Source organism: Rhodospirillum sp. A1_3_36, assembly GCF_047263945.1.
In the GTDB taxonomy this organism is placed as follows: Bacteria; Pseudomonadota; Alphaproteobacteria; order Rhodospirillales; family Rhodospirillaceae; genus Rhodospirillum.
Genome location: NZ_JBLAVB010000023.1, coordinates 1 through 45,055 on the forward strand (window position 1 = coordinate 1; position 45,055 = coordinate 45,055).

A 45,055-nucleotide genomic window follows, 5' to 3' on the forward strand; every position below is an offset into this window, starting at 1 on the left:
CGTAAACCGACAACTGTATCGTCGTCCATGGCGTATCACTCCCTCGTTGGAGATGTGGAAGGCGTCAGACACCTCCACGATACGCCACCCCCTCATCTCTGCGTCACCCAGTTTCGGTCATAGCTCTCCCCAGGGCACGGATCGCCTCGGCGGCTTCCGCCCTCAACTCCGGATCCTCGAGGGCGGCGGACAAATTGGCCACCTTCGCTTTATAGATCTCCGCGATATTCGGATGGAGATCCGGCACATCCTCGGGCGCCTCGCTCATGCGGGCGATCAGATCCGTCTTCTGGCGTTCCAGCTCCTCCATCCGCGCCTTCATGGCGGGCTGGTATAGTCCGTCCTCGATCGCGGTCATGATGCCCGAGATGCCCCGGTCGATCTTGTCGAGCGTCTTCCTGTCCAACGCCACCCGAGCGCGACGCTCCCTATTTTCTTGGTTCATCGCCTCGGCATAAGCCCGGACCGCCTCGGCCACCTGCTCCGGCGAAACCAGACGTTCGGTCAAACCGACCAAGATCCGCCCCTCGATCACCTCTCGACGAACGGTGTGGCCATTCTCGCAAGTCCCCCGCCGATATCGATTGAGACAGCCATACCGGTCCTGGGTGATGATCCCGTAGTTGCCCCCGCAACAGCCGCACTTGAGCAAGCCCGAGAACAGGAAAGCCGGACGGCGGAGTTCATTCACATGCCGGGCCCGATAGGCCCGCACACCCTTGGTGACATTGGCGAACTGTTGGGAGATCTCATCCTGGCGACGGCGCACCGCTTCCCACAGACCGTCGTCGACGATGCGAAGCTCGGGAACTTCGGTCCGGATCCACTCACTTTCCGGATTGATCCGCGAAACGCGCTTCCCAGTGGAGGGATTCTTGATGTAGCGGAGCCGGTTCCAAACCAGCACCCCCACGTAAAGCTCGTTATTGACGATGCCCGTCCCGCGGCAAACGTGGCCTCGAATGGTTGTGTCGCCCCAAAGCTTCCCGAAAGGACCGGGAATTCCGTCCCTATTCAGGTCCCTCGCGATGGCCTTGGGACTCTTTCCCGTGCTGAACTCCCGGAAGATGCGCCGAACCACGACAGCCTCGGCTTCATTGATCCTGCGTTCCCCACGGACCTGGTCCCCTCCCCCGTCCAGCCGTCTGACCACATCGTAGCCATAGCAGAGACCACCTCCCGCCTTCCCCTTCTCCACGCGACCGCGCAATCCACGATGGGTCTTGGCGGCCAGATCCTTCAGGAACAGTGCATTCATCGTTCCCTTCAGACCGACGTGAAATTCGGATATTTGGCCCTCCGCCAGGGTGGCAATTTCGACCCCGGCGAACTTCAGGTGTTTGAAGAGGACCGCCACGTCGGCTTGATCACGGCTCACACGATCCAGCGCTTCGGCCAACACCATGTCGAACCGCCCCGCCTGGGCGTCAGCCAACAGAGCTTGGATTCCAGGTCGCAGGGTCACGCTGGCTCCGGAGATAGCCGCGTCCTTGTAGGTCCCCACGACCTTCCATTTTTCCCGGGCCGCCTGATCCCGGCAGATCCGAAGCTGATCCTCTATCGAGGCGACGCTCTGATTGTCCGAGGAGTAGCGGGCGTATAGCGCGACACGGATCATGGACCCTTCCTTTCTTTCCCAGACCGGTCTTCACCCCTCCGGCTTTTTCCCCTCTTCCTCTTTCTGGTTGTCATTGGCGGGCCACCCCAGCCCTACCCTCCTCCGTTCCAGTAGGTATGTTCGAGCGATATGGCGACCGACGGCGCAGGCGACAACATTCAAATGCCGGTCAACCACTTGGCATTCTCCGTTGTCATTCACTGCGGGGGGAAGACTTCCTTTCACGCGATCCTTCATGGCGCACCTCATTCCGCTGGGACTTCCGTCGCACCAGGATCGCGCGAATGAGATTTAGCCCTTATGCCCTTTACGTTCGATGTCGCCCCCTCCGGCCGATACGGGATACCCAGACCAAGCGAGGACAAGAAGAAGGCAACGAGAAAGGTCGAATTCCAAGCATTGCGTCATCCATCCGCGCGGATTAATTGAAAAAACGAGAAAATAAACTCTTTATATTCAGAATAATACAGCGCTCGATTCACTTCAGAACGATAACAAAAGTCTCTTCCTTGCGGGAATTCCTGATTCTCATTTCGGAGCCGTCGCAAATATCTCTTCGTGAGATAGGGGATTCCAGCAATCCACCCTGGATTGTCTTGCATCAACGGCGGTCTCGGGCGCTTAAAAGAACATCCGGGACGTCCGAGCGGTTGGGAAGCGGGGCGTTCGCACAAGGGCCGAAACGGCGCCTTCCTCCAGCGGGAGAACCAGCGTGAACCAAGCGGTGATCCAGAGCGCCACGACCGAAGCTCCGGCGGACATGTCGGAGAGCGGACCAGTCTCGCGGGAGGTGACCCTGCGCCTCGCTGAAAACCGAGAGGACGTCGCGCGCATGGTGGCTCTGGGACGCGTGGCCCATGGGGAAAGCCAGTTCGCCGACCTGGAGTATGCCCCGGATAAGCTGGAGGCCTTCGGGCTCAAAACCCTGACCGAGGAGGGCCGGAAACGGACCTGCCTGTTGATGGCGGAGCGGGGTGACGCGCTGGTGGGAATGATCGTCGCCACGGTTAGCGAGCATTGGTTCTCCCGGGCTCTGGGGGCCTCGGCGATGATTTGCTACGTCCATCCAGCCTGCCGGGGTGGTCTGACCGCGATCAAGCTCCTGCATGGCTTCCGCCGTTGGGCTGCCAACCGGGGAGTGAAGCGGGTGAATATCAACGTGACCACGGGGGTGCATATGGGACGGACCGACAAATTAATGCGGCGGTTGGGATTCCGGTTCGTGGGAGGAAATTACTCAGTAGAGTAAAAATATGCGCCTTTCGCCCTTCGCTTCCAAAGCAATAAGCCAAATGAGGCAAAAAATGTCAGAAAAAATAAATATTTATCTCTATACTTATTTTATTAAATTTATATTTTTAATTTTTATTACTTTATTAATACATTACGGCACCTCTATTGCCCAAGAAAATGAAGAGAAGAGTGAAATAATTTTCTCTGATATTGAAAAGAAAGCATTCAAAGACATTGTGTTTCCTGAAGAAGAAAAGCATCACGGATCACTCGCTATCTACGAATGGAATACACAGCAAATTGTCTACAAATGGAATAGACCGATTGTCATCGGACTTGTTGGCATAAATAACGTAAATAAACAAGCAGACGAATTTATTCTAGAAAAGATTAAAGAAGTAAGTCTTTTAATTGTCAAAAACGCTCCGGAATTGACCATAAAATTTCAACAAAACAATATAAATTCAGTCATACTCGTGGTCCACGATATATATGAAGATGAATGGAGAGAAGCAAAAAATTTACTGAAATCTCTTTATCCAGAAAATATGTCAGATGAATACATACTGCAGTATATGGATGCACAAAGAATCAGAAAAAGAGAATGCTATTCGTACTCATCCCTAGATGATAGAGGGTATATTGCGTCTTTCTTTATCGTAATTTCTGAAAAATCAGATCGAAATAAAATTAAACAATGCATAAATACAGAATTCACCCGGAGCTTTGGCTTATTCTCCATGAGCAGTGAGAAAGTTGACTCCTTATTTTCATTTCCACAAATTTATACTGAACTACAAAACTTAGATGAGAAATTCATTAGATTTTTATATAGCGATAAAATTAAACCCGGAATGACAAAGGATGAATTCATGGAGTCACTGAAATAAAGTTCAAACAAAATAAAATATTCATAAATTTAAGAAATGTTGCATGGAGAGATGAAATGCCTGATCGCTTTTTTGGAAGAGATGCGCGCGATGCCGCCATAAATGGTCAGTTCAAGTCTTTGGTAGACCGTTTAGGAAATTATATAGGAGGGTACGTTGCAAAAAATTTAGGAGGCGGTTACTCAAACAACGGCGCAACCTTAACTATTGATAAGGATGGAGCTCACCCATCAGTAGGAGCAAATATTGGATACGGAGAACTTTCCGGAATTTCTATCGATGAAAACGGAAATTTACATAAAATCTCTGGGAGAGGTGTGGCATATAATGGACAGGAGATCTCCCTAACTACCGACGAAAGTGACGAAAAATTCAATAGAACGTTAAATATTGGTGGATTTCTAGCGACATATAGAGATGAACATTTCAACAACACACTGAATATGCTTGACGAGCCGAGAGTGGATTTCACCGCTTTCAACGAAAGCGAAAATAGCGCGCAGAGAGATGAATATAACGGTGATGTCGAAGCGGGCAAGTACCCCAGTGGCACCCGACACGACCATTCCGTCGTGGGCCAAGGCGGAGATAACGATGGTGGGAGCAATACCGGTGGTGATGGAAGTGGAACGGACACAGACACCGGAACTGGAACTGGAACTGGAACGGACACCGGAACGGACGCCGGAACCGGAACCGGCGAGGGGGGAGACGGGGGAAAACAGGGCGGCGGTTCGGATAAGCCGATCATTCTCGATTTAAACGGGGACGGCGACATCACGCTGGTCTCGGCGGACGAAAGCGCCGCGTTCTTTGATATCAATGGCGACGGCTATCGAGAATTGATGGGATGGGCGGATGCCGGAGACGGCTTTCTCGTCTATGACAAAAACGGCGATGGGGAGATCTCGCAAGCCGACGAAATTCGTTTCGTCGACTACAAGGAAGACGCCCGCACGGATCTGGAGGGACTGACAGCCTTCGATACCAACCATGATGGTGTCTTGAGCGCCGAGGATGCCGAATGGTCCAAGTTCGGTGTCTGGGTGGACGCCAACGGTGACGGAAAGTCCGATCCGGGAGAGGTTTTGTCCATGGAAGACATGGGCATCACATCGATCACCCTGACCTCCGATCAAGTGGAATACAGTACAGAAGGCAATACGGTTTTCGGAACGGGTACCTTCACATGGGCCGATGGCCGGACCGGGATTTTCGCGGACGCGGCCCTTGGGTATTCTGACACCTCGGTCCGGGAAAACAGTGATGGAACCGTGACGGTCCGCGATGGAAGCGGTCTATCAACCATCTATCCAGCGGAGACGCCGGATCTGACTCTCAATCTCGGAACCGAGGGATTAAGGGGCGTCTTCGCTGGAGACGGCGATGACAGTCTGAGCGCCGGTGATGCGACGGATGTGGTTCTGGCGGGACTTGGGGGGAACGATGTACTCACCGGGGGAGCCGGAAACGATTGCGTCATAGGGGGAGACGGCGCCGATACGCTTCTGGGGGGCGCCGGTGACGATGTCGTCGTGGCGGACGGAGAGGATTTGACGAGCGGTCGGGTGGAAGGAGGGGAAGGCGACGACCTTCTTCTTGTCGAAAGTGAATCCGACCTGACCTTGGATGTCGCGGGCCTGGGCTTCGAGGCCGTGACCTCCGGAGACGGAAATGACCTTCTGTATTCGTCCGAAGTGGGGAATCTCATTTTCGACGGCGGGGCCGGGAATGACGTGCTGATCGGCGGATCGGGAGATGATGTCCTGACCGGAGGCGAAGGCGCTGACCAACTTCGTGGCGGCGCGGGGAACGATATCCTGTTGTTCGACGCGGAGGACACGGAGGTTCAAGGGGGGGACGGATACGACGTGGCCATCACCTCGACATCAGCCGCCCTGACCATGGATCTTGGGGCTCATGGCCTGGAAGCGCTGGATTCAGGGTCGGGAAACGACGTGCTGACCTATTCGGGAAGCGCGGCGGTGGTCATCGCTGGAAATGCCGGAGATGACGCGATCACGACAGGAGGAGGAAATGATCTGCTCTCCGGTGGAGACGGCAATGACACGCTTGACGCGGGCGCGGGGAACGACCTTCTGATCGGCGGTGAAGGATTTGACTCGCTGCTCGGCGGTACGGGCAATGACAGTTACCTGTTTGACTGGTCGGACGGTGGTCGGGTCGTTTCCGATTTCACCACTTATACCTGGACGGAGACAGTCACGACCACAACCACGGAAGAAAGCGCGTATTACGAGATCCGGGACGACAACAGTTGGGACACGGATCGAGAATACAAGGTCACGACGACCGTTACCCATTCCACGACGGTATCGACCACCTATACGGACTTGGCTTACGCGGGCGAGGATTCCATTCTTCTGGCGGCCAATGTGGGCCTGGAAGACGTGGTCACCAACAGAACCGATGGGGCATCCTATCTGCGGCTCGGACTGCGAGCGGCGGGATACGAGGACCGGGCCTTCGACGATCTGTTTTCCTACATGCTGATCGAGGGGCAGTTCGACAGCCGGAGCGCGGTGGAATACGTGGAAACCTGGGATGGCTTGAAGCTCGGACTCTATGGAGCGACCCATGGGAGCGACGGCGCCGATACCATGACGACAGGGACCGGGGATGACCGGATCTGGGCCAACGGCGGAAACGATATCCTGCAAGCGGGGGCCGGACAGGATCAGGTGATGGCCGGAGACGGCGATGACTCCGTTCAGGGTGGAAGCGGTGATGATCAGCTCTTTGGCATGCGGGGTAATGATGCTCTCGATGGCGGAGATGGCGCCGACGTCGTGGTGGGCGGCTCCGGCGACGATGTGATAACCGGTGGCGCGGGCGCCGATGCCCTCTATGGAGGATCCGGCGATGACACGCTGACTTTCGACGCGTCCGATACAGTCGTACTTGGTGGCGAGGGAACCGATACGGCCATCGCCACGGGATCGATCGGCGTGACCCTTAATCTGGAGCTGAACGGCATCGAGACCGCATACGGGACCGAGGTTGGGGATGTGTTCACTTCCACCGGCGAGACGCCCGTTACCATCCATGGCCGGGGTGGCAATGACAATATCTCCGGCGGCGAGGGCGACGACAGTCTGTATGGCGACGAGGGAAACGACACCCTGCGTGGCCGGAGCGGCACCGACGTGATCCTGGGCGGGCTCGGCGCGGATCTTCTGTTCGGGGATGCCGGGACGGACACTCTGTCCGGCGGCGAGGGCGACGATACCCTACACGGCGGCACCGAGGACGATACCCTGACGGGCGACGCCGGACAGGATCTGTTGGCGGGCGAGGATGGAGATGATCTGCTGGCCGGTGGTGACGGCATGGATACCCTGTTGGGCGGCCAGGGCGTCGACGTGCTGACGGGCGACGCCGGGAATGACCGGCTCGAAGGGGGATCGGGCAACGACAGCCTGTCCGGCGGAGCGGATGACGACAGGCTGTTCGGCGAGGAAGGAAACGACGTTCTGAATGGGGACGACGGAAACGATACTTTGCTTGGCGGAGTCGGAGCCGACCTGCTGAGCGGCGGCGATGGCGCGGACACCCTTTCGGGCGACGAGGGAGACGACACCCTATCGGGCGACGCCGGAGACGACATGCTCGATGGCGGAGATGGCGACGACCTGCTTTCCGGTGGCGCGGGCTCGGATAGCCTGTATGGCGCCATGGGAGCCGATACCCTGTCCGGTGGTGGTGGAGAGGACCATCTCGAAGGGGGGGCCGGGAACGATACCTTGTCCGGTGGCGAGAACAACGACCACATCCTGGGTGGCGATGGCGATGATGTCCTGTCTGGAGAGGGGGGCGCCGACGTTCTCCTTGGAGGCGCCGGGGATGACACCCTGTGGGGTGGCGCGGATGACGATGTCCTTCGCGGTGGAGCCGGAGCGGACAATCTCGCGGGCGATGCCGGAAACGACCTATTGGAAGGCGAGGATGGCGCGGACAGCCTGTCCGGTGGTGATGGCATGGATACACTCCATGGCGGCGCGGGCGCCGATACCCTGTCCGGCGGCGCGGGTGTCGACTTGCTCGAAGGTGGTCTTGGCGACGATACGCTCTCGGGCGGAGCCGACGACGACCATCTCCTTGGCGAAGGTGGAAACGACATTCTGAACGGGGACTCCGGGAACGATATCCTGGAGGGCGCGGACGGTACCGACGTTCTGTTCGGTGGTGAAGGGGATGACACCCTGTCTGGCGGGGCCGACGACGACAATTTGTCCGGCGGAATCGGCGACGACCTGCTGTCAGGCGACGGCGGAAACGATCTGCTGGAAGGCGGGGATGGCGATGACGCGCTCTTAGGCGGCGCGGGATTGGACGTTCTCCATGGCGGTCTGGGCGCCGATGCTCTGTTCGGGGGCGCGGATAACGACAGGCTGTTCGGCGAGGACGGCGACGATGTCCTGAACGGCGACGAGGGCGCGGACCTGTTGGTGGGAGCCGCCGGAAATGACACCCTGTCCGGTGGAGTCGACGACGATACTCTCTCGGGCGGCATCGGCGACGACGTCCTCTCGGGCGACGCCGGAGCCGATCTGCTGGAGGGTGGAGAGGGTGATGACACCCTCTCCGGCGGTACGGAGAGTGATACCCTCTTCGGCGGCAACGGCGCCGATGTGATCGATGGCGGGGACGACGACGACCACCTGACCGGCGGCGGCGGACCCGACGCGCTCGACGGCGGGGTGGGCATCGACACGGCCTACTACAACGACTCCGACGCGGGCGTCCTCGTGGATCTGGCTCCGGAGGAGGACAAGCATTCGGGCCTTCCATCCTTCCTGCTCGGCCTTGCCCACGGCCATGGGATCGGAAAGGGGTGCGACGAGCCCGAGGACACCGGACCGGTGATCGGCGAAGGCCATGGCGGCACCGCCGAAGGCGATACCCTGGTCAATATCGAGAACCTGCGGGGCTCGGACTTCGATGACGTGCTGCTGGGGGACGCCGGAGATAACTGGTTCATGGGTGGGCTCGGCGCCGATGTGATCAACGGTCGCGACGGCATCGACACGGCGTCCTACGAGGACTCCAGCGAGGGGGTTTATGTCCATCTCCAGTCCGGCATCGGTCGATACGGCTCCGCGGAGGGCGACCGGCTCCACAACGTGGAAAACCTCATCGGCTCCGAATACGCCGACATTCTCAAGGGAAGTTTCGTCGGCAATGTGCTGGACGGGCGCGGTGGAGATGATTGGATCGATGGCTACGGCGGGGATGACCATCTTCTCGGAGGCGACGGAAACGATAGGATCCGGGGCTTCGGCGGCAGCGATCTGATCGATGGCGGCGCTGGCGATGACGACCTGTCCGGCGGCATCGGTGACGACACGATCCTGGGGAGCGACGGGAATGACGTGATCCGAGGATTTGGCGGCGCGGACACGATTGATGGCGGCGCCGGGGACGACGACATATCCGGCGGCATCGGCGCCGATACAATCCTCGGCGGCGATGGCAATGACCTGATCCGGGGCTGTGGAGGCGCCGATATGATCGACGGCGGCGCCGGGAACGACATCATCTCCGGCGGTCTGTGGGCGGATATCCTTCTCGGCGGCGAGGGAGATGACGAGATCCACGGCAACGGCGGCGCGGATGTGATCGACGGCGGAGCTGGAAACGACGTTCTTACCGGAAGCCTGGGATGCGAGGAACTCCATGGCGGCGACGGCAACGATGTCCTTCAGGGGTATGGCGGTGGCGATATCCTCGATGGCGGCGATGGCGACGACCTGATCATGAGCGGGTACGTCATCGAGAACCCGTTCGGCGGCAAGCATCTGGGTGTGCTCGACCTGGGTCCCGGTGACGTCATCACCGGCGGCGCGGGCAACGACACCATCATCGCCGGAGCCGCCGATGACCGGATCGACGCCGGGACCGGAGACGATATCGTCGACCTGGGTTGGGGGGCGGACAGTTTCGTCTTCAAGGAAGGATATGGCAACGACACCGTCTCCGGCTTCGAGCACGGCTGGTTCTCCAGCGACATGGTGGAGTTGGACAAAGCGGGAGTGACGGACTTCGCGGGGCTGCTGGCCCTGGCCGAACAGGTGGGATCGGATACCGTGATCGACTTCGGAGATGGCGACAGCCTGACCCTGGTCGGGGTGGACAAGGACCACCTCACGGAGGATCAGTTCACCTTCGCCTGAGGATGTGGACATGACCCCTGGCGAGTCCTCCTCTTCCAATCCCCTGAAGGCGGCGCTGATGTCCTTCCGCGCCGCCTTCCTGACCACGGGCGCGTTCAGCCTGGTCATCAATCTGCTGATGCTGACCGGCCCGCTGTTCATGCTGCAGATCTACGACCGGGTGCTGACCAGCCGCTCGCTGGAAACCCTGGTGGCCCTGCTGATCCTGGCCGCCACCCTGATGGCCTTCATGGCGGTGCTGGACGTGGTACGCTCCCGCGTGTTCGTGCGTGTCGCCTCGGGGCTGGACCGGGCCATCGGCGGAGCGGTCTTCGACGCCGTGTTCCGGAGTTGTCTCGTCCTGCCCAACGCCCGACGGGGCGCCGCCCTGCGGGACGTGGACAGCCTGCGGCAATATCTGACCGGGCCAGGCCCTTTCACCTTCTTCGACGCGCCCTGGTTACCGATCTATCTGATCATCGTATTTCTGTTCCATCCCCTGATGGGGATGGTGGCGCTCGTCGGCTCGCTGCTGCTTTTCGCCCTGGCCCTGGCCTCGGAGTGGCGAACGCGAGGTCCGCTGGTGGAGGCCAATCGAACCGGCGCGGCGGCCACGGCCTTCGCCGACACCTCCCTGCGCAACGCCGAGGTCCTGGAGGCCATGGGCATGGCCGAGGAGGTGCGGGCCCGCTGGGCGGACCGGCGGCGCGTGGCCCTGGCCGGACAGGCGGAGGCATCGGATCGCTCGGCCACCCTGACCTCCGCCTCCAAGGTCCTGCGTCTGTTCCTCCAGGCCGCGATCCAGGCCATGGGCGCCTATCTGGCGATCAAACAGGAAATCACGCCGGGTGTCATGGTGGCGGCCTCCATCATGATGGGACGAGCGCTGGCGCCGGTGGAACAGGCCATCGGGCAGTGGCGCGGCTTCGTCGCGGCGCGGCAAAGCCATGGCCGCTTGAATGCCCTGCTGAAGGGCTTCCCCGACCGCCCCCCCTCCATGCCCCTCCCGGAACCCGAAGGGCGGATCACCCTGGAGGCCGTCTCGGCGGCACCGCCGGGGGTGAAGGTCCCGGTGCTCCGCGACGTGAGCTTTTCCCTGGCGCCGGGGGAGGCTCTGGGGGTGATCGGCCCCAGTGCCTCGGGCAAGTCGACACTCGCGCGGGTTCTGGTGGGGGTCTGGCATCCGCTCGCCGGGACGGTCCGCCTGGATGGGGCGGACCTCCACAAGTGGAACCGGGTCGATCTAGGACCTCACATTGGTTACCTCCCCCAGGACGTGGAACTGTTCGACGGCACGGTGGCCGAGAACATCGCGCGGCTGACCCGAGAGCCAAACCCGGAGGCGGTGGTGGTGGCGGCGCGGCGCGCGGGCGTGCACGAGATGATTCTAGGCCTGTCGGAGGGGTACGACACGGTGATCGGCGACGGGGGCAAGGTTCTTTCCGGCGGTCAGCGTCAGCGGGTGGCCCTGGCCCGCGCCCTGTTCGGCGATCCCAAACTGGTGGTTCTGGACGAGCCCAACGCCAGCCTTGATGCCGCCGGGGACGCGGCCTTGGCCGCGGCGATCCTGGATCTGCGGCGTCGAAAGCGGACCTGCGTGGTCATGGCCCATCGCCCCGCGGCCATCGCCGCGGTGGACAAGCTGCTGGTGCTAGCCGAGGGACGAGTCCAGGCCTTCGGTCCCAAGGAGGAGGTGCTGGCTAAGGTCGCCGAACGCACGCCCGCCTCCTCCGCTCCCATCCGGCGGAGCGCCTAGAATGGGGGAAAGGGCCACACCGACTCTTGTTTCACCTCCCTTCGATCCCAAGCCGTTCATGTGGCTAGGCGCGACCCTGATCGCCCTGCTCGTCCTTGTCTTCGGCGGTTGGGCGGCCCTCTCCTCCCTGGCAGGAGCGGTAATCGCGCCGGGACAGATCAAGGTTGAGGGCAACCGGCGGACCGTTCAGCACCTGGAAGGCGGAATCGTCGCGATCCTGGCCGTGCGCGAGGGGCAAGTGGTGCGCGCCGGGGATCTTCTGATCGGCCTGGACGACACGGTGGCCGCCTCCAACCTCGCCATCGTCTCCGGCCAGTTGGACGCCGCCCTGGCCCGCGAGGCCCGGCTGATCGCCGAGCGGGATGGGGGGGCGGCCATTGCTTTTCCCGATGCGCTCCTGGACCACCTGAAGGATCCGGAGGTGCTCCAGGCGGTGATCGGCCAGGAAGACCAGTTCAGAAGCCGGACAACCGCCCGGGAGGGTCGGATCTCCCTGCTGCGGCAAAAGGAAGAGCGGGCCGACGAGGAAGCCCGAGGACTGGCGGCGCAAAAGCGCTCCGTGGAAAAGCAACTGCGTCTGATCACTCAGCAGTTGGCCGGATTGCGGGAGCTTCTCGCGAAGGGCTATGCCCGCAAGCAAAGGGTCCTGGAGTTGGAGCGGGAGGCGGAGTCCCTGGAAGGGGAGCGGGGTGGGTTGGCCTCCGACATCGCGCGGACGCGGACCAACGCACTCGAGGCCAGATTAGAAATCGCCGCCGTGGACGAGGACTTCCGCGAGGAGGTAACGGCGGAACTCGACGACGCGCGGGCCAAGATTCTTGATCTCGGTGAACGCAAGACGGCACTGGACGATCAGTCGCGGCGAACGCGGATTGTCTCCCCCATCGACGGCAAGGTGGTTGGGTTGGCCGTCTTCACCAGAGGTGGCGTGGTTCAACCCGGCGCGCCACTGATGGATATCGTACCTCTGGAAGAGCGCCTAATCATAGAGGCCCGAGTGTCCCCCACGGATATCGACAAGGTGGTGGCGGGACAAGGCGCGGTCCTGCGCCTGTCCGCCTTCAACCAGAGGAGCACACCGGAGCTAAACGGCGTGGTCGATGACGTATCCGGGGACGCGCTGAACGACCCGAATACGGGAGAGCCATACTATACGGTTCGCGTACGGATTCCGGAAGCGGAACGCACTCGTCTCCCCAAGGGACTTGACCTCAAACCGGGCATGCCAGTGGAAGCCATGCTCCAGACCGGAAGCAGGAGCGCGCTAAGTTATCTTGTGAAGCCCTTGAACGATGCCATCGCCCGAACCTTCCGGGAAGAGTGACGTGTGGGCAAGATCCTCGTGGTTAAACTCACCCGACTGGACTCGGCGGGCCCGTGTCCCATTGGCACTGACACGTTCCGAACCAGGATCGCGCGGACGAGATTTGTTCTTAAGCCCTTTACATTCGATATCCCCCTCCTAATACCAGCGGTCAGAAGTCATGACAGGTTAGCCCAATCACGGCTGGCGATGGATGTGATTCGAGCCGGATCCGCAATGAGGGCGTTCCATGCGGCGCAACAGGCGTCAACGATGTCCTCGTAAGTGTCGTAGAGGCGGTTGGCGAGTTTGTTTTTTCGCAGGTATTCCCAGATATTCTCGGCTGGGTTGAGTTTGGGGCTATAGGGCGGCAGTTCGATCAACGTCGTGTTTTCAGGAACGACAAGATCATCGCTGCCATGCCAGCCGGCGCCGTCGAGCACGACGACGGCGTGAGCATCTTCGGCCACATGCCGGGAGATTTCGGCCAGGTGCTTGGTCATGGCCTCGGTGTCGGCGCGTGGCATGACGAGGGCGGCACCGACGCCCCGGGCCGGGCAGACGGCACCGAAGATGTAGGCCGATTGGTAGCGCGTATCGCGCACGGCACGGGGCCGAGAGCCGCGCCGAGCCCACAGGCGCGTCAGGGTCCCTTTCTGACCGACCCGCGCCTCATCCTGGAACCAGACCTCGATGCGCTTGCCCCTGGCGCTGGCCGGGAGTGCTGCGGGGACCCTGTCGGCGAAGTTTTTTTGAACGCCTCTTGGCCGCCTTCGTCCGTTTTCGGATGGCGCGGGCGCGCCGACAGCCGGGTAAATCCGCGTTGATGCAGAATTCGCCCGACATGACGCTCGGACAGCTCTACCTTGAAATCCTTGGCGATGACGGCCTGCAAATCCACGCGGCGCCAGCGCACAACGCCATGTTCGGCGATGTCGGGGCCGGCCTCGACAAGGGCGTCCAGCTTTTCGAGGTGCGCTTCCTTCAGCCGAGGCGGGCGCCCAGAGCGCGGACGATCCGTGAGCCGGCGACCCCCTCCTCGTTGTAACGATGCACCCAATCGCGCAGGGTCTGGCGGGTCATCCCACCTGCCTCGGCCGCGTGGGTCCGAAACGCTCCCTCGATCACCAGTGCGATCGCCAACATCCGGCGTGCTTGCGCCACATCGCCCACCCGGCACGCCTGAGCCCGCAGGTCAGCCGCCGACAGATCCAAACGTGTGATGGCCACTGGCATCTCTCGATTCTCCCCACCGATCCAGTTGCTTGAGAGAATCACAACCGAACCGGCCAGGGCAAGCCCACGTCCACGTAAGAGTCATCAGTTCCGACCGCTGGTATAAGAGCGGATCGTCTTGGCGGGCAGGTCCAGCCGCCGGACCACGGTTCCAATGTTCATTCCGTTTTCCCTTCATCCATCAGGGGGGCGACCCGGCGCAGCCGCAGGGCATTGGTCAGGACAAAGACCGAGGACAGGGCCATGGCTCCCGCAGTCAGGATTGGAGACAGCGGCACGCCGAACGCCGGATACAAAGCCCCCGCCGCCACCGGGATCAAGGCGACATTGTACCCAAAGGCCCAGAACAGGTTCTGCCGGATATTGCCCATGGTCCGCCTGGAAACCTCGAAGGCGTTGACGACGCCCCGCAAATCCCCGGACATCAGAACCACGTCGGCGGATTCGATGGCGACATCCGTGCCGGTTCCGATGGCGATCCCGACATCCGCCCGGGCCAGGGCCGGGGCGTCCTTGATGCCATCGCCGACGAAGGCGACTTTCCGTCTCTCGCCGCGCAGGCCCTTCAGCGCGGCGACCTTGCCGTCGGGCAGCACACCCGCGATCACCGCGTCAATCCCGGTTTCCGCGGCGATGGCCTCGGCTGTTTCCCGCTTGTCGCCCGTGATCATCACCACCCGCGGCCCCTGGGCATGCAGCGCCGCGATGGCCGCCCGACTGGCAGGCTTGACCGGGTCGGCCACGCCGATCACGGCGGCGACACGTCCGTCAATGGCCGCGTACAGGGCCGTCCGCCCCCGCCGGGCCAGACCGGCTTCCACCTCGACCAGGGTGCCGGGATCAATCCCCTCCTCCTCCAACAGGCGGTCGGCGCCGACGAGGACATCGCGTCCATCAACCCGGGCCCGAACGCCCAGTCCGGTGATCGAGGAAAAGTCGGAGACGTCATGGCTCCCCAGACCCTCCGCCTGGGCCGCGCGGACGATGACCGCGGCGATGGGATGCTCGGAGCGGGCCTCCAGGGCGGAAATCAGAGACAGGACGTCAGCGCGTTCAAAGCCCTCGGCCAGGACCAGATCCGTCAGTTCAGGGCGTCCTTCGGTCACGGTGCCGGTCTTGTCCAGGGCCACGACGCCAACGGAACTCAGCCCCTGGAGGGCATCCCCCTTGCGGAACAGCACACCCATTTCCGCGGCCCGCCCCGTGCCGACCATGATGGAGGTCGGCGTGGCCAGCCCCATGGCGCAGGGGCAGGCGATGATCAGCACGGAAACACTGGCCACCAGGGCGAAGGTCAAGGCCGGATCGGGGCCAAGGACCAGCCAGGCAAGCACCGTCGCCGCCGCCACGGCCAGAACCGCAGGCACGAACCATAGGGCGATCTTGTCCACCAATCCCTGGATGGGCAGTTTGGCGCCCTGGGCATCCTCGACCATCTTGATGATCCGCGACAGGGTCGTCTCGGCGCCCACCGCCGTGACCCGGAAGCGGAACCCTCCCGCGCCATTGACCGTGCCACCGGTAACCGCGTCCCCGGCCCCCTTGGCCACGGGAACGGGTTCGCCGGTGATCATGCTTTCATCCACATGGCTTTCGCCCTCCTCGACCGCGCCATCCACGGCGATCCGTTCACCCGGGCGGACCTCCACCAGATCCCCGAGCACCAGGGCGTCGATGGCAACCTCCTCAGGCTCTCCGTCCCGGATCACCCGGGCGGTCTGGGCCCGCAGCCCCAGAAGCTTCTGGATGGCCGCACCAGTCCGACCCTTGGCCCGGACCTCCAGCGTGCGGCCAATCAGGATCAACACGACGATCACCGCCGCGGCCTCGTAATAGACCGCGCGCAGGACGTCGGGCAGAAGCACCGGCAGGAACGTGGCGACGACGGTATAGAGATAGGACGCCTCCGTGCCCAGGGCCACCAGGCTGTTCATGTCTGGGACGCCCTTCACCAGGGCCGGAACGCCCTTCCGATAGAACGAACGTCCGGGACCAAGCAGAACGGTCGTGGTCAGGGCGAACTGGACCACTCAACTGGTCTGGATGCCGATGCCATCCCGGATCAGGTCGTGCACGGCCGGGATCACGTGGGACCCCATTTCCATGGCGAAGACCGGCAGGGCCAAAACTGCGGCGAGGAGCGTCCGCCGGGCGAGGTACCGGGCTTCTTCCTCCTTCGGCGCGGCCCGATCCCCGGTCCCCGCACCCTGGGTCACCGTAGCAGGATACCCTGCTACGCTGGCCGCAGCGGCCAGGGCGTGGTCCACCCGCTCCACGCAGGAGGCACAGGACATGGAGGCGATGGAGAGTGTGACTTGGGTCAGCGCGGTCATGGTCGCCTCCGTTATTCCGGGTTCGACTTCCCATCGGAGGCTTCCAGCAACCAGAAGGTCAAGACCCAAACCACGAAACGGCCTGTTCCCCTTAAATCAAACCGCCTTAGATCGGAAAGGAATTAAGGCGGTTTGATTTAGATTCAATAAGTTGAGCATAGAGTAAGTAGGAAAACCGGTTGTCCACTCCGCGTTCCCTTCGCCCCCCTTTTCCGCTCAACGCTATAAAGGGAGTGCCCACTAATGTGGAGCAGGCTCACCCCGGGCATATGTGAGGCCGCCGACCACGCGGACGACCGGCGTGGACACGGACTTGCCCGCCCCGGCGCATTTGGCGAACCGGTCGGTTATCCATTGAAGGTCTCCGGGGGGGGCGGGGGGCTCGGGGGGACAGCCCTATTGGCGCCCCTTGTGGAGTTCCACCTTTCTTTCGGCGTCTTCGTCCCCGAGGCGGGCCGCCTCGGTCCAGAGCGCCAGCGCCCGGTCCAGGCTCTTCGAGACACCCAACCCCGCCTCATGACAGTCGCCAAGAAGCGACATCGCCAATCCACTGTTCGCCTTCACCCCCTTTTCCAGCCACTCGACCGCCTTGACGAGATCGACCTTGAACGAGCCCAAACCCTTCAGGAAAACCCGTCCGAGGGCGGCCATGGCGTGGCCGCTTCCTTCCAGGGCACCACTTTCGTACCAATGGACGGCCCGATCCGGATCCCGGGGCACACCCTGGCCCGTCTCGTAGCATTCCCCCAGGTAGGCGAAGGCGTGCCGCCCCCCCGCGTCGGCTGCGGCCTTGAACCACGCGAAGGCCCGCTTGGGGTCCCTGGGAACCCCCAACCCCTGGAGATACCCGATCCCCAGGTAGGTCATGGCGAACCCGTTTCCCTGTTCGGCCCCCTTGTGGAACCAGACCATCCCCTCTACGGGATCCCGTTTCACGCCGCGTCCGGTGGCATGGCACATGCCCAGATAGCCCATGGCCTGCCCATCTCCGGCCCGGGCCCCTTCCTCGAACCAGCGGATCGCGGCGGACAGGTCGGGCCTGTCCAGTCCCATTCCGGTGAAATACCGATAGCCCAGATAGGACATGGCCCGCCCATTCCCCGCCTGGGCGCCCCGTTCGAACCAATGCAGGGAGCGGTCCAAATCGATCTCCACGCCGATCCCTTCCTGGTAACACAGGCCAAGACGCGCCATGGCATATCCGTCTCCCGTCTCGGCGACGGCCTGGATGCGGGAAATGACCCCGATCTTGTGGAGATTGACCTGCGACCGGAGCGCGGACAGCAATCCAAGGGCAATGTCCGTATAGGCACGCCGCGCGTCGATCGACCCCGGATCGAAGGACAACAGAGCGGGCAGTTCCCGGTGCCGGGGAAAGTCCTGCGCCAGACGCAGCAGGGTCGCCGAGGTTTCCCGGGGCGCCAGCTCCCAGGCCTTTCCCAGGATCAGGTCCATGGGAACACCTCCGGCCGCCACGCTGTCCAGAAGGAACCACCCCCCCAGAATATCGGGTTCCAGTTTCGGGATCCGGCTTCCCGGCCCACTCACATCCGCCCCGATCGGCCCGTCGACCAGGGCCAAGGCCTGCCGCAGGACCCTGGCCGTCGGCCGCCCACCGTCCCATCCTTCCGCCAGGTCCCGGGTATCCAAACTCCCGACCAGGGTGGCCAGCAGCGCCAGACGCGACGCGGGGACGTCATCACCCAGACTGGGCGGTTCCTCCGAAAAATAGCGGCTCCACCGGTGAACGCGGTCCTTGGTCAGGGTCGCCCGCAACAGATCTTCCCGGCTCCATCCCAGGACATCGAGCCGGGCTGAAATCGCCTCGGCCAAAAAGTAGGCGTAAAGCGGGCGCCCCGAGGGGTCGATGCGGATGAGACTGGCGCCGATATCATGATCCTCGAGTATATCGGACGCCTTGAGTTTGGCGAGCCAAAGCCGAACGATGGACACGAGCGTCGCCCGGTCCAAGGAGGTCAATTCGATGATGGACGGGGAAAACCGTGCCCGCTGAATCGCCCCGTCCTGGCCGTCGTGGACGGCGGTCAGGGCGACGAACCAGTCCGCGACACCGGACTCGATCAAAAAATTCCCGGTCCGCTCCTCATCCTCGGCCCGCAGGTATCCCCGATCCCATCGCTGCCGCTCCAAGAGAAGGAGACGAACGGGCTGGTCCAAGTCCCTGCGTCCGGCAAGACGACGCATCGCCTTGCCGACCTCCCTTTCATTGCCGATCACATAGTCGATGATGATCAACGTCGGCTTTCCCGGTCGCCAGGTCCGCCACTCCACGGAGAAGTCGGAAAGGTCATCGACCGACAGGAAACCCGCGTTCCACCCCTTTTCCCGTGACGAGATGGCATATTCCAGGGCGAAGCGGCTTTTCCCCTGGCCACCCGCGCCCGCGATCTGAAGCCAGAGAAAGCCCGCCTTGGGTTCGAGAAAGCGGACCAGAGTCTTTTCTTCCGCCTTTCTGCCCATGAGGCGCAGGGGCCGGGCCGTGTAGTGGTGCGCCCGCTCCGCGTTGGTATCGAGCCGCAAGCGGGACCCGACAACATCATCGGGCGGGCCCATCTCCCGGCCCCGACCCGGATCCCGCCCACTCCCATCGCCAGAAGGCCGGACCCTATCCAGGTACCGGCGGGCCAGGGACGGAGGCTCCTCTGCCGCCGCCACCGGGGCCCCGTGTTCCAGATCCCACAGGTAGTCATAGGCACGCCAGAAGGCGTTGGCCGGACCGTCGGGCGCATCCGCCCCGTCGGGAAAGAGCAGGACACTGATGGCGCGCCTATGGCCCTGACGTTCGCTGACCCGCCTGTGTCCACCATACCATTTGGAGAGGGTCGGCGCCGTTGTCCGGATGTGATCGACGGCGAGTTGGTCCTGACTGAGCATGGGACGGGCCCGTTGGAGGTGGTCGCGCAGAAACGAGCCGCTCAACGACTTGCTTTCCCCGGTCCCCTTCCCCGCCGTCCCTTTCGCCGTCCGCGTCATTGCGTTCCCAATCCGCGCCCTTTTCCCCTTGAAGCATATACCGCCTTTCCCCCCGGCAGGCCAGAACCCGGCGACAAGTTCGCGACAATCCGACGACAACGACTTCCAGGGGTCGGGTGGGGATACTGGATATCGAGGGTCACGCCCTCACCCCGATCCAGTCCCTGTCCCATGAGGAGCCACGCCATGTTCATGTCCTACCTGATGCTTCTGAACGACTTCGCCCTTCCGTCGGTTCTGAACGACCCCGCCCTGCCCGTCATCCTGAAGAAGTTGGTTTACAGCTACCTTGCCTTCTGCGTTCTGGGCGAATGGCTCGCGCGGATCGCGCGACGTCGCATCCATCCCCATGGCACGCACGGCACTCCCGCCACGCCCATGCCCAGACCCCGGTCCCCGGGGCATGAAGCGGGCTATCACCCCGCCCGGGATCTCGCCTACATCCTGTTGGGTCTCATCAGTTGGCTTTAGGCCAGAGCTGGGGAAAAACCGCGGGGTCGGTGTAGTCGGGCAGGTCCTCCGGGGTTCGTGCGCACAGCAGGTCGTTGACGTGACCGCCCCGCCCCGCCCTATCCCGAACGAAACGATTGGCTTCGTCCTGCATATGGATGGCATAGGCGACCCGGGGCTGGTCCGTCCGGTTGGCGTAGCCTCCATGGACCAGACGGCAATGGTGGAAGCTGACCTGCCCCCGCCCCATCGGAAGGAGACGGATCTCCGGCAGCAATCCCCGATCCCGGTAGGCGCGCTCGACCGCCTCCAGGTCACCGTCGCCGAAGGTATGGAGGCGCTCCACCTCCGGCCAGCGGTGGCTGCCATCCCAGACCGCCAGGGTTCCGTTTTCCTCGGTCACGTCTTCCAGGGGGATCCAGGCCGTGATCATGTCGTTGGACCGGCAGGTCGTCCAATAGGCCTTGTCCGTGTGCCATCCGACGCGACCAGTCCGGTCCGACGACCGGGTCGACCCCAGGGGCGGTTTCACCACCAGTTGGTCATGGAACAGGCGAACCGAAGGGGTCCGGGCCAGGGCCGCCGCGATCCGCCCCACGGGGGACTCGACCATGACCTCCATGAACTCCTGGATACGCAGGGACACATAATCGATCTGGGTGATGCCTTCGGGCCTGAGTCCGTCTCCGATGTCGACGGCCAGGGGCTGATCCACCTCCCCCGCGAGCAACCGGTCCACGCCATAGCGCAGGGTGTCGATCAGGCTGTCCGACAGAAAGGGCGGGGCCAACCACCACCCATGGGCTTCGTAGAACAGGATATCGGCCTCGGAGGGCGCGAAGTCTTCGGCCATCTTGGGAGTCTCCCTATCGGGTTGCCGGGGCCGGCATGTCACCCCCCCGGTCACCCCGACGGGACGGGGGACAGGAAACGGGGCTCAGGGCATCGACCCGGGCGGCGGACACCCGAAACAGCGTGCCCTCCCACGGGTTGGGTGGATCGACGGCGATCTCACCGGTGTCGGCCAACTGGTGAAGGACCGCGTCCACCTCGGCCAGGACCGCCGCGCCGTCGATCCCCGCGCCCTCGTGGGCGAACAGATTGAGTGTCGCCCCTGCTTCCGACAGGCGCCAGAAGACGGCCAAGTCGCCCAAAGCCGGCGAGCGGGCCTCCCGGGCCACCCCGGGGGCAGTTTCCCCGTCTTCCAGGTACCGGATCCTCGCGCCGGGCAGTGTCAGGCGATCCAGAGGGTGAGTGTCGATCATCGCGAAAACCGGAGGCCGGACGGGTTCGGCGGCGCCGAGGACCGCGGTCGCGAGACGGAGTTGCTCCCCATAGGGCAGGATCCGGTCCACCGCAGCGGAGGTCGCGCGCGCCAATGCCCGCCAGTCCCCACCCGCGTGCAGGGGGATCAGCGCGCCCTCGTACCGGGGCTCCACCACCGCCAACTCGGCGGTGCCATGGCGGTTGAGCACCGTCGTGCCGATCAGAAGGTCCTCCCGGCCATACAGGATCCTCAGGCTCTCGGACAGGGCCCGGCACAACAGGGCAAAGAGGGTGACCCGGTGGCCGAGGGCCGCAGCCCTGGTCCGCTCCAGGAAGGCCGGAGCGTGGCGCCGCGTCCAACACGCCAGGGTTCCACCGGTCCCCCTGGCGATGGGAGCATGGGCGGCGTCGGACAGGCCCTTCAGGGATTCGGCGAAGGCGGCCCGCTCCCGCTCCATCCGTTTGTCCGGGGCGACGGCGGCCCGGGGAGGTGACGCGTCTCCCTCCTCCAGCGGTGGGTCTCCTTCGAGGATCCAGCGGTAGGCCGCGGACAGGTACCCCATGAGCAAGCCCATTCCCCACCCGTCCGTGGCGCAATGGTGCAAGGTCACATGGAGCATGAAGCGCCCGCCGGAAAGACGGACCACCAGAAGGCGGATCAGAGGACCGTCGAGGTCGGTGAAGCCAAAGGTCCGCTCCCGTCGGGCGAGGTCGTCCAACCGCCGCCCCCGATCCCCCGGGGAAAGCTCCGTCAGGTCCTCGACCAGAAGAACACGGTCGAGATCGCCCTCAATGGTGCCCAATTCGGGGTAACGCTCCAACAGACGACCGACGGCCCAGGCGAAGCAGTCCGGGTCGAACCGTCCCTCCACGGCCAAGGCGTAGGAGAGGTTCAGAAAGGACGGGTCCGGACAGTGGGCATGCCAGGACAGAAGCCGATCCCGCGCCGCGCTCATCGCCCGTCCCGCGTGCCCGTCGTGAAATGGACGGTCGTACCGCGGTGCATGGGATGCTGGTTGACGGAGACGGAAAATCCCTGGTCCCGCAGACGCGCGGCCAGACTATCGTCTCCCGGCTCCCTTTGGTGTTCCACGACGACCCGGCGCACCCGGGACCAATCCGCCCCGTCCAGTCCGTCGAGCACCAGCCCCTCACCCCGTTGGACATCGATCTTGAGCAGATCCACGGGCCCGGTGGCGAACCCCTCGTCCCTCAGCAGGGAGGACAGACGCCGGACCGGCACGGTGATCACGGTCGTCTCCATCCGCTGGTCGATCAGATCGTCGCCCATTCCGGCGAGGGCCCGGGCCAAGTCCTCCCGCCCGTCGCTTTCATTGGCGATCAGAGCGGCGAACAGGGCTCGGTCCTTCGCCCGGTCCGGGCGGAGGGAGGACATGCCCGACAGCAGGGAATAGACGGTGAAATCCGCGACCCCGTCCCGGTCCAGGACCGCCCGTTCGGCGATCCGGACCAGGGCGTCATGGGGCTTGAGGTTGCGCCGGAGCAGGGCGGCGACCTGGGGCGAGGGTTCGACGGCCAGGACCCGTCCCGCCTTGAACCGTTCGATCATATGGAGGGAAAAGATGCCGATATTCGCCCCGATATCAACGACGACGGCCCCGGGTTCCAGGGTCATCCCCCCCAACCAATGGGCCTCCCCATCCCGGATCTCCGCCTCGTAGTGACGGGCCTCGGCGGGATGGAGCGCTTCGACCACGCGGCCCGACGGCAGGGTCACGACCGTGGGAGTCACCACATCCCCGGCGGTCGCCCCTCCCGGACCATCGCCCCCCCCGGCCCGGGCGGCAATGGCCTCCTCGACCACCGCGACGAAGCGCTCCAGGGTCGTTCCCCGCAGCAGGACGGCCACGGGGACCCGGACACCGAAGGCCTGGTTGACCGCGGAAACCAGTTGGATGGCGGTCAGGGAATGCCCGCCCAGGTCGGCGAACATCATGTCCGGCGCGATCCCGTCAAGGTTCAGGAAGCGCTTCCAGAGCCGCTCCAAGCCCGACCGGGTGGACTCCCCGGCCTCCCCCACGTCACCTTCGGCTCCACCGGTGATCTCGGGTAGGCGGGACCTGTCGACCTTGCCGACCCGGCTCAGGGGCAGGTGCTCCAGTTGGCGCATGGCGGGCAATGGCGGAACCATGTGCTGGGGCAGGCACGCCATCAACCCGGCGCGGAGCGCGGCCATGTCCAGGGGCCCGCCCGACAGGCTTTCCAGGAACAGGACCAGCCGCCCATCCTCGGCCCCGCCCCGGGCCTTCTGGACGACGGCTGCGGCGAGACGGACATCCGGAAGAGCCATGGCGTTGGCCTCCACGTCGCCCAATTCGATCCGGTATCCCCGCAGCTTCACCTGATCATCGCGCCTGCCGACGAAGTCCAGGACGCCGTCGGCGCCCAGACGTCCGAAATCCCCGGTGCGATACATGCGCCCGTCCACCGCAGCCCCCGGGAAGGGATCGGCGACGAACCGCTCCGCCGTCGCGACAGGATCCAGATAACCGATGGCGGGCAACGCCCCGCCGATCAGGATCTCCCCCTCCACGCCGAAGGGACACCGCATGCCCGCAGCGTCGACGACATGGACCCGGGCATTGGCGATGGGGCGTCCGATGGGCGGACGGAGGGGCCAGCGGACGGGTGATCCCGTCAGCTCATGGCTGGTCGCCACATGGGTTTCAGTGGGGCCGTACTGGTTGATCAACCGCGCCGGGCAGGAACGGAACATCTGGACGACATGGGGGGTGACCGTCAGACGCTCGCCGGCGACGATCACATCTTCCAGGGTGGTCAGGTCATGGACCCGGGTATCATGGAGTTCGGCGATCTGGACCAGGGCGACGGGCGGCAGGAAGACGCGCTGGACCCGCCACTGGACCATCAGACCGAGAATGGCGCTGATATCGGCGCGCTCGTCCTCCGTGGCCACGACCAGGGCGCCGCCGAAGCACAGGGTCCCCATGATTTCCTGTAGGCCCACGTCGAAGGCCATCGACGAGCGATTGAGGGTGACGCGCCCCTCGGTCGGGGTCTCGCCGTTCTGCCAAAGGATCAGATTGACCAGGGTCCGCTGGGCAACGAGGACCCCCTTGGGCGCCCCCGTCGACCCGGAGGTGAACAGCAGGTAAGCGGGGTCCTCTCCCCCTCCCGGAAGGAGGGAGGTCAGGATCCGGTCCGGCTTCCCCTCCAGGGCCTCCGCCATTCCGAGGACGGCCCCGAGCTGGGAGGCGGTCTCCATCAGGTCGGCGCCGGCGAGAATGACGCGTGGCTCGGACATCGCCGCGATCGTGGCCAGTCGGGAAGCGGGGAAACTGTGGTCGATGGGCACGACGCAGCCACCGGCCAGGAACGCGCCGACCAGCGCCAGAAGCTGGTCCGGCCCGGGGCGAACACAGATTCCCACCCGGTCCCCGGGGCCGATTCCCCGGTCCAGCAGGGCGCCCGCGATCCGGGAGGCACGGGCCAGCAGGTCCCCATGGGTCAGGGTCACCCCCTTGGCGAGGATCGCCGGACGGTCCGGATGGGCCTTGGCCTGATCCAGGAACAACCCACCCACCGTGAGGGTCTCGCCCCGGGGCAGGGGGTCCGGGCAGGTGGCGGCATGGACACGGCGCTCTTCCTCCCCGGACAGGTAGGATACGGCCCCGATCGGCGTCCCCCCCTTCCGTCCGGACAAGGTCGCGAAGGTGATCACATGTCCGAAAAAGGCCCGGATCACTCCGTCCTGGAACAGGCGGGAGTGATAGTCGCAGGACACCCGCCCCGTCGTCGCGTCGTAAAACAGGGTCGCGTCCTGTCGGAGCTTCGGCTCGGGCATCCCTGCGGCCGCGACGATCACCGGCAAGCGACCGTTATGGGCCGTCTCGGGCTCCACGGGGACTTCGGGTAGGGCTCGGGCCATGTCCGCCACCAGGCTCTCGAAAGTCCGCTCCAGGGACAGCGCCAGGGTGGCGACGGAGAAATCATCCGCCGATCGGGCAATGCCAACCGACAGCTCCGGCGATCCCCCATAGCGGAACAGAACCGCCGCCACGGCCGCGCCCAACAGCGTCAACCCGTCCTCTCCCCCCGGAGGCACCGGAAGGGACAGGGGCTCCTCCAGCGTCAGGGTCGCGCGGCGGGGCCAATGGACACTGGACCGCGCCGTGGAAAGAGGGATTCCCGAAAAGCCACACGGGGCATTGAATGTCTCCACTGTGTCGGGCATGGCACGCGTCTCCAAATGGGTGGGAAAGGGGTCGGCGGGAGGTATCGGACGGAGGAAACTCCGCCCGTCACTGGGGCCAAAGGCGGGGGCAGATGATCGGGTCGGCGTAGTCGGGATCCCCCGTCCCGGTCTTGCCGCACAGGGCATCGTTCACATGGACCGCGACCCGCCCGCGGTCATCGACATGGTGCTTGTAGCGGTTCGCGCCGTCCTGGACGTGGACGGTCAGCGCCACCCGGGGACGGGTCCCCAGGTTCTGGGCGCTGCCATGGATCATGCCTCCGGCGTGGAAGCTGACATCCCCGGGGGCGATCAGGATCGGTTCCGGCGCGGGCATCGCCCCCGAGCCATCCCCCCGCACCCGATCCATCAGTCCCTGGAGGTCTTGGTCGTTGAAGGTGGTCATCCACTCGTGGCCGGGCCAGCGGTGACTGCCCGGAATGACCTGGAGCGGTCCCATCCGAAGGTCATAGGGTTCCAGGGGAATCCAAGCAGTCAGCATGGACTCCGAGGAGCAGGTGTTCCAGTAGGAGGCATCCTGGTGCCAGCCGACGGCCGTCCTGTCGGGGAACCCAGGGGACTTGCTGATCAATTGGTCGTGGAAAAGCCGAATCTCCGAAGCACCGGCGAGGGCGGCGAAGGCCCGCCCCAAGGCCGGATCCATGACCAGCTCCTGAAACTCTCGGCATTGCAGGGAAACGTAGTCACAGATCCGCAGGCCGTCGGGATGTTCCTCCCGCCAGTCGAGAAACCCTCCGGCGATGGGCAGCATCCAGTCACGCTCCCCGGCATGGTAGCGGGCCACCCCGAAGCGGGCCATGGCGATGGCTTCCCCGGACAGAAGACCATGGGCGACGACGTATCCCTTCTGGTGGAAAAATTTCATATCTTCTATCGTGGGAAACCTGTTTCCCTCCCGTTCACCCATCTCACGCCCTCCCCTCTCACTCCTCCACCGGAGGTCACACATCACCATGACGGACCCTCTCGCGGCGGATGCCCTGGTCATTGGGGGCGGGCTCTCCGGAACCCTCGTGGCCACGATTTTAGCGGGAAAAGGACTATACACGATTATTTTGGATAGCGGTATCTCTCGATCCGACGGACCAGGCCGCCACCTGTCCCGGGATCCCCGCCTCCGGTTCGGCACGGAGGCCCACGGGCAATGGGTGGGCGCCGCCTTGAGTGCTTTGCCCCAGGGACCCGACAACCTCGGCCACGGACAAATCCGCGTTGGCCTGACGCGGGGTGGCGCGTCGGTTCTGTGGACCGGCATTCTCCACCATCTGGACACACCGACGGAGGAGGCCCGAAGCTTCGCCCGGACCTCCCTCGAGCCCTGGTACGATCAGGCTGGGGTCCTGCTGCGCGCGGGCGGTGGCGGAGGACCGTCCGTGGGCGGCTTCCAGCCCCTGGCGATGGCGGGCATGGCGGGCGCGGCCCTGGACGGGGGGACTGTCACCGATCCCCTGTCCCTGTTGTCCGACCAGGGCAGCCCCCGAATCTCCTGCCTCTGGAGCCATGTGGCGACCCGTCTGCGGTGCCGCTCCTCCCGCGTCCTGGGGGTCGAAGCGATTGACCTGAGCACCGGGCAAAAGGTATCGCTTTCGGCGGAGCATGTGATCCTGGCCAACGATCCCCTCCGCGGCCCGGCCCTGCTGCAGGCCTCCGGCATCGGGCGGGAAGCGGGGTTTCCCGTAGGGGCCTATCTGGCCGACCACCCCCTCGCCATCGCGCGGGTCGCCGTCCAGACGGACCGGGCGCGGGAGTTGCACGCGGCCCTGTGGCGACCGGGCCGGATCCCCCGCGCGGCACGCCTGTCCGACGCGCCGGAGGGCATCCACGCCCTTGCCCTGGTTCCACCGGGACCAGCCGAAGCCCCAACCCTGCACCTCTACTGGTACCTGACCGGACATCCCTGGGAAGACAACACCGTGGATGCCTCCGGCGCGGACCCGGAAGGTCTGGGGCTGTTCCAGGCGCGGGTTTCCCTGAGACGCCCCGTCGCCGAAGCCACCGCCGAGGAGGCGCTTCTCGCCCACCTGAAGGAAACAGTCGAGACCCTGGGTCCCCCCCTGCCGGGGTGGCGCCCCAGGCTGTATCCCCTTGGAACCGCCGCCCACCCCTTTGGGACCCTGCGCGCGGGCGCGCCAGGATCGGGCGTGACGGATCCGGAGGGACGGGTTCACGGCTTCGACAACCTCTGGGTCCTGGGCACCGCCCGTTTCCCCGGACCGAACGCCGCCAATCCCATGTTCGCGGTGGCCAGCGCGGCCCTGGGGTCCGCCACCGCGCTGGCGGACCCCTCCTCCAGGCCCCTCACGGCGCCGGGGAGCGGTCCGGCCTCATATCCTTGATCTGCCGACCAAAGGGGACATTGGGCCACACGTCGATCCCCTCCGGAATGACCACCCGCAGGACACCGGGGACATCGGGCTCGGCCCACAGGGCGGCCAGGGCGGCCTCGACTCGATCGGGTCGGGAGACCGAGCTCCCCCGGATGCCATGGGCCGCGAAGACTGCGGTGACGTCGATACCCGGGCCGGGATTGACGGTGCCATGGTGGCGCCCCTCCATGAACTCGTCTTGGAACTGCCGCACCATGCCCTGGGCCCGGTTGTCCACGACGACCACCTTGACGGGCAGCTTCAGGCGTTGGATGACGGCGAGCTCCTGGATATTCAATTGGACCGCCGCGTCCCCCGCCACCACTAGGACCGGGGATCCGGTGGCGAGAGCCACGCCGATCCCGGCGGGAATCCCCACCCCCATGGACCAGAGGCCCGTGCTGGAGATCAGACGGGCGCCCCCCCTCAGACGCAGGGACTGGGCGGTGAACCAGGCATGCTGTCCGGCATCCAGGCAGACCGCGCCCAGGCCCGCCCGCGCCGAGGCCTCGCCCAGGGCGGCCATGAAGCGGTTCGGGTCGATCCCCTCCCCGGGGAGGCGTTCCTCCGTGTCGGGATGGGTCACGGCGATCCGGCCCAGGGTGTCCTTCCAGGCCTCGGGGACGGCGAAGACCGTCTCCTTCAGCCGTCGGTCCAAGGCGGAAAGGAAATCGGCGACATCGGCTTGAATGCCCAGGTCACCGATTCCCCGGACGGAAAGTTCGCCCCCATCGATATCGACCCGAATGATCCGGCGGCGGCGACCGAATCCCTTGGGATCGCCGCCAAGGACCCCATGATCGGCGCGGGACCCCAGAACCAATACCGTGTCGGCTTCCGTCACCGAAAGATTGGCGCGGCGCATGCCGTAGGTCCCGGGCATGCCCACGAAGGCCGGGGACCCGTGGTCGATCACATCCAGGGCCGCGATGGTCGTGGCGACGGGAAGACCCCAGGCCTCGACAAAGGCGGCGCAGGCCGCGCGGGCGGTCGCTCCCCTCACTCCTCCTCCGGCCAGGATCAGGGGCCGTTCAGCGGCCAGGAGCGCGTCAACGCATTGGTCCAGCATCCCCGCGTCGACCGGCGGCGCCGGATCCGGGGGGGAGAGCACGACCTCCTCCTCCCCCTTCAGGGCCCCGACCTGGACGTCGAACGGCAGATCAAGCACCACCGGACCGGGGCGCCCGGACAGGGCGAGGCGATGGGCCTCGCGCAGCATATCCGGAACATCCTCGGGCCGCTGGGGAGTGAAGACGGCCTTGCAGATGGGCCGGACCACCTGGTCGAAGGGACATTCCTGGAGCCCCATCTGACGGGTCGGTCGGTCCGTGGCCCGGAGATAGGTCTGCACCTGCCCGCCAATGTAGATCATCGGGACACTGTCATAATGGCTCATGGCAATGGCGGTTACCAGGTTCAGAGCCCCCGGCCCAGACGTCCCCATGGCCACCCCTGGGATCCCCGTCAAACGGGCTTCCGCGTCGGCGGCGAACCCAGCGGCCTGCTCATGGGCCATGTTCACCAGTTCGATATCGGAATGTTCCCCGATGGCGTCCAGAAGGGGAGCGATCATCCCTCCGGACAACTGATAGACCCGCCGCACGCCGACGAGCACCAGGAACTCGGCCAGATAGCGCCCCACCCGCATGACCCACTCCTTCAGAGATTGCAATTGCAATAATTTCAACCTAATATAGCTACTTTCAGGATGGTGACACTGTTCTCTTTCACGGGTCAAGACCTCTTCCACGGCCCGGATCGCGCTCCAGGTCACTCCACGCTTGCTGGATGCGGCCCGCCCCATGTCGACCAAGGCTCTAATTTCCGACGAGCAGATCCAAATACTGGCCAGCGAATCCCTGTGGGGCCCCAATCCCGGTTATCGCATTGTCCATACCATCGAGATCGACACTCCGGTCTCCTCCCTCCGCCTCCAGGCCGCGCTAGAGGTTCTCACCCGGCGCCACGATGGGTTGCGCAGTACGTTCCATGGGGGAGAGGACGGCTTCCACCGCCGTGTCCATGAACGGATCACGCTCGATCACGGCGTTCTCGTCCCAGCGACCGGAGCGGGAGAGCGGGTCGGGGACATCATCGCGCGGGAAGCCGACCGGCTCCATTCCCTGGACATGGCCACTGACCGACCGCCCGTCTGGCGGGTCCGGGAACTCCGCTTTCCGGAAGGGCCCGTCGTCCTGATCCTCGTCGTCCATCACGTCATCGCCGACGGCTGGTCCATGGCGCTACTGGCCGAGGAGATCGCGACCATCCTGTCCCAAGGCGCCGAGATCCTGCCGCCGCCCCTCTCCTTCGACCGCCATGTGGAGGCCCGGGCCTCCACGGGTGACAAGGACACCGCCGTCACCGACGCCCCCCCGTCGCCTGGGGGTGGCGTGGATGTCCCGCCTCTCCATTGGCCCGGCCTTGACGCCGATCCGAAGGCGGATCCACAAGCGGCCGATTGGACCGAAATCACCGTGGAGGGAACTTTCGGACAGCACCTGCGCGCCTTCTCCGCCCGTCGGCGGCGCACGCCAAACACCATCCTGCTCGCGGCTTGGACCGCGGTCCTCGCGCGGCTTGGCGACGGGGGGCCCATTCCCGTCTCCTGGGCCGTCTCCATGCGGAATTCCCGGGACCAGGAAGGGATTTTCGGTCCATGCCTGCTGACGGTCACCCCCCGCCTTCCCATCGACGAGGACCAGTCGTTCGAGGAACACCTGGCGGCCATCGGGCGAGTTATGACCGAGATCCGACGATCTCCCACCCACTTCGCGGCCCCCAGGGCGCCGCGGGACCCGGGCGCCGAGGATCCCGCGCGGCTGTCGACCTTCGCGGTCCATCCCGGTGGCCGGCGCACGTTCACGGTGGGCGACCTGACGATCCGCCACGGCGATCACCTGATCCGCGGCGCGGTGGGCGCGGTCGACCTATTTGCCTACGAGGAGGGGGGTAACTGGCGGTTCCTGATGATTTTCCGGAAGACCCTGATGGGCCGCCCGGACGCCGACTGGCTTCTGGAGGCCTTTCGGCGACTTCTAACCGCAGCCCTGGACGCGCCGGAAACTCCCATCGGCGCCCTGCCTGTCGCCCCCGACACCCCGGATGGGGGATCCGCTCCGGCCGACGACCCGCGGTCCTGGATCCGGGGACCAGAGGCGCCCTCGATAGGCGCCGGTTTCGTGGCGGGCATCCTGGCCCGGTCCCGGCGGACCCCCCGGGTCACGGCCCTGTTCCATCGCGGAAAAGCGATGGACTTCGCGACACTGGAAGCGCGGGCTACCGCCCTGGGCCACCGGCTCCGCGCCCTTGGGGTCGGCCCCGGTCATCGGGTTGCCCTGCGCCTGCGCCGCTCCCCCGCCGTTGCGGTGGGGCATCTGGCCGTTCGCATGCTCGGTGCCGCTTTCGTCCCCCTGGATCCCGATGTCCCTCCCGCCCGGCAAGGGGACATCCTGGCGACGACGGCGCCCCGCGCCCTGGTGGACGGGGAGCCCTCCCCGGACGGGGTCACGGACGGAGTTTTCGACGGACCGACCCTCCACATCGACTCGTTCGGACAGCCAGCGGAACCTTCCGGCCAGCCCGTATCCGGAGGAGGAGAGCCCTTTCCCCCCGCGCCCTTCGATCCGGAGGAGGAGGCCTATGTCCTGTTCACTTCCGGATCCACCGGTCGGCCGAAGGGAGTCTCCTGTTCCGAGGGCGCCATCCTGCGCCAGGTGCTGAACGACACCGGCCAATGGTGCGTGACGGACCGGGACCGGGTGCTTGCCCTCGCTCCGCCGACCTTCGACCTGTCGATCCTGGAATTCTGGACCGGCCTGCTCGCCGGTCAGGGGCTCGTCATTGTCGGTCCGGAGGAGACCAGCGATGCCGCTCTCGCCCGGTTCATCCAGACAACCGGCGTGACCGTCATATCCATGGTGCCCCGGGTCTTCCATGAGTTGCTGACACGGTTCGACGCCGTCTTCGACCGGGTCCGTCTTGCCCTGGTGGGGGGCGACATCAATTCCCCCGCCGATTTTTCCCACTGCGCCCAGCGCTATCCCGGGCTGTCCCTGGTCGCCATCTATGGACCAACGGAAGCCGGTGTCTCCGTCACCGGCTGGCGGGCCGGGTCCACGCCCTTTGGACGGGCGGTGCCCATCGGCGCCGCCCTGGCCGGATCCCGCCTCCTCCTCGTCGACCACCGGGGACGCCCGCGACCGCCCGGCGTCCCGGGGGAAATCCTGATCGGCGGTCCCTGCGTGGAGCGGGGATACCTATCGACGCGGAGGGACGGGGAAAGCGGGTTCAGGCCAGACCCCCTCGATCCCGCCGGGCGATGCTATGCCAGTGGCGATCTGGCCGTCCGCGACCGACACGGCATGCTGCTGTTCCACGGTCGCCGGGACCGGCAGATGAAACTGGGTGGATACCGGATCGAACCGGCGGAAGTCGAGGACGCCATCCGGGCCCATGGCGAGGTCACCCAATGTGCCGTCCTGCCCCTGTCCCGGTCCGGATCAGAGGCCGGGGTACTGGAACTGGCCGCCGTGATCGTTCCGTCGCCGGGCGCCGACGGTCCGGGCCTTATGTCCGCGTTGCGCCACTCCCTGACCGACCGGTTGCCGCCGCACATGGTCCCCTCGCGCTTCATGACCATCGACCACCTGCCCCGCTCGGACCATGGCAAGACCGACCTCGACGCCCTGACAGCGTTGATCCGCGCCCAATCCGCTCCAGCGTCCGACACCGCGCGGCGGATGGGCGGCTCCTATCTGGATCTTGTCCTGGATCTGGCGAGCCAGGCCCTGGGACGGACCGACCTGACGGCGACAATGGCCTATTTCGCCATCGGGGGACATTCCCTGAACGCAATCGGTCTGTGCGCGGCCCTGTCCGAGGCGGTGGGAACCCGCGTCTCCCCCCGGGTGCTGTTCGAATGCGGAACCTTCGGCGCCCTGGCGGAGCGGTTGCGCGACCTGGTCGGCGGCGACGCCGATCCGATCACGCTCCCCCCCTTTGTCCCCAAAGGCGCCGCCTGGCCACCGGCCAGCGATTCCCAACGGCGCCTGCTGGAGTCCAATCAACGACGGTCGGGAAAGGCCCTTCCCGTCTTGCCCCTGGTCTTCGCCATCGCCCCTCCGATGGACCGGGACCGCCTGGAACGGGCCCTGGATCTGCTGGTGGACGCCCATCCCATCCTTGCTTCCCATTTCGAGACCGGCCCCGACGGAGAAACCGTCTCGGTCCCAGGCCCCCGCGCGCCCCTCCAGGTCATCGACCTGTCTTCCGTGCCAAGGGCGGACCGGGAGGCCTTCATGCGCGGCACTTGCCATATTATGCTGGCGACCTGGAATGACCTGCGCTCCTCTCCCCCCCTGCGCGCCGTTCTGTTCGCCGAAGGGAACGACGCCCCCTCCGTTCTGCTTCTGCTGATCGACCACGCGGCCCACGACGGACGGTCCATTTCCATCCTGCGCCGGGATCTGGCGCGGGCCCATGGACGGGGGTACATCCACGCCCCCACCGAATTTCAGCGCCCTACCTTCGGTGACTATGCCCTCTGGGAAAGGGAGATAAAACGCTCCGGGCTCCTCGCGAAACTGGCCGCCCGGGCGGCGGCCCATCTCGCCCCGAAAGGCCCTTCCCCCTGGTCGGCGCGCCGGTTGGAGGCTTGTCAGACCCTCCAGTGCATGACGGTCACCTCCATGACCTTCGACCTAGGTCCCGGCGACCTGGGCCCCGGCGGCACCGGATGGCACGCTCGGACCTTGGGCGTGACGGGGACAGCGGCCATTTACGCACTACTGACGGAATGCGTCATGACCGTTCTGGGCGTGGAGGCACTGCGGCTCTGCATCTCCAGTTCCACGCGCGTCGCCCCCAGCCTGTTCGACACCATCGGCCCCTTCATCAACCACGCCTATATCGATGTCGCCCGGGGGCCATCGGTCCGCGCCACGGCCCGGGCCATCCAACGGGAGATGCTGTTCGCCCAGGACCACGCGGTGGTCCCCATCCTCGATCTGCTGAAGGCGGTGGAAACGGCCGCGCCGGAGCGCTCCCGGATGACCCAGTTGCCGGACCTGTTCCTCAGCCTGTTCGATCACGGCGATGTGGAGGATGGGGACGGGGACGGGCAAGACGGGGACCTGGGGAACGGTCCCATGCCGACATCCCTCCGCCCTCTCGATGAAAGCGACGGCTGGGATCCCCAGGCCTTCCACTTCAACCAGCCGATAGCCATCCTGGCCCAGTTGACCGGCACGGCCCTGACCCTGCGGTTCGCCGTCCATCCCGCCATCGGACGTCCTTCCCTGGCCGAGACCTTCGAACGGGAAACCCGGCGGATCCTGGCACCGGGTCCGACCGATCCTTCTCCCTCCTTCCACACAGGGGAAAGCCGATGAGCCATCGCCCCACGGACAAGAGCAAGCACTACGCGGACGCCCTTTCCACCCTGTTGCCCGGGGCCGTCCATTCCAATTTCCGGGGTGGTCGGGACCTGTCCGGACCCCGTCTCGTCTCGGCCAGGGGGACCCGGGTCACGGATCTGGACGGCAACCAGTACCTGGACCTGTGGGCCGCCTCCGGAGGACTGATCCTCGGCCACCAATGCGAAGCCTTCAAAGAAGCCATCATCCGGTGCCTGGGCACCGCAGCCCATGTTGTCAACGGCGTAGGGGACATCGCCACCATCGAAGCCATCCAGACCTGGTTTCCCCATGCCGAACGGGTCCGCTTCTCCCTCAGCGGGACGGAGACCCTGACCAACGCCGTGCGCCTGGCCCGCGCCCATACGGGACGGCAGACGGTGCTCCGCTTCGCTGGCCACTACCACGGGTCCTCGGACCTGCTGCTGGGCGGGGCCGCGGCCTCCCCGCCGGGCGCGCCCCTGCTCACCGCGGCCGATCCGTTCGGCACGGAGGGGCGGGCAGCGGGAATCCTGGACCGAGAATGCCGCATGGCCACCCTGGACGACCCCGGAGCGGTTCTCGATTTGCTGGATCGGGAAGGGGAAGCCCTCGCCGCCTTGGTGATGGAGCCCGTCTGCGTCAACGGCGGCGGCGTGAGCGCCCCCCCCGAGGCCATCGGCCCCATCGCCGACCGATGCCGCGACTTGGGAATCATCCTGATCCTGGACGAGGTCATTACCGGGGTCCGCCTTGGTCCCGGCGGCGGTCAGGGCCTGTTGGGGATCGCGCCCGACCTGTTCGTCACGGGCAAGGCCATAGCCAACGGTTTTCCCATCTCCGTCCTGGCGGGCCGGGCCGACATCATGGACCGGTTCGCCCGGGGCGAGGTCGCCCATGGCGGCACCTACAATGGATATCCCCTGGGCCTCGAGGCTATCCGCGCCACCCTGGAGCTCCTGTCCCGGGAGGACCACGCCGCCTGGCACCGGGCCGAGGACGCCGCCGAGGCCCTGGCACGGACCGTCGACGAAATCGCCCGGGAGCGGTCCGTTCCCCTGCATGTCAACCGGTTCGGCACGGCGGTCGTCCTGCACGCCGGGGAAGGTCCGCCCTCCATCGCCCGTTACGACACCTTGGCCGCCCGTCTCGCCGACAAGCGGCTGGCCACCGCCCTTCAGGCCCAGGGGGTCCTGCTCTGTCCCATCGCCCGGGCCTATACCACCGCGGCGGCGACGCCCGCCGACCTGGATTGGTTCGCCGAGGCCCTGCGCGCCGCCCTGAAAGTCGACGGCGCCAAGATCGCCCGGCTCGGCCAGGTCGCGGACCGGGCTCACCAGTCCCAATCCCACCCCCAGGCGCGGCCTACAACGGAAGAGCAAGGACGTGGGTAAGGGGTTCCGGTTCCCGGTCCGCCTCGATCTCCCCGACACCCGGTTGGGGCGTCACCGACAGGGTTTGGACATCCTCCACTGGCAGGTGGGCGAAGGCGGAAAGGGGGTCAGGCAGACGCCGCCAGGGGAAGGCCGTATCACCGATGGCCCGGGCGCGGTCCACCAGGGCCGGATCCAGGGACTGGACGAGAAGCAGGCTTCCCGGCGCCGCGGCCCCCGCGCATTCCCCCAGGAGCCGCGCCATGGCGGCCCCTCCCAGGAATTCCATCACGCCCTCGGCGACGAAGGCCGTGGGCCGATCGGCGCGCCATCCCGCGGCGCGCAACGCGGCGAGGACCTCCGCGGGCCGCACCAGATTGCCCGGCACCGGGACAGGACAGGCCATGCCTGGGGGGGACAGGCGCCGATAGAGGTCGAGGATCCGGGGCCGGTCGACGGCGAAGACGGATGTTCCCTGGGAAAACACCTCCCGGGCCATCCGCCCATCCAGACCGCTGGCCAACAGGACGACCTGCCGGCGATCCTCCCCTTCCGCCCCCCAGGCCCGCAATCGCCCGTCGGCGACGCGCACGGCGGCGACATGCAAACGCCGGTAGAGATCCGGCCCCGTGGTGAACCGGGCGATCAACGCCGCGCCCCCCGCCTGGGCCACCACCGCCTGGGCGAAGGGATCCCACGGTTCCGCAGTCGGCGAGGCCGTCTCAACGGCGCGCCAAACCACCTGCAGCAGGGCTGTTTCCTCGATGGGGTCAAGGTCCAGGACCGGCATTCGGGCCGATGTCATGCTCCGCCTCCAGAGGTCTCGCGACCTTGTTTTCGCCTCTTCTTCTCCCCACCTTCGCAAAACGTCGGAACTGGTACAAGCCCATGACACAGCCCCTCACGTCCCAGGACTTCTCCGCCCTGATCCGGGAGTATTGCCGAGAGCTTCTCGATTGCGATCCGATTTCGGACGAGGATCTTTTCCTTGAACTGGGCGGGAATTCCCTGATGGCCGCGATGCTGGCCAACCGATTGGAGGACGACCAGCGGATCCGTCCCTGTATCGAGGATATCCTGGTGAGTTCCATCGGCGAGCTGTCGCATATTTGCGTCGAACTCCAGTCGGACCTCGAATGACCCCTTTCACCGCGCGGCCCCCGGACCGCGTCCTCCCCATCCACGAAGGACCACCGCATGACTTTCGAACAAACCCTTATCGACAGGCTCGCGCCCCACGCGGTGGCGGACATCAGGGACGATATTCCTGCGGCCCTGGCCCGGATATCGGTCGTGGAGGGCGCCCATTGGCGTCCGAATGCCCTGGACCTCTATTTCCCGGGCCTGCCCGCCGGGGACCGGGCGGCGCTGGTCGCGGCGCTTGAAACCGCGCCCCGCGCCACCCCTCCGCACAACCCGACGCGCCTCCAGGCCCTGCGGGACTCCTTCGACGCCCTGGGCATCGACGCCTTCCTCATCCCCCAGGCCAGCGAGCATCGCACCCGCGACCTCCCCGAATACGCCAAGCGCCTGGAATGGGTCACGGGGTTCACCGGATCGGCGGGCACGGCGGTGATCGAACGAACCGCGGCCTGGCTCTTCGTGGATGGCCGCTATGTCCTGCAGGCCGCCCAGGAAGTCGATCCCGCCCTGATCGAATCCCGCCATTTCCAGCGCCCCTCCACGTGGACCTTCCTGAAGGATTCCCTGCCCGACGGCACCCGTGTTGGCTATGACACCTGGCTGCACACCCCCCAGGAGATCCTTTCGATCCAGAAGGAACTGACCGGAACCTCCCTTTCCCTTGTTCCACTTGACGGAAATCCCATCGACCGGCTGTGGCGAGACCGGCCACCCCGCCCCTTCTCCGCCGTGGTCGCCCACCCCATGGAACGAGCCGGCATGTCATCCGATGACAAACGGACCGCCATGGCTGCGGACCTGAAGACGGCCAGCGCGGGGAAAATGGTCCTGACCCAACTGGAATCCATCGCCTGGGCCTTCAACATCCGGGCCGGGGACACGGCCTTCACCCCAGTGGTGGAGTCCTACGCGATCATCCATGACGACGGCCACGCCGACCTGTTCATCGAGCAGGGCAAGTTGACGGCGGACGTCGCCCGGGCGTTGGGCAACAAGACCTCCCTCCATGACATGTCCGCCTTCGGCGGTGTCCTGGAAGAACTGGGACGGAAAAAGGATACCGTCGCCATCGACCTGGGACGGACACCCAAATGGGTGGAGGACCACCTCGTCGGAGCCGGGGCGCGGGTCGTCCACGTGGTGGATCCCACCGAAGTCGCGCGCCTGATCAAGAACGACGCGGAACTTGACGGATTCAGGGAAGCCATGGCCCGTGACGGCGCGGCGATGGTCCGCTTCATGCGCTGGCTTTCCGAATACCCGCTGGACGCGCCACTCACCGAGCTCATGATCGCCGAGAAGGTGACCGCTTGCCGGGCCCAGGATCCCACTTTCCGAGGGCTGAGCTTCCCACCCATCGTGGGATCCGGCCCGAATGGCGCGGTCATCCACTACCATCCGCGCCCCGGATCGGACCGGGCGGTGAACCCCGGTGACGTCATCGTCCTGGACAGCGGCGGCCAATACCTGTCCGGCACCACGGACATCACCCGGACCTTTGGTCGCGGTCCCGTGGGCGACTTCGAGCGCTCGGTGATCACCGGTGTCCTGTCCTGTCACGCGGCCCTCGCCTCCGCCCGGTTTCCCCAGGGTGCGACAGGATCCCAACTGGACGGGATCGCCCGGGCCAAACTCTGGTCGATGGGCATCGAATACGACCACGGCACGGGCCATGGCATCGGAAGTTTCCTCTCGGTCCATGAAGGCGACATCCGGATTTCACGGGAGGGGCGCAAGGCGCTGTCGCCCGGCAACGTGCTGTCGAATGAACCGGGAGCCTATTTGGCGGAACGGTTTGGCGTCCGCCACGAAAACACGGTGATCGTGCGGGAAGGACAACCCGGCGTGACGGGAGAAATGTTCCTTGAACTGGAAACGATCTCCGCCGCGCCCTTCCAGCGGGAGCTGATCAATGTCCAGGACCTGTCACCGGAGCACCTGGCATGGCTGGACGACTATCACGCCTTTGTCCTGCGCCTCCTCACTCCCTACCTCGATGGGCCGGACCTGACCTGGCTACACGACGCCACCCTTCCCTTATCCCGATCAGCCTAGGCGGCGTCATCAATTGAGCCATATCACCGATGCGGCGAGGTATATCGCGCCGAGGAAAGCGGTTGCGCTTTTGTCGTATCGGGTGGCTATGGCTCTATAATGTTTGAGCTTTTCGAAGAAGTTTTCAATCAGATGGCGCGACTTGTAAAGCGCCTTGTCGTAGTCTCGCGGCTCTTTGCGGTTGGATTTCGGTGGGATGACCGGGGTAATTCCCGCTGCCTCCAGCCGCTCAAGAACCCGCGTATCGGCATCGTAGCCCTTATCGGCCAGTAGAAAATCGGCCTCGACCTCATCCAACAGAATATCCGCGCCATCCAGGTCGCAGGCTTGTCCGGGTGTCAGATGAAAGCCCAACGGGTTGCCCAGAGCGTCGCAAAGGGCGTGGATTTTGGTGCTCAATCCCCCTTTCGAGCGCCCGATGCATTCGGTTTTTTTGTCGAGCCTTTCGCCCCCGCGGAATGCTGATGGGCCCGCACGATGGTACTGTCGATCATCGCGTATTCGTTGTCGGAATCTTCCGATAACACCTTGAAAACACGTTCCCAAACACCCTTGCGGCTCCACCGCATATGGCGCGTGTGAATGACGCGGAAATCGCCAAACCGCTCCGGCAGATCGCGCCACGGAATGCCCGCTCGGTGGCGATAGAGAACCGCCTCGACGAACAACCGGATCCCGCGCCCCATCCGCCAACCAATCCAGATAGGTGGCGCGGCAGGCCGGTGGAATGGAGGAATACCCCGGCCAATAGGGCATGCCCTCGCCCGTCTTGTTCACGCCATGTGGCATGACCGGCAGGGTCGGGTCGATATAGGCGCGGCACCTCTCCCCATATCCCCGCGTCGACGGCGGCGTTCCCACATAGACCATGCCACGGATCTCCCGCCCCGCGACGGTGATTGTTTCGCCTTGGGGGATCCAGCCGGTCCGTCTGGGTGGGTTGGTGTGTCGCACGGGTTTTTGCTTGGGGCGCGGTCTGGCGTTCCGTTTCCTGTCTGGCGCGAAGGGCCCGGGCGGCCTCGGCAAGGGTCTTGTTATCTTGGTTGGGGCGGTAGGGGCTGGGCGGCGTGCCGGACGGGCGGGGTTGGCTGGTGGGGGACGGAACCGCCACTGGAGCGGGTGGCGCGGGTACGGGCTCCACTGGGACGGAGACCTCCTTCCCGGGATCGGTCCGTGATTGCCTTCCCTTCCGTCCGATACGGCGTTCCACCCACCAAGTGAGGGCGATGGGAGTCAGGATGGCGAAGGCGATTTGCGCGCCGTCAGGCCATTCCTTGAATGCGGTCACGACAAAGAGCATGCAAATGAAGAAAAATATAGAATAGAAGAAGATTATTCTCAGGACTTTTATAATAAATCGCATGACGATTGATCCGGACCGTTTCCCTTGGAGATTCGAGATCGTCCAGCCATACTATTTCAGGACAAGAGAATGTCAAAATACAATTTTTAGGGGGACGAACCGGCACCTTATCAATCGTCGGCGCGTGCATTCCGTCATCGGCTATATAACCCCGGAGCAAGACGAGCTCCGTGCCTTATAACCCGTGTCCACTTTTTCGGGGCAAGGTCAATCGAAAGGATTGACGGCAATCCCTGGGTCAACACGGGCAGAAAGGACGGAGGGCGCCTGACCGAGCTCCAACATCCGTTGCGGCGCATTCGGGAGCAGGCCGGCCTCTCCGATGTTCGGATCCACGACTTACGCCACTCCTACGCCAGCGGCGTCCTCGCGCTGGGCGAGGGACTGCCGATGATCGGCAAACTCTTGGGCCACACGCGGATCCAAACCACGGCCCGGTATGCCCATTTGGCGAATGATCCCGTGAAAGCCGCCGCCAGAAAAATCTCGGACTTCATCGCCGATGCCATCATGCGCCCTTGAGGAAAGCCAGGCGGAGGCCTTGAGGACGATCCATTTCTGGACTAATTATAGTCGCCGCCCGCTCAACCTTCTTCAAGTGGAAAAAGGAAGGCAACACGACCCTGCCGCGGGACACGCTGGAACGCATTTCCTATATCCTTGGAATATACAAGGCACTCCAAATTCTTCTGCCCGATGACAGGGCTTCGGACACCTGGATCAAACGTCCCAACGACGCTCCCCTGTTCGGGGGCCGCCCCGCCATCGAGCGCATGCTGTCCGGGCAGGTCTCCGATCTCTTCGTTGTTCGACAATACCTGGACGCGCAACGGGGCGGATGGGCGTGACGTTTCCCCTTTCCCAAGTGGACTGGGCGCCTTGCTGGCGCATCATTCCCAGCCGCTTTCCCCCCATCGGTCTGTTCGACCGCGTCGCCGCCCCCGAGGATCTCGAAGCCATCTTCGCGCTGGAAGCCATGACCAACCCCCGGCTCCGCGAGGAAGCCGGAAACCTGACCCTTGTCCCCCCGGAGGATCGCGTCAGCGGACCTGGAACCACACCGATCATGGCCGCCTTCACACACCTCAATCCGGAAGGCAGCCGGTTCAGCGACGGAAGCTTTGGCGTCCATTACGCGGCGCGGAATCTGGAGACGGCCGTCGCCGAAACCAGGTACCACCGGGAATGCTTTCTCCGCGCCACCCGCGAAGGCCACCAGGAACTGGACATGCGGGTGTATCTGGCCGACCTCTCCGCAGCCCTCCATGATCTCCGGGGCCTTCGGGACAGCCACCCTGCACTCCTTGATCCCGACAGCTACCTGGCCAGTCAGCACCTCGCCGTCTCCTTGAGAAAGGTCGACGCGGACGGCATCGTTTACGACAGTGCGCGTCACTCGGGTGGGGAATGCGTCGCCGTTTTCCGTCCCCGCCTCCTCACCAACTGCCGCCAGGAGAAGCACCTCTGCTATGTGTGGGATGGCGAGCGGGTTTCCATGGTCTACGAGAAACGGGCGTTCGACGCCCCGCCTCGGGAATGACGAAGCGGGACTCTCTCTCTCACGGAGTGATCCCCACCTCCTTCACCCTGGCCCAGAATCCAGCCTTGCGGCCATGGTCTTTCTTGATCCCCGCGACGTAGGAGCCATGGTCCTCGACACCAGCGTCGGCGGAAAGGCGGGAGGCCAAATCCATCAGGATTGAGAGGTAGCGGGCCCCATGGCCATAGGCCGGGGAGCGACCGTCCGAGAGAATGCGATCAAGCAGGGCGCGATAGAGAACAGTGGCGGCCAGAGGGGCATCCTCGGACAGGATATCCGCGGCTTCGGCGAGAAAACCATAGTGCCGCTCGTCCCAGTTCTCCCGCCGGTCAAGCACAAGACGTTCCGCCAGATCCAGCCGGGGCCAAGCCAGGAAGAACGCCAGGGCCGTGTGGATCTGGGGGCTGGCCGCGACCACGGCGAAGGCCCTGTCCAATGCGTCGAATTCCTCGAAGTCCCCCAGCTTTTCGATGTAATCGCGGAGGATAGCCGCTTCGAGCGTACTCTCGAACGCCTCCCAGCGCAGGGATTGAGCCGCAGTGGGATCCTTCCTGGCTTCCAGGATGCGCGCTTCCAAACGGACTCGGTCCAGGTCATGGGGATGTCGAATCCGTCCGTCGGCCAGATCGGAGTGACTGGCATGGGCAATCCCGCCCCGCCGCTCCCGCCGAACCCAGTCCAGGGCCTCGTCGAGGCGACCGGCGGCGAGCAGCCGTTCCGCCGCCGCCAGGGGATTCCTCCGCCATCCGGTCCGCGTCTCCTCCAAGACGAGATACCCATCAAGGTCCCCGCGCGCGTCGGCGATGGCCTGCCGCAAATCCACCACCTGGAACACATCGGCGGCCACCTCCGATAACCTTTGATCCCAGGCCGGAAGCACCGTCTCGGGCAAAAGGGGCACGAGGGCGATGGCGACGCTGGGAATCAGTCCATGGGTGTCTTGAACGAGGCTGGCAGTCAAACGCTCGGGGAGCTTTTCGAGATCGTTGGACGAGAGGGTCGCGGCCAAATTGGGGACCATTTCCGCCGCCCGCCAATAGACGGCCTGGATCCGACCGCTGGAATCGTCGATCCGTTCGAACACCCCCCCGTGGGTATCCAGAAACCGCAGCAGACGGTCGACGGCGAGCCCGGGCTCAAGGGGCGCCAACTCCTTGATGGTCGTATCCACCGTGACATCCAGATCCTCCGCCAGGGTCCGTTCCCTTTCCCAGGGCACCATGGCCTTCGCCCGCGCCAGGCGGAAAGACGCCGATCAATGAGTTTGACGACAGCCCCGGCGCCCTTGGTCCCGGCAAGCGCCGCGTTAACCCGCTTGCGAAAGGCGGGATTGGCTTGAGCCTCGTCAAGCATGATCTCCGTCAATTTCTCGGTGCCAAGGGCGGCAGTGCCTCCAATGTCAGCGTCGGTTTCCGGGCCATGGATGAGCGATCCCCTTTCCCTGGGACAATGAGAAGCGAAAGCCTGGAAGGCCATTCCATATCCTGGCCACTTCGTGCCATATGTCTACCTTCGAAAGGCATTCACTCTCCACGATTGACAGATAACGCTCATGTCCGATCCTCCCCGTTGAAAGTGGGCGGTCCGGTAGACGGTTGGGTTTCATCGATCCTCGGTTTTCTTTTCCTTCGCCTGAGCTGCTCCCCCTCATCGAAGTCGGGTAGATCCTCCTTTCGCGCCTTGGCGAACGCGCGGTCGCTTTCGAGGAACGCGTCAAGCATGAAGGGGATCAGGTCGGCGACGGTCTCCGCTTCCCCGTAGGTGGCCTTGTACAAGGCGGCATAGTCGCGCAGGGCCTGTCCCAGGTCAGCGTTGACGGAGATGGTGATCTTCACCGGGGTACGGTCGGGGAGTTTTCCCAGTTTTAGCTTGGTCATGGTCTTTCTCCTCATCCCTGGTAGGGGCGCAGCACCAAATCCCGCTGGACGATGACGCGCAGCGGCCAGCCGGGGCGGATGGTGATGGTGGGTTGGATGTTCAGATTCTTCTCGGTGATCCGCTGTCCCGCGCGGTTGACTTTGGACTGGGTGGTTTCCCGGATCGCACGGATCAGGTCACTTTCGCCCTCGCCGAAGGTCAGCTCGGAACCCACGCCCAGCAGGGTGGCCAAGGCGATACCCTTCACCAGCCGCCAAGTGTGGTAATCGACCTCGTCCTCCAGCGCGGCGTAGCCCGCCGTATCGGTGGCGGGGAGGTTGTCGATCTCGATGGGAGAGCCGTCGGGCATGACGATCCGCCGCCAGACCAGCAAGGCCCGAGACTGGCCGAAGGCCTCGACGCTGTCATAAGTGCCGATCAGCCGGGACCCCTGGGGGATCAGCAGGGTCCGGCCGGTCACCGTGTCGTGGACATTCTCGGTCACCTGGGCAACCGCCATTCCAGGCAGGTCGGAATTGATGCCGGTGATCAGGCTGGCTGCGATGATGCTCCCCGCCATCACCTGATAGGGGGAGGCCGGGGTCCGGAGGGGATGGGGATTGGTGATGCCGCCCCCGTCCCGCTGGTTCAGGAAGTCGAGCTTGCGTTGCTGGTTGTTCTGATCGCGCTCGGGATCAAGGGTCAGTTGGGTGCCCTCCGATGCGGGGAAGGCCGATAGGTCCGGTGAACCACCCTGCCCCGCCCCGACCTTCGCTGGCTGAAGCGCCCTCTGCTCGATGCGGAAGAAGGGGCGCCTAAATTCGCAGCAGTTTGCGCAAAATTTGCAAAAGCAAGGCTCAACGAAAACATCGAGAAGCTGCTGAGCCTGTGCAAAGTTTACCTTGAACTCAACGAAGCTGCTGCAGAGGATGACGCTGAGGTCGAGACTATCCGAGCCTTCGTTCCGGTTGCTGAAAAGTGTATTCTCGAAAAAGTAGATTACGTTACCACTAGAACAGATTTACCATCTCATGAATCATATGTCAGAAAAATTGGCCGGCGCGGTTTTCGCAAGGAGAGTGTCCGGCCTTCTGTGTACAGGATTATGGTGCCATGCTTTCCTGAATGAGAAGGAAGGCAGGAATGACGATATCCGATCATCTTATTGACGAACTATTGAAGGGCTGCGAGCGTCCGGAAGACCTCTTAGGCGAGGCGGGGCTCCTGAAGGACCTGAAGGTCCGTTTGATGGAGCGCATGCTCGGGGGGGAATTGACGGCGCATCTTGGCTACGAAGCGGGGGAAAAGCCGCCGGAGGGCCAGGATAATCGCCGCAATGGCACTTCACGCAAGCGGGTCAAGGGCGAGGGCGGCGAGATGTCCCTGGCGGTCCCCCGAGACCGGGACGGCAGCTTCGAACCGGAGTTGGTGAAAAAGGGACAGACGCGGATCGACGGGATCGATGACAAGATCA

At 64.5% G+C, this 45,055-nt stretch carries 25 protein-coding genes and 5 pseudogenes; 15 read left to right on the forward strand and 15 right to left on the reverse strand.

Going from position 1 to position 45,055, the window contains the following annotated elements:
* Positions 1-103 precede the first annotated feature (103 nt).
* On the reverse strand, positions 104-1,618 hold the full coding sequence (locus ACLIRY_RS23755; RefSeq protein WP_413207913.1) for a recombinase family protein: 1,515 nt from the start codon (positions 1,616-1,618) through the stop codon (positions 104-106).
* Between the two features lie 712 nt (positions 1,619-2,330).
* Between ACLIRY_RS23755 and ACLIRY_RS23760 the strand changes: the two genes are divergently transcribed.
* The 5 genes from ACLIRY_RS23760 (at position 2,331) to ACLIRY_RS23780 (ending at position 12,994) form a co-directional block, all read left to right on the forward strand.
* Entirely contained in the window at positions 2,331-2,867 is a 537-nt protein-coding gene (locus ACLIRY_RS23760; protein ID WP_413207914.1) for an N-acetyltransferase family protein, read from the forward strand.
* Positions 2,868-2,871: 4 nt separating this feature from the next.
* Positions 2,872-3,741 (forward strand): DUF2927 domain-containing protein, encoded by an 870-nt coding sequence (locus ACLIRY_RS23765; RefSeq protein ID WP_413207915.1) that lies wholly within the window; start codon positions 2,872-2,874, stop codon positions 3,739-3,741.
* Positions 3,742-4,202: 461 nt separating this feature from the next.
* Positions 4,203-9,935, forward strand: coding sequence for a calcium-binding protein (locus ACLIRY_RS23770; RefSeq protein ID WP_413207916.1), 5,733 nt, complete (start codon positions 4,203-4,205; stop codon positions 9,933-9,935).
* 10 nt (positions 9,936-9,945) lie between these two features.
* A complete protein-coding gene (locus tag ACLIRY_RS23775; RefSeq protein ID WP_413207917.1) occupies positions 9,946-11,670 on the forward strand; it encodes a type I secretion system permease/ATPase in 1,725 nt (574 codons plus the stop codon).
* 58 nt (positions 11,671-11,728) lie between these two features.
* The gene (locus tag ACLIRY_RS23780) at positions 11,729-12,994 is read left to right on the forward strand and encodes an HlyD family type I secretion periplasmic adaptor subunit (protein ID WP_413207918.1); all 1,266 of its coding nucleotides are present in this window, start codon (positions 11,729-11,731) and stop codon (positions 12,992-12,994) included.
* Between the two features lie 158 nt (positions 12,995-13,152).
* On the opposite strand, the pseudogene ACLIRY_RS23785 reads toward ACLIRY_RS23780, so the two are convergent.
* From ACLIRY_RS23785 to ACLIRY_RS23795, 3 genes and pseudogenes are all read right to left on the reverse strand, one after another.
* Positions 13,153-14,209 (reverse strand): annotated as a pseudogene (locus tag ACLIRY_RS23785) (IS630 family transposase).
* A gap of 158 nt (positions 14,210-14,367) precedes the next feature.
* Positions 14,368-16,524: pseudogene (locus tag ACLIRY_RS23790) on the reverse strand (copper-translocating P-type ATPase); the annotation flags it as partial.
* Positions 16,525-16,938: 414 nt separating this feature from the next.
* Entirely contained in the window at positions 16,939-19,482 is a 2,544-nt protein-coding gene (locus ACLIRY_RS23795; RefSeq protein WP_413207919.1) for a tetratricopeptide repeat protein, read from the reverse strand.
* Positions 19,483-19,722: 240 nt separating this feature from the next.
* Here ACLIRY_RS23795 and ACLIRY_RS23800 point away from each other — a divergent pair, with 240 nt between their 5' ends.
* The gene (locus ACLIRY_RS23800) at positions 19,723-20,007 is read left to right on the forward strand and encodes a hypothetical protein (RefSeq protein ID WP_413207920.1); all 285 of its coding nucleotides are present in this window, start codon (positions 19,723-19,725) and stop codon (positions 20,005-20,007) included.
* On the opposite strand, the gene ACLIRY_RS23805 is transcribed toward ACLIRY_RS23800, so the two are convergent.
* From ACLIRY_RS23805 to ACLIRY_RS23820, 4 genes are all read right to left on the reverse strand, one after another.
* Entirely contained in the window at positions 19,994-20,839 is an 846-nt protein-coding gene (locus ACLIRY_RS23805; RefSeq protein WP_413207921.1) for a phytanoyl-CoA dioxygenase family protein, read from the reverse strand. The genes ACLIRY_RS23800 and ACLIRY_RS23805 overlap by 14 nt on opposite strands.
* 13 nt (positions 20,840-20,852) lie before the next feature.
* Positions 20,853-22,208, reverse strand: a complete 1,356-nt coding sequence (locus tag ACLIRY_RS23810; protein WP_413207922.1) for a condensation domain-containing protein — start codon at positions 22,206-22,208, stop codon at positions 20,853-20,855.
* The gene (locus tag ACLIRY_RS23815) at positions 22,205-25,468 is read right to left on the reverse strand and encodes an amino acid adenylation domain-containing protein (protein ID WP_413207923.1); all 3,264 of its coding nucleotides are present in this window, start codon (positions 25,466-25,468) and stop codon (positions 22,205-22,207) included. Before ACLIRY_RS23815 ends, ACLIRY_RS23810 begins: the two co-directional genes overlap by 4 nt.
* A gap of 67 nt (positions 25,469-25,535) precedes the next feature.
* Positions 25,536-26,354: a phytanoyl-CoA dioxygenase family protein gene (locus ACLIRY_RS23820; RefSeq protein WP_413207924.1), complete on the reverse strand. Its 819-nt coding sequence runs from the start codon at positions 26,352-26,354 to the stop codon at positions 25,536-25,538.
* 88 nt (positions 26,355-26,442) lie between these two features.
* Here ACLIRY_RS23820 and ACLIRY_RS23825 point away from each other — a divergent pair, with 88 nt between their 5' ends.
* Positions 26,443-27,825: a GMC oxidoreductase gene (locus tag ACLIRY_RS23825; RefSeq protein ID WP_413207925.1), complete on the forward strand. Its 1,383-nt coding sequence runs from the start codon at positions 26,443-26,445 to the stop codon at positions 27,823-27,825.
* Here ACLIRY_RS23825 and ACLIRY_RS23830 read toward each other — a convergent pair.
* Positions 27,788-29,503, reverse strand: coding sequence for a thiamine pyrophosphate-binding protein (locus ACLIRY_RS23830; RefSeq protein ID WP_413207926.1), 1,716 nt, complete (start codon positions 29,501-29,503; stop codon positions 27,788-27,790). The genes ACLIRY_RS23825 and ACLIRY_RS23830 overlap by 38 nt on opposite strands.
* 154 nt (positions 29,504-29,657) lie before the next feature.
* On the opposite strand from ACLIRY_RS23830, the gene ACLIRY_RS23835 reads away from it, so the two are divergent.
* On the forward strand, positions 29,658-34,247 hold the full coding sequence (locus ACLIRY_RS23835; protein ID WP_413207927.1) for a non-ribosomal peptide synthetase: 4,590 nt from the start codon (positions 29,658-29,660) through the stop codon (positions 34,245-34,247).
* Positions 34,244-35,644 (forward strand): aminotransferase class III-fold pyridoxal phosphate-dependent enzyme, encoded by a 1,401-nt coding sequence (locus tag ACLIRY_RS23840; RefSeq protein WP_413207928.1) that lies wholly within the window; start codon positions 34,244-34,246, stop codon positions 35,642-35,644. The genes ACLIRY_RS23835 and ACLIRY_RS23840 overlap by 4 nt, the downstream gene beginning before the upstream one ends.
* Here ACLIRY_RS23840 and ACLIRY_RS23845 read toward each other — a convergent pair.
* Positions 35,616-36,428, reverse strand: coding sequence for a class I SAM-dependent methyltransferase (locus ACLIRY_RS23845; protein ID WP_413207929.1), 813 nt, complete (start codon positions 36,426-36,428; stop codon positions 35,616-35,618). The two genes, ACLIRY_RS23840 and ACLIRY_RS23845, sit on opposite strands and share 29 nt — an antisense overlap.
* 83 nt (positions 36,429-36,511) lie before the next feature.
* On the opposite strand from ACLIRY_RS23845, the gene ACLIRY_RS23850 reads away from it, so the two are divergent.
* Positions 36,512-36,763: a phosphopantetheine-binding protein gene (locus ACLIRY_RS23850; protein WP_413207930.1), complete on the forward strand. Its 252-nt coding sequence runs from the start codon at positions 36,512-36,514 to the stop codon at positions 36,761-36,763.
* Between the two features lie 57 nt (positions 36,764-36,820).
* Positions 36,821-38,821, forward strand: a complete 2,001-nt coding sequence (locus tag ACLIRY_RS23855) for an aminopeptidase P family protein (RefSeq protein WP_413207931.1) — start codon at positions 36,821-36,823, stop codon at positions 38,819-38,821.
* A gap of 9 nt (positions 38,822-38,830) precedes the next feature.
* Here the strand turns inward: ACLIRY_RS23855 and ACLIRY_RS23860 are convergent.
* Positions 38,831-39,492 (reverse strand): annotated as a pseudogene (locus tag ACLIRY_RS23860) (IS5 family transposase); the annotation flags it as partial.
* A gap of 58 nt (positions 39,493-39,550) precedes the next feature.
* Positions 39,551-39,691: pseudogene (locus ACLIRY_RS23865) on the reverse strand (TerB N-terminal domain-containing protein); the annotation flags it as partial.
* A gap of 781 nt (positions 39,692-40,472) precedes the next feature.
* On the opposite strand from ACLIRY_RS23865, the gene ACLIRY_RS23870 reads away from it, so the two are divergent.
* The 3 genes from ACLIRY_RS23870 (at position 40,473) to ACLIRY_RS23880 (ending at position 41,724) form a co-directional block, all read left to right on the forward strand.
* Positions 40,473-40,706 carry a tyrosine-type recombinase/integrase gene (locus tag ACLIRY_RS23870; protein WP_413207932.1) on the forward strand — a complete coding sequence of 78 codons (234 nt, stop codon included), beginning with the start codon at positions 40,473-40,475 and terminating at the stop codon, positions 40,704-40,706.
* Positions 40,707-40,867: 161 nt separating this feature from the next.
* Positions 40,868-41,032, forward strand: a complete 165-nt coding sequence (locus ACLIRY_RS23875) for an MbcA/ParS/Xre antitoxin family protein (protein WP_413207937.1) — start codon at positions 40,868-40,870, stop codon at positions 41,030-41,032.
* The gene (locus ACLIRY_RS23880; RefSeq protein ID WP_413207933.1) at positions 41,029-41,724 is read left to right on the forward strand and encodes an RES family NAD+ phosphorylase; all 696 of its coding nucleotides are present in this window, start codon (positions 41,029-41,031) and stop codon (positions 41,722-41,724) included. The genes ACLIRY_RS23875 and ACLIRY_RS23880 overlap by 4 nt, the downstream gene beginning before the upstream one ends.
* Before the next feature lie 19 nt (positions 41,725-41,743).
* On the opposite strand, the pseudogene ACLIRY_RS23885 reads toward ACLIRY_RS23880, so the two are convergent.
* From ACLIRY_RS23885 to ACLIRY_RS23895, 3 genes and pseudogenes are all read right to left on the reverse strand, one after another.
* Positions 41,744-43,200: pseudogene (locus ACLIRY_RS23885) on the reverse strand (DUF6880 family protein).
* A gap of 74 nt (positions 43,201-43,274) precedes the next feature.
* Positions 43,275-43,601, reverse strand: a complete 327-nt coding sequence (locus tag ACLIRY_RS23890; RefSeq protein ID WP_413207934.1) for a DUF2274 domain-containing protein — start codon at positions 43,599-43,601, stop codon at positions 43,275-43,277.
* A gap of 11 nt (positions 43,602-43,612) precedes the next feature.
* Entirely contained in the window at positions 43,613-44,161 is a 549-nt protein-coding gene (locus tag ACLIRY_RS23895; protein ID WP_413207935.1) for a TrbI/VirB10 family protein, read from the reverse strand.
* Between the two features lie 563 nt (positions 44,162-44,724).
* Between ACLIRY_RS23895 and ACLIRY_RS23900 the strand changes: the two genes are divergently transcribed.
* Positions 44,725-45,055 (forward strand): transposase (locus ACLIRY_RS23900; protein ID WP_413207936.1); only part of this gene is annotated, 331 nt, incomplete at its 3' end.

Coding starts and splice junctions, on each gene's coding strand:
- ACLIRY_RS23755 (WP_413207913.1), bottom strand. CDS start 1,618: ATGATCCGTGTCGCGCTATACGCCCGCTACTCCTCGGACAATCAGAGC.
- ACLIRY_RS23765 (WP_413207915.1), top strand. CDS start 2,872: ATGCGCCTTTCGCCCTTCGCTTCCAAAGCAATAAGCCAAATGAGGCAA.
- ACLIRY_RS23775 (WP_413207917.1), top strand. CDS start 9,946: ATGACCCCTGGCGAGTCCTCCTCTTCCAATCCCCTGAAGGCGGCGCTG.
- ACLIRY_RS23780 (WP_413207918.1), top strand. CDS start 11,729: ATGTGGCTAGGCGCGACCCTGATCGCCCTGCTCGTCCTTGTCTTCGGC.
- ACLIRY_RS23800 (WP_413207920.1), top strand. CDS start 19,723: ATGTTCATGTCCTACCTGATGCTTCTGAACGACTTCGCCCTTCCGTCG.
- ACLIRY_RS23805 (WP_413207921.1), bottom strand. CDS start 20,839: ATGGCCGAAGACTTCGCGCCCTCCGAGGCCGATATCCTGTTCTACGAA.
- ACLIRY_RS23810 (WP_413207922.1), bottom strand. CDS start 22,208: ATGAGCGCGGCGCGGGATCGGCTTCTGTCCTGGCATGCCCACTGTCCG.
- ACLIRY_RS23815 (WP_413207923.1), bottom strand. CDS start 25,468: ATGCCCGACACAGTGGAGACATTCAATGCCCCGTGTGGCTTTTCGGGA.
- ACLIRY_RS23820 (WP_413207924.1), bottom strand. CDS start 26,354: ATGAAATTTTTCCACCAGAAGGGATACGTCGTCGCCCATGGTCTTCTG.
- ACLIRY_RS23825 (WP_413207925.1), top strand. CDS start 26,443: ATGACGGACCCTCTCGCGGCGGATGCCCTGGTCATTGGGGGCGGGCTC.
- ACLIRY_RS23830 (WP_413207926.1), bottom strand. CDS start 29,503: ATGCGGGTGGGGCGCTATCTGGCCGAGTTCCTGGTGCTCGTCGGCGTG.
- ACLIRY_RS23835 (WP_413207927.1), top strand. CDS start 29,658: ATGTCGACCAAGGCTCTAATTTCCGACGAGCAGATCCAAATACTGGCC.
- ACLIRY_RS23840 (WP_413207928.1), top strand. CDS start 34,244: ATGAGCCATCGCCCCACGGACAAGAGCAAGCACTACGCGGACGCCCTT.
- ACLIRY_RS23845 (WP_413207929.1), bottom strand. CDS start 36,428: ATGACATCGGCCCGAATGCCGGTCCTGGACCTTGACCCCATCGAGGAA.
- ACLIRY_RS23850 (WP_413207930.1), top strand. CDS start 36,512: ATGACACAGCCCCTCACGTCCCAGGACTTCTCCGCCCTGATCCGGGAG.
- ACLIRY_RS23855 (WP_413207931.1), top strand. CDS start 36,821: ATGACTTTCGAACAAACCCTTATCGACAGGCTCGCGCCCCACGCGGTG.
- ACLIRY_RS23890 (WP_413207934.1), bottom strand. CDS start 43,601: ATGACCAAGCTAAAACTGGGAAAACTCCCCGACCGTACCCCGGTGAAG.
- ACLIRY_RS23895 (WP_413207935.1), bottom strand. CDS start 44,161: ATGGCGGGGAGCATCATCGCAGCCAGCCTGATCACCGGCATCAATTCC.